Origin of the sequence: Runella salmonicolor (genome assembly GCF_024158025.1) — a bacterium.
Lineage (GTDB): Bacteria > Bacteroidota > Bacteroidia > Cytophagales > Spirosomataceae > Runella > Runella salmonicolor.
The window spans coordinates 115,343-173,013 of record NZ_JAMZEL010000013.1; the positions used below are offsets into that span (position 1 = coordinate 115,343).

Consider the following 57,671-nt stretch of genomic DNA (forward strand, 5'->3'; position numbering starts at 1 on the left):
ATACCCAACGACTCGGCAATGAGGGTAAAACTGCCATTGTCGGGCCCGACAAAGTAATGCCCACTTTTGGTTTTAAGTACTACCGACTTGCGTTCTGTGCCCACGCCTGGGTCGACCACCGACACAAAAACGGTGCCTTTTGGCCAATAGGGAGCGGTTTGTTCCAACCTATAGGCCGCTTCCCAAATGTTATAGGCAGGGATTTCGTGCGTAAGATCAAAAAGCTTCAGATTTGGATTTACGCCCATCGCCACTCCTTTCATGGCCGATACCGCACCGTCTTTCAGGCCAAAATCAGTTTGAAAGACCACCGTTTTGGGCTGGGCAAAAAGGGTGAGTGAGCAGACAAAGAGGAAGAGAAGAGTAGAGAGGGTTTTCATGGGGTTGATTGGTTTTTCCTGTCAACGTAAAGATACATTTGTGGTTATTAATGGCGGAAAAAGGTACTTTCAAAACGTTTTTTTGGATTGTTTTTGGGTGGCTAAAATAGCGATAAGTTTCTTTTAATCGCCTTTTAATCTGCCCTTAATACCCGTTTAATGCTAGAAGAGGAATTTTGTGATGTTAAAATCAAGCACTCTGCATCATGAAATCAAAAGAAAGCATTTTTGACAGTTTACAATCCTATTGGAGCAAAGATTTATTGTCGGGTTTTTTAGTGTCATTGATTGCCTTACCGCTTTGTTTAGGAATTGCGGGGGCCAGTAATTTTCCGCCCATTATGGGCGTGATGACTGCCGTCATTGGGGGCATTGTTGTTGCATTCTTTGCGGGTTCTGAATTGACCATCAAAGGGCCAGCGGCTGGTTTGATTGTCATCGTGGCGGGCGCCGTAGACGAACTCGGCAAAGGAGACATGGATTTAGGCTGGAAACTGGCGTTGGGTGTGATTGTTGTGGCGGGCTTAATTCAAGTTCTTTTAGGGGTGCTTAAAGTAGCCAAACTCGCCGATTTTTTCCCTCTTTCGGCCGTTCATGGTATGTTGGCGGCCATCGGGATTATCATTATGTCGAAGCAATTGCATTTAGCGGTAGGTATCCCGCCTTCAGAAATGAAAGGAAAAGAGCCGATTGAGTTGCTCGAAATGGTGCCTCACAGCCTGGCGCACATGGAGTACCACATTGCCATCATCGGGGCCATCAGTTTGGTCATTTTGTTTGGATGGCAGTACCTGAATATCAAGGCATTGAAAAAAGTGCCGCCAGCTCTTATAGTATTGATTGTGGGCGTGCTTTTAGGACAATATTTTCACCTGACCGAACCTACCTACAAAAATTTTAAGCCACTCGTAACTCCTGGCGACTTTTCATTCAATTTGAACGTAAACTTCGGAGTGCTTACTACTCCCGAACTGTTTCCGATTTTCTTTAAATACCTTTTGATGTTTGTGCTTATCGGAAGCCTTGAATCATTGTTGACGGGGCGGGCTATTGATTTGATTGACCCCGAAAAACGCAAGTCAGATTTGAGTAAAGATCTTACTGCGGTCGGAATTGGTAATACCATTGCGGGTTTGTTGGGAGGGTTGCCGATGATTTCAGAAGTGGCACGTAGTTCGGCAAACATAAATAACGGTGCGAAAAGCCGCTGGGCCAATTTCTTCCACGGTATTTTTCTGCTTTTGTTTGTCGTAATGATGGTGCCCCTTATCAAAATGGTTCCAGTGGCTTCGTTGGCGGCTATGCTCATTTTTGTAGGCTTTCGCTTGGCCTCCCCCAAGGAGTTTGCCCATATTTACCACATTGGTAAAGAGCAGCTTACTATATTTCTGATTACCATTATCACCACCATTGCTACCGATTTGTTGATTGGTATTGCAGCGGGTATCTTGACCAAGTTTATCATTCAGATAGCATTCGGGGTAAAACTGAGCGACATTGTCAAATCACGTTTTGAACTTCAAGAAAAAGAGCTAGGCGTGTATCAATTGAATGTAAACAACGCGGCGGTGTTTGCCAATTACTTAAAATTGAAAAGCTTATTGATGAAAGTTCCGGCGGGTAGTTCGTTGGTGATTGATTTTTCAAAAGCCGCGTATGTCGACCATACCGTTGCCGATAACCTCAACAACTTCCGTCGGGATTTTGAATCAAAGGGCGGTTCGTTGACTTTGCGGGGATTAGATTTACACGAAAGTCTGTCCGAACACCCTCTGGCAGCCCGCCGTTTGCCTAAGCATTTGCGCAAAAATACGGTTGAAATCGCCTAAGTTTTCAAAAAACAAGGCGATTTACCAACAAAAAAGCAGCGACTGTGTTCGCTGCTTTTTTGTTGGTAAATATGGATTAAAGACTAAGTCTAATACGCTGATATCCAGCTAAAATTATAGTCCAAGTTAGGCACTTTGGTGCGTTCTGCTACGCGTTTTAGGCGAGTGGGTAGGGCCATCAAATAGTCGCGAGCCTTTTCGCCAGCTTCGTTGAGACCGCTAACTTTGTCAATCTTCCATTCTTTGAGCAACGAGTCCATGATTTCGATGTAATCGTACGTGGTGTAGACACCGATTCGTTGGGCTGCGTCAGAATAATGACTGAATGTTTCGCCTATTTTGACGCCCGTTTCACGCAAGAAGTGCGCAGGCATGACGATTTTTTTGCGCATCATGTCTTCAAATGCCAGCATCATTTCGGAAGAATCAACCTCAAAAATCCGTTCTACAAACGCCTTGTAGGCCTTGGCGTGGCGCATTTCATCGGCGGCAATGACTCCGCACATTTTTGACAGCAACGTGTTTCCGTATTGTTTGGCCAAAGTAGCCGTGCGGCGGTGCGAGATATTGGTGGCCAACTCCTGAAAAGAAGTATAGACAAAGTTGCGGTAGGGGTCCGTGCCCGTTTCGATGTCAAATCCATCCGCAATCAAGTACTGGGTAGATACTTCCATGGCGCGCATGTTTACCCGTCCTGAAAGGTATAAATATTTGTTGAGCAAATCGCCGTGGCGATTTTCTTCGGCGGTCCAAGCGCGTATCCATTTGGTCCAGCCTTGTTGTGGGTCCTGCTGATTGACGCCTTCAACGGTCATGAGCCACGATTCGTAGGTTGGAAGGGCCTCTTCGGTGATGGTATCACCAACCAATACGGCGATATAGTCGTAGGGCAGTTCACGGGCGGCTTCCTGAAGGAGTTTGACGTCCGACAAAAAGTTTTCGTTGGCAGAATCTGGCAAAAAATCGGAGGGTTGCCAGAGCTCTTCTATGGGTTTGAGAAATTCATAAAAGACAGAGTCAATCTTTTGCCCAATGAATTTCATTACCTCTATGCGGGTGGCGGGGAGTTGCATATTATGTAAAACGTTTAACTTAACTATCACGAAATTGGGCCGAAGGTACGCATTATTTTAGGAAAATTGTTGCTGTGTGGTTTTAGGAATGTTTGATTAATTTTGCCTCTGGATAGATTTATTTCCCACAATTGCATGAAAAAAATACTAGATTACTTCCTCAGCAGTGTTTACATGATTTATTTTGGTTTGACACTGGTGATATTTCACGTCATACAAGTCATTTGTTTTCATCTTTTTGGCCGCCGAACGCACCAAAAATCGGTTCATTGGCTCAATGGATTTCTATTGCACGGATTGTGGATACTGGGGACCCGCCTGCACCATGAAGCAAAAACAGAGCTGCCTACTGACCGGCCCGTTATCTTTGTGGCAAATCATCAGAGTATGTTTGACATCGTGGGAATGATTTGGTACATGCGCAAAAACTACCCAATTTTTGTCTCCAAAATCGAATTGGCAAAAGGTATTCCCAGCATTTCTTATAATCTGCGTAAAAGCGGGGCTGCGCTCATTGACCGAAAAGACGGAAAGCAAGCCATCGTTGAAATAGCCCGTTTGGGTAAGTTGATTGAAGAAACGAAGTTTTCAGCGGCGATTTTTCCCGAAGGAACCCGTTCAAGAACGGGCGAGCTAAAGCAGTTTGCTGTGGGGGGGGTGGCCATACTCGTCAAAAAAGCCCCCCATGCTTTGGTGGTACCTGTCGCTATTAAAAACACGGGTAAATTGAACCCAAAAGGGATTTTTCCGCTTAACAGTCTAGAGCGGTTGTCGTGGATAAGCCTAACACCCATAGAACCGAAAGGAAAAAGTGCCGAAGAATTGGTGGAGTTGGCGAAGTTAGCCATTCAAAAAGAGCTAGAAACCGCTTAATAGTTGATTTAAATTTGCAGAAATAAGTGTAAATTTACCCAATCTGCGTTTTTCATCAAGGTGAAATAGGTAGATTTGTCACTGAAATAATAGTTGGGAATTTAAAAATATAGTTTCATTTTTGCATAGAATTACAGCCGTAATTGTATCTAACATAAAGCTGGTCAATGAATTACGCAAAAGTATTCTTGTTGATTCTTTTTAGTCTTCTTATAGGACTGGTGTCAGTCCTTAGGCCTACTTTGAAGGATATTAAGAAACAAGCTGCGAATGAAAAAATGGCGGACTCTTCCTGCCCTGATTCTGAGACCAATTGCCCTTTTGACGAAGAAACTGGCGAGGAAGGATGGGATGAATTTGAGTCCTTATCTTACCCCGTTTTTAACGTCTCGGCGCTGACCAAATCGCATCTTAATTTCACGTATCTAATGCCTGCTCCTGAGCATTTTACGTCGATTTGTATTCCTCCTCCCGAAAGCCATTAGTGCTTTTTTGTTCTTAATTCACCCTTTCCGACCCGTTCTGTCGCGTATTTGCTTGGTTAACAAACTTATTGCCCTATTTGGCCCAGTTTGTCAATGGATTTTGTTTTTATGTTGCTCGACAGCCCTAAAAATAACCTGCTGCGCTGTGATGTGTTGTACTTAATCGTTGGCAGTTATTGCTACGAATCATCTTCTCAATTATAATAAAAAATAATCTAAAAACAGATTCCACTTAATTTAATAAAATGAAGGACCTACTGAATGATTTAAAACAAGATTTACCCGCCGGATTAGTGGTGTTCTTAGTGGCATTACCCCTCTGTTTAGGTATCGCTTTGGCGTCGGGGGCGCCTCTTTTTTCGGGAGTTATTGCAGGCATTATTGGCGGGATTGTGGTCGCAATAGCGAGCGGTTCGCCCGTGAGTGTGAGTGGGCCTGCGGCTGGGCTCACCGTTATTGTGCTGAACTCTATCCAACAATTAGGCTCGTATGAGCTGTTTTTGTTGGCGGTGGTAATAGCGGGTATCATGCAGGTTGTTTTAGGATACCTCAAAGCTGGGATTATCGGTCATTATTTTCCCTCGAGCGTCATCAAAGGTATGTTGGCGGCAATTGGTTTAATTCTTGTTTTCAAACAAATTCCTCATGCTCTTGGCTACGACAAAGACAGCGAAGGTGATTTTGTATTTGTGCAGGTAGACGGAGAAAATACATTTTCTGAAATCCTAAATGCGCTCAATTTTCTTCAGCCTGGCGCCATCATTATTGCTACCCTTTCGCTCCTCATTCTTATTGCTTGGGATAAGCCATTCTTCAAAAGATACACCTTCTTTAAGTTTGTGCCTGGCGCATTGGTCGTTGTGGCCTTGGGGGTTGGGTTAAATGAGTTCTTTAAAGTCGCATTTCCCGTACTCGCTTTGGAAAATGACCACCTTGTCAAGCTCCCAGTGGCAAGTTCTGTCAATGAATTTATTGGTCAATTTACCCTGCCCGACTTTTCAGGGTTTAGCAACTACAACGTTTATATCATTGCGTTTACCATCGCCATTGTGGCAAGTTTGGAGTCGCTGCTGAGCGTAGAAGCAGCCGATAAACTTGACCCTTATAAGCGTAATACCCCTACCAACCGTGAATTAAAAGCCCAAGGATTGGGTAATATTATTTCTGGGTTGATTGGCGGACTTCCTCTGACGGCCGTTATTGTGCGCAGTTCAGCCAACATCAATTCGGGAGCTAAAACCAAAAAATCGGCCATCATTCATGGGCTGTTTTTATTAATCAGCGTGGTTGGTTTTGCCTCCTTACTAAACAAAATACCGTTGGCCTGTTTGGCCGCCGTTTTGTTGATGGTGGGCTACAAGCTGGCCAAATTATCCCTCTTTAAGTCGATGTATGCCTTGGGTTGGGAGCAATTTGTGCCTTTTGTAGTGACCATTGTTGCGATTTTGTTTTCTGATTTATTGAAAGGAATTGGCATCGGAATGGCCGTTTCGATTTTCTTTATTTTGCGCAATAATTATAAAAGAGCGTACTATTTTATGAAAGAGAAACGTAGTGAGGGTGAAACGATTACGATTCAGCTGGTAGAAGACGTGACGTTTATCAACAAAGGAGTCATTACGCTTACCTTAGATAAACTGCCTTTAAATTCGAACGTCATCATTGACGGGACCAAATCCCACAACATTGATTTAGACGTTCTCGAAATCATCCATAATTTTAGAGAGACCGCCGTTTTGAGGGGAATCAAACTGGAGTTGAAGGGAATTCCGGCATTTAAGGGTGTGGCAGGGCATTAAACCATGTGTACGCAATTGCATTACTACCAATTTTAAATTAATCCTGTGGACATTGAGCCACAAAAAAAACTTAAAAAATGAAAGCACATTCAAAAGAAACACAATCCAATCTGACGCCAAGGAAGGCCTTGCAAATTTTAAAGGAAGGCAACGAGAGGTTTATCCACAATTTGAAAGTTCAACGAGATTTATTAGAACAAGTAAATGATACGCGAGAAGGCCAATGGCCATTTGCCATTGTACTAAGCTGCATCGATAGCAGAACATCTGCCGAGCTTATTTTTGACCAAGGGCTAGGAGATATTTTCTCGGTAAGGATTGCGGGTAATATCGTAAATACCGATATTTTGGGTAGCATGGAATTTGCCTGTAAATTGGCAGGTTCAAAATTGATTGTTGTCTTGGGGCATACTAAATGTGGTGCCGTAAAAGGGGCTTGCGACCATGTAGAAATGGGGAATTTAACGGAACTTTTGGCTAAACTTCAACCAGCTGTTTATCAGGAAAATGAAACCAAAGAAAATCGTAATTCTACCAATAAAACGTTCGTTGAAAATGTCGCTACAATAAATGTGAAGCGTAATGTAAGAAACATTATTGAACGAAGTTTTATTTTGGAACAATTGGTCGAAAATGGCCAAATTGGGGTTGTAGGTGCAATGTATAACGTAGAGACGGGCGAAGTGGAGTTTTATGACGATGTCATGTTTATTCGTGACCCTGAAAATGCTGAATTTAGTGTAGAAAGTTTACGCCATTAATTTGGCGAAACGCCCCCCGCATTTACAAGGGATAGCAGTCTAATAAACCCCAACTCGGATGACGTTAAAATATTTGAATAAAGATTTTTCAGCAGGGGTAGCGGTGTTTTTAGTAACGCTGCCGTTGTGCCTCGGTATCGCGCTGGCTTCGGGGGCGCCCCTTTTCTCGGGATTACTGGCTGGCATTGTGGGGGGTATTGTCGTTACTTTGTTTTCGGGGTCGGAAATCAGTGTCAGTGGGCCCGCCGCGGGGCTTACTGTCATTGTTTTTGATAGTATTCAACGACTGGGTAGCTATCCCAATTTTCTGATGGCCGTGGTGTTGGCTGGCGTAATACAATTCTTGTTGGGATGGCTAAAAGCAGGCCGATTAAGCAGTTTTGTGCCTTCCAGCGTTATTAGTGGTATGTTGGTCGCTATTGGAATTGTGATTATCCTGAAACAAATTCCTCATGCCTTAGGATGGGATGCCGATTATGAAGGCGAATTTGAATTTTCGCAAGCCGACCAGCGCAACACATTCTCAGAAATTATAGAAGCCTTGAGTCATCCCAATGCGGGAGCTATTTTGATAAGTGTGTTCTGTTTAGGGCTGATTGCTTGGTGGGATTATTCTGCAAAAAGGGGGATAAAATTCTTCAAAACAATCCCAGGGGGTGTGGTGGTGGTTTTAGTGGGGGTTGTCCTTAATCAGTTGCTGGCGTTATGGTTTCCAGCCATGAGTTTGAAAGAGGAAAGTCACTTGGTGCGGGTTCCGCTCATTCGTGATTGGACCGATGCAAAAGCCGCGTTCAATTTTCCAGCGTTCGAAATCTTGGCCAATCCACAAGTGTATATTTCGGCCCTTACGTTGGCGATTGTGGGAAGCATTGAGTCGCTTTTCAGCTTAGAAGCCGCCGATAAGTTGGATACAAGACGTCGTATATCATCTCCCAATCAGGAATTGAAGGCGCAGGGAATCGGCAATATAGTTTCGGGCCTGATTGGAGGCTTGCCGCTCACGTTGGTAGCGATTCGAACTTCGGTCAATGTGTACAGCGGCGCGCAAACGCGCCTTTCGTCTTTCATTCATGGGCTTTTGATGCTGTTGGCGGTGTTTTCTATTCCCCAATTACTCAATTATATCCCATTGGCTTGTTTAGCGGCATTGCTTATATCGGTTGGTTACAAACTAGCGACGGTCGAGATTTTTAAAAAAATGTACCGTGAAGGCTCCGACCAATTTATTCCCTTCATTATTACGGTCCTTGCCATTGTGTTTACCGACTTATTGATTGGACTGGCCATTGGGCTGATTGTGGGCATGATTTACATTGTGTATACCAACAATCTGTCGGCAATAAGTGTAGGACGAGACAAGGAAACGGTACTGATTTGGTTTAAAAAGGATGTATCATTTTTAAACAAGGCCCATTTGAAAGAAGTATTGGCGGCCTTAAAACCAGGAGACTATGTGTTTGTGGATGGCCTGAGGGCACAATTTATCGACCACGATATTTTTACAACCCTAGAAGAATTTGAGGCCGATGCCCCGTTAAGAGGAATTCAAGTGGAATTTAAGGGGATTACGAGACGTAAAATCGCAAAACAAAAATCCAATGCAATCATACAAAAAACTATTACTGGCGAATAAATCTTGGGCTGCTGAAAAGCTTATGCTCGACGAAAGTTATTTCGACGAATTGGCGGCCGATCAAAAGCCTGAGTTCTTGTGGATTGGCTGCGCCGACAGCCGGGTGCCCGCCAATGAGGTGACAGGCACGGCTCCTGGCGAAATTTTTGTTCACCGCAACGTGGCCAACTTGGTGATTCATACCGACATAAATATGCTAAGTGTATTGCAGTACGCGGTAGAGGTGTTGGAAGTAAAGCACATTTTGGTGGTAGGACACTATGGCTGCGGGGGCGTAAAAGCCGCCATGACCAACAAGGATTTTGGTTTAATCAACAAGTGGTTGCGGAATATCAAGGATGTCTATTCAAAGCATTATGATGAGCTTGAGGCGGTGCCCGAGGGGCAGGAGCGTTTTGACCGTTTGGTTGAATTTAACGTCATTGAGCAGACCAAAAATCTGGCCAAAACCACGATAGTGCAAAAAGCTTGGAAAAAGAGAAATTATCCGCATCTGCACGGTTGGGTATTTGATTTACATACGGGTTTGATTAATTCAATTACCGAAATCCCACCCGGCTCGCCCGTTGAGTCTATTTATCGGTATGATTTTGAAGATGAGCCCCAAAAAGAGGAAGATTTATCGCATAATTATAAGCATTGAAAAGAGCCACAATCTCTTGGGGAAGGCGTATTAATTGAGTTTGGCAACCAATTTCTACACGAAGTTTACAGGAATAACTGATTCAATGGATTAAATAGTTTTAAAATCATAAGGAAACGCGGCAAAATGGGGAATAAAATGTGGTGAAGCCAACTTTTCTAAAAAAACAGTTGTTAAATACAAATTACCCATCTTAACAAACTATATGAAAAAAGCAGTCGCTACTTTGCTCGCATTGAGCAGTTTTTTTGTAGGCTTTAGCCAAACCAACATCCCTAAAAGTACTTGGCGCGCTGCGCTACAGCGTGGAGTGCATGATTTGCCCTTCGGGCTGGAAATCAATCCGAAAGCCAACGGAAAATATGAAGTTTTTGTACTAAATGGCTCGGAGCGCTTGGCCATGGATGAAGCCTACATGGTAGGCGATTCGATTCATATTCCGATGCTGATTTTTGATTCTGATTTGGTTGCCAAAGTATCAGGCAATACAATGACGGGATCTTGGAAGAAAAACAGAAATGGCGTTTGGGTATCGGTGCTTCCTTTCAAAGCCGAAAAAGGCGAGGTGCATCTTTTTGCCAAAACCCCCGCCAAAACCACGAAAAACGTAACTGGTAAATACGCCACTTATTTTTTGCGTCCTCAAGCAAAAGATTCCACTTTTGCCGTCGGTATTTTGGAACAAAAAGGTGCAAAATTAGCAGGAACGGTACTGACTCCTACGGGAGATTATCGGTATTTGGCGGGTGATGTGATTGGCGATAGTCTTTTTATGTCGTGCTACGACGGTTCTCATGCTTTTTTGTTCAGAGCTGCCATTGCTTCCAACGGTACGATTCGAGGGGGATTATGGTCAGGCATTTCTGGTTTCCAACACTTTGTAGCTTACCGCGACGAAAAAGCTGAATTGCCTCCCCCTACGGCATTGACTTATTTGAAGCCGGGTTTTGAAACGCTTGATTTTGCTTTCCCCGATACCAAAGGAAACATTGTTTCGTTGAAAGACGAACGCTACAAAGGGAAAGTTGTGGTTTTGCAGCTGTCTGGGACGTGGTGCCCAAACTGCATGGACGAAACCCGTTTTATGGTGCCTTGGTACGAAAAAAATGCCAAACGCGGGGTAGAAATCGTGGGTTTGATGTTTGAACGTTCGCCCGAAATGAAAATATCAGGGCCGAAAATTGATTTTATGGGCAAGCGTTTCGGCGTGCCCTATCCGCTGCTTTTGGCGGGTACCAACGATGCTGATGCGGGCAAATCGCTCCCTGCGCTCAACAAAATAGCGGGGTATCCAACCACCATTTTTATTGACAAAAAAGGACGCGTACGCGAAATTCACACGGGCTTCTCTGGCCCGGGTACTGGCAAATACTACGATCAGTTTATTGAAGATTTCAACGCACTTATTACGAAATTACTGAGTGAGTAAGGGATTTTTTGAGGGACCATCCAAGGTATTTAAGGTTTTTATTTATGAACTTAAATACCTTGGATGGTTTAATTTTTTAGTAGGTTCTGGGGTTATCGCGCTTATCTTTCTGAATATCTTGTCGTGCTAAAATAATGACTCTATGCAGGAGCCACTGGTTAGAACTCGCACTTACAAATGGGCAATTCGTTAAAATTAAGCGTTAGAAAACTATATTTACTATGTTGCTTCCCCAGTAGCGCTAAGGCTGCCATGAAAAACTTCTTGATTCTATACTTTATTGCCTTTACTAGTTTTGCCCAAAAACCATCCCAAATAGACTCTCTGAAAAAAAAGTTAGCGACAACGTCGGACATCCAAAGAAAGACCCAAATCGTGCAGGATATTTGCGAAGCTTACAGTAGAAATCAACCAGATTCGGCCCAAAAATACCTTGAAATAGCGCAGGATTTTTCCAAAAAATCAATGGATAAAAAGCTGGAAGGCCGTTCGTATCATTTGGCGGCTAACTTTTTTCGTGCTCAAAATGAATTCGAAAAGAGCCTTCAGGCAAGTCAGAAAACCATTGATTTGTACGAAGCAATTGACTACAAAAGGGGGCTTGGAAGGGTCTATAACAGCATTGGCCTGACGTATAAAAAAATGGGCGACTCCCAAAAAGTTGCCGCTTTTACGCGAAAAGCACTCATGTTTTCTTTGAAAGCGATAGACATGGCCAAGGTGGTTGAGGATACCAACGGCTTGATTTCTGGGTATAACAATGCCGGGATTGCTTACCGGGATTTGAAGGAATTTCGCAAGGCGGAAGATGCCTATAAGATGGGATTAAAGAATGCCGAAAAATACAAAGTTGACCGGGATGCGGGCGTTTTGCACGCCAATTTGGGGCAGATTTACATTGATTTCGAAAAAGAGTACGACAAGGCAATTGTTGAATTGGAGAAATCACTGGTGATTCACGCCAATCACAACGACCAACAGGGAATTGAACACGCTTATCGGAGTTTGGGGAGGGCGTATCAGATGAAAAAAGAATATAAAAAAGCCATTGATTACGCCCAAAAGTCGGTGGCTATTGCGCACTCCCTCAAAGACATTCATCGGCTCTTTAATGCCTACGGAATACTTTATGGGATTCAGGAAGACGCGGGTTTGTACAAAGAGGCATTGGCAAGTCTGAAAATAGCCAAGCAATTGGAAGATTCTACCTTGCGGGTCGAAAAAACCAAAAACATTGCCGAGATTGAAAGTAAATACCAAACCGAGAAAAAGGAGATTGAAATAAAAAGCCTGAATGAAAAAAATGCGCTGCAACGGAATCAACTGGCATTTGCGGGCTTGGGATTGTTGGTTTTAATGGGCCTGTTGGGGACGCTGTATTGGCAATATAAAAAGATAAAAGAGAATCGGTCGCAGATTCAAAAGCAATCCGATGATTTAAAACTGATGATGAAGGAACTTCACCATCGCGTAAAAAATAACCTAGCGATTGTCAGCAGTCTGTTGAAAATACAATCGAGTAAAATGGAGGACGAAAAGGCCGTTTTGGCGGTTCGGCAAGGGCAACAACGCGTAGAAGCTATGTCGTTGATTCATCAGCGGTTGTACCAGAATGACAAAGTCTCAACCATCAATATCAAAGAATACATCAGCGATTTGGTGGATAGCCTGATGAACGCGTATGGGCATGAGGTGGATAATTTTGAGGTGCAACTAAGTGTTGAGCAGGAAGAAATGGATGTAGATTTGGCCATTTCTTTGGGGTTGATAATCAATGAGTTGTTGACCAATTCTTTCAAGTATGCTTATACAGAAGCCGTCCATCCAGCATTAAAAATTACGTTGAAAAATAAAGTGGGGCTGTCGTTGGAAATACAAGATAACGGGCCTGGATTAGACATGGAGCGCTGGAATCGCGCCAAGGATTCTTTTGGCAAAAAACTGATTGCAGGGCTTACAAAACAGATTGGGGGTAGCTTCACGATTGAAAACCAAAACGGAACCTATTGTCGATTGTATATCTCTCCAGAAAAAATGAAATTGGTGGCATAAAAAATGAAGATATTAATCATTGAGGACGAATTTATTCTAGCCACCGATTTGAGTGATACCCTCGAAGCGGAAGGCTATGAGGTTGCATTTGTAGCCGACAATGGCCCCGAAGCGCTTGAATTTTATCAAAAAAATGAAGTGGATTTGGTGCTGTGCGACATCCACATCAACGGTGACTGGGACGGGATAGAAACGGTGAAACGGCTCATTGACTTTCGGCAATCCCCGATTATTTATTTAACCGCTTTTACCGACGCCGAAACCCTCGAACGCGCCAAAGAGACCTACCCGGCGGCGTATATTCCCAAGCCGTATCACATCGTTAACCTCAGGATGGCAATCGAAATGGCGATTAATAATTTTGCCATGCGGGTTCATCCGATGAAAATCTTGAAAGACACAAAAACGGATGTAGCCCGAAAAGAAGCCATTTTGCAGGTAAATGAATGTATTTTTATCAAGCAAAACTACCAATTTGTCAAATTCAGATTAGACGACATTCTTTATCTTGAAGCCGAGAGTATGTACACCAATATCGTTACGTCTCAGAAGAAATACGTTATTCGTCAGACCGTAGGTGGAGTATTGGAACGGCTGCCAATCAAGCACTTGGTTCGTATTCACCGTTCGTACGCGGTCAATATCCATCGAATTGAATCTTTTAACGAGCACGAAGTGACCATCAATGGCCAAGCCTTTCCGTTGGGGCGTTCTTTTAAGGACGAGTTTATGCGACAGTTTATGTTTCGTTAAATTTTGACCGTTATTTTTATCAACAAAGCCAAAACTTATTCCTAAGTTTTGGCTTTGTTGAGGGAGAACAAATAGCTACTTTCGGCTCAAATTGTTTAGGTCCAACCTTCGCGGTATTGCCGCTTTACAAATGCATTAGCAACGTCAAAATTGGTGATTTTCATATTGGCCCCATCCCAAAGAAGTTTTTTACGGCCAGTGAATTTACCATTTTCGCGGTGTAGATAGCTACGAACGGCCAAGTTGCCCATCAATACGATTTCGGCCAAGGGCCCTGCTTCATCAAACGAAGAGCTAGTGTAGGTTCCGAATCCCGCTTTGCAGGCTTTTACCCATTGCTGTTGGTGGCCTGTGGTGTCTCCTTCAACCAACGGGCGGGTGGGAGCGGGGAATTTTACGTCCTGTAATTGTCCTTTGACAAATAATTTAGGATTGTTGCCAAACAGCTCACAGGCGAGTACTCCTTTGGTTCCGATAAACATAACACCGCCGTCAACACTGGCAAATATTTTTTCGTAATCACAGCCTTCGGGGATTTTGGGTCGGATGCCGCCGTCGTACCACGAAAGACTTAATTCGGGATATTTCTTAGAACTTGGGTTGGGAAATTTAAAGTGGATTGACGTGGCTTGTGGGCCAATATCGCCAAAGAAAGCCTCTTTGAAAAAATCGGCATATACCGAACTCGCGGAACACTCAACGGAGGTAGGATACCCCAATTTGAGGGTACGAAACGGCACATCCATGAAGTGGCAACCCATGTCGCCGAGTGCGCCCGTACCAAAGTCCCAATAACCGCGCCAACGCGTGGGCATGTAGGCTTCGTGGTACTCGCGGTAAGGAGCAGTGCCGAGCCACAAATCCCAGTCCACCTCGGCCGGAATAGGCATAGTTTCTTTTTTATCTCTGGGCGACTTTACCCCTTGCGGCCACACGGGGCGGTCGGTCCAAACCTCCACGGTATGTACTTCTCCAATCATGCCCGACTGGACAATGGCTTCGGTTTGGCGGGTGCCTTTGCCGCTGGAGCCTTGGTTGCCCATTTGAGTCACAAGTTTCTTTTCTTTGGCGAGTTGGGTCAGCATTCGGGCTTCCCAAATATCGTGTGTGAGGGGTTTTTCGAGGTAAATATGTTTGCCCAATTGCATGGCGGCACTGCCGATGACGTAATGCATGTGGTCGGGGGTAGTGACAATGACCGCGTCGATGTTTTTGGCTTCTTTTTCCAACATCTTGCGGTAATCTTTATAGTAGGGTGCATTGGGAAACTGCTTACGAAACTTCACGGCTTGGCGGTCGTCCACGTCGCAAAGTGCCACAATGTTGTCTGAGCCATTGTTGTAGGCTAATGGAATATTGACCCCCGCTTTGCCGCCGCATCCCACGGCGGCCATGTTTAGCTTGTCGCTGGGAGCCACGAAGCCCTTGCCAAGTACATGACGGGGTACAATCATAAACCCTGCGGCGGTTACGGCGCTTCCTTTCAGAAAGCCACGACGGTTAACCATTTTTTTGTTTTTGGAATTCATAGGTTTGTGAAGAAAGAATTTGTTAGAAAAAAGCAGCCTGTAAGCGGTTTTTACTCGCAACTGGTTTGCAAACAGGAGAGTACAGGGTGAAGGTAGAAAAACGCTTGCTGTATCTTTCGACAAAAAAGACGTAGTACTAAACCCTTTCATCATGCAGGTATTATTTGGTGTTATTTATCACTTCATCGGGGGTTTTGCTTCCGGTAGTTTTTATATTCCTTACAAAAAAGTACGTGATTGGTCGTGGGAGAGTTATTGGATTGTAGGCGGGCTGTTTTCGTGGTTATTGGCACCGTTTATTGCCGCCTATTTGACTGTGCCAAACTTCATGGACATTATTCGTAACACTGACAGTACTACGCTGTTTTGGACATACGTGTTAGGTGTGCTGTGGGGCATTGGCGGTTTGACCTTCGGCTTGACCATGCGTTATCTGGGTATGTCGCTTGGCATGGCTATTGTATTGGGCTTTTGTTCGGCCTTCGGAGCGTTGATTCCGCCGATTTACCGCGATTTGTTTACTGACGACACTAAAGGGACTTTTTCGAGTATGTTGGGAAGCACGGGCGGACAAATCGTATTGCTGGGCGTAGCGGTTTGTTTGGCAGGGATTTACATCTGCGGTAAAGCGGGTGTAATGAAAGAAAATGAACTTTCGGATGCAGAAAAGAAAGAAAGTGTCAAAGAGTTTGATTTTTGGAAAGGGATAATTGTGGCAACCATTTCAGGCGTGCTGAGCGCCTGTTTCAACTTTGGAATTGAAGCCGGAAAAGTAATGGCCGAGGCCGCATTGGTCAACGGTAGTAACCCTTTGTTTCAGAATAACGTCATTTTTGTGCCGCTGCTGTGGGGTGGGCTTACTACAAATTTTATCTGGTGCATGATTTTAAATACCCGCAATCGTACTTTCGGCGATTATACCAACGCTAAAGCCCCGCTCAAAACTAACTATATGTTCTCGGCCATTGCCGGTACAACGTGGTTTTTGCAGTTCTTTTTCTACGGGATGGGTGAAAGTAAACTCGGCAACGGAGCCAGCTCATGGATTCTGCACATGGCATGTATCATCATTGTGTCCAACGTTTGGGGGATTTACTTCAAAGAATGGAAGGGTGTTTCTTCAATAACGTACCGCACTATTATTTTGGGCATTGCTACCGTTATTTTATCGGTTTTCATTGTCGGAATCGGGAATTACTGGTAGCAGAAGTATTGGCAAAGTACTAGTAGACGTTGGCCGATATGCACTGTCAATTTCTGTGCATATCGGCCAACGTCTGTATTTATTGGGTAGGCTTATAATCGCCAACATTGATGACTTTGTCACAAAAATCGTATTCGGCAGGAACGTTGGAGCAGAGCAATAACAGTTGGCTGGGGGCTAAACGCTGTACTTCTTGGAGGTACCACGCCGACCATTTGGCGTCGAGGTTAGAGGTGGGTTCATCCAGCATCACAACAGAAACATCCGAATAAAAGGCCAATGCCAATTTGAGACGTTGCTTCATTCCCGACGAAAAATACTTGATAGCTTTGTCTTTTGAGGCGTCCAATTCAAGACGTTGGAGGATTTCTTGGTTGGTAATTCCCGCTTTGAAAGGCTTAAAGCCCGCATGGAAATTGAGCAATTCGACCAGACTGAATTCTTCAATTAGCTCAAGATAAGGAGCCGCGAGTACGATTTGGCGGTACCAATCGTCTTCGTCGATGATTTTATTTGATAATTGATAAGTTATTTTTCCTTCGGTCAGGGGCATTACGCCCGAAATAACTTGGAGAAAGGTGGATTTTCCGCTGCCGTTGGGGCCTACAAACGTATAGCTGTTTCCGGCGTTGAGTTCAAGCATTACATTTCTAAAAATCCATTCGCGGTTAAAACGCTTCCCAAGTCCGTCAATGATAATTTGCATACATCACTTTGTCAAAGGCAATGAGGTTGAAATAGGTTTTCAACCTCATTGCTGAAAATTTCGACAAAGGTATCAACTAAAGTTTTGCTTCCGCCCACCATTGCTTAAATAAGGTCAAATCTTTTTTCATCGCCGTCAGTAATTCCTGGGAGCTGATGCTGAGTTTTTTAGCCCCGTTTTCGGCCCCGCCCAATGGATATTCGTAGTGCATCGTGATGGGCAATTGAATATTATATTGTTTCAGCAATTCCAGGTATTTGGGCCAATTGACCACGCCTTCACCCAGCGGGCAGCCTTGTTTGCCCCATTTGTCGTTTTTCTTGGTCCAGAAAAAATCTTTGATGGCAATCGATTTGACGTGCGGTGCAATGAGACGAAAGCCCGTTTCCCATGAGCCGCCCGCTTCGGCGGTGGCATGGTTGATGTCGTATTGGCACCCTATGGCGTTGGATTTGATGGTTTGCAGTTGTTGGTACACATCCCAAATCGGTGCTCCATGATAGTTGCCTGAGTGGTTTTGATAATGCCCAACCATGCCGTATTTTTCGTTCAAGGCAGCCACAGCCTTCATCCGCTGACCAAAAGCCGCGCTTTGGCCAGCGATGTCTTGCTTCATATTGTAGGGATACCAACCCATGCGGTAATGTTTGATGCCGAGTGATTGTGCCGTTTTCAGAATTCGTTCGCTTTGGGCATCGGCGTCCAAAATCGTGGTCACCATCAAAGGAGCTACAAGGTTATGTTTTTTAAAAGCCGCAACGGCTTTGGGCAAATCCTCTTCCACGCGCTCGGGCAACACGTGCCCACCCGGGCGAACGGTCAGGTCAATGCCGTTGAAGCCAAGCCCTGCGATGGTTTCGGCGAGTTGGTCATATCCTTCAATCCACTGAAACATTTTGGAAAAAACATAGATTTGGGGCGTGCCTGCGGCCACGGGCGGCTTGGCTTGCAGGGTAAACGCCGCGCTGCCCGCGAGGGTTGTCCCGATAAATTCACGACGGTTCATAAGGGTAATGCCTGTTTTTGGGTGAGTCAATGATTGAGAATAATTAACCAAAAATCTTTTTTGCGTAGCTTACATTCTGCGGATAGGTTTCGTCTACGCTTTTGCCTTTGGGCTGCGACCACTCGATCTGCGCCCAGCCTTTGTAACCTGATTCATCAAGTAAACTTTTGATGCGGGGCCAGTCCATGGTGCCTTGTCCGAGCAAAAACTCGTTGTCTTTTAGGTGGATTTCGCAAATCAGTTTGCGCTTTCCCAGCAGCGGAATGTCTTTGTAAATATCATAGCCAGCATCGGCCGAATTGCGCGGGTCATAATAGACTTGTAGATTGGAAGAGCCTACGGCTTCAATGATTTCAATGTGCTCTTCCGCGCTTAAATAAGACTCAATACCTAAGATAATGCCCTGTTTTTCAGCCTTGGGGGTAAGTTGCTTTAGCCGTTCGATGACTACTTTTTTGCTAGCATCGTCTTTGCGTAAATCACCGTTTCCAAAGAAGGCCAGAAGAATCACGTTAGTGCCCAGCGCTTTGGCGGCATCGATGCTTTCGCTGACCCACTCCACCGTTTTTGCTTCGGATTTGAGCGGTACGTCGTTGAGCATTCCGATGGCTAAACTGGCAATTTTGACCCCTGTACGCTGAGACGCGGCGAGAATGGCCTGCCGATTTTCGGAGCGCGACAAATAGTTGAGGTCACTTTTGGAATTGTAGCTTACCTGTACGCCTTCCAAGCCTATTTTTTGGGCGTAGTCAAATGCTGCGGGATTGCAGTTAAGGCGCAACGACCAGTCGCAGGCTCCGATTTGATAATTGCTGCGATTTGTCATGCTGAAAGCACCTCCTGCGCTCAGCGTGGCAGTCGTCAATACAGAAAGTTGAGAGATGGCTTCACGGCGGTTCATTGCATCAAACAATTAGTGGTGAACTCATTTCCGATAAAACGTAAGTTTGTTGGAAAAATACTGTTAAAGGGCTATTTTTACTTTAAAATCTCCTGCTGTATATTTTGCCATGCTAACTGTTCACCGATTTAAAACATCAATTTTATTTTTGACCGTTAGAATGACAAGATTAGGTACGTGCCCATGAACCAACGAACTACTACAAATTTTTTTGATACAAAAATTGAGTTTTTAAAAGGCGTAGGCCCCCAACGGGCGGTTACGCTCAACAAAGAACTCAATATTTTTACCTTTGGTGATTTAATTCAATATTACCCGTTTCGGCACGAGGACCGCAGTCGTTTTCATCGCATCAACGAGTTGACGGAAGAACTGACGGCGGTGCAGCTCAAAGGCCGTATTCGGAGTATGGTGGTAGTAGGCGAGGGGTTTAAACGCCGCCTGACCGTCGAATTTACGGACGGTACTGGGGTTGTAGAATTTGTGTATTTTCAGAGCATCGACTGGCATCTTAAGCATTTTAAAGAAGGCGGAGAATACATTGCTTATGGTAAGCCCCAGCGTTATGGGCAGCGCTTCAATTTTAGCCACCCCGAAATTGAGACCATCAACCCCGAAAATGAAAACGGGGGGTATTTTCAGCCGGTTTATAACCTGACCGAAACCCTTCGCAAAAAACACCTCGATAGCCGCTTTCTGAGTAAAGTAATGCGGACGCTGCTGGAGCAAGCTACCCCGCATTTTAGGGAAACTTTGCCCGAAGAACTGGTGCGGAAGTTCAGGCTGTTTTCCAAAACGGATGCCATGTGGAATATCCACTTGCCTGAGAGCGAAGCGGCACTAAATCAGGCGTTGCGGAGGCTCAAATTTGAGGAGCTGTTCTACAATCAGTTGCGGCTAATCAAAAATAAAATTCTTCACAAGACGGAGTATCCGGGGCAGATTTTCACGAATCTCGATTTGGTGAAGCGATTTTATACGGAAGGCAGTATGCCCTTCGAACTGACCAACGCTCAAAAGCGGGTATTACGTGAAATCCACGACGACCTTAAAACGGGCAAACATATGAACCGCCTGTTGCAGGGAGACGTGGGCAGCGGCAAAACCATCGTGGCGTTTATTGCGATGCTGATGGCCATCGGCAATGGCGCACAAACCTGTATCATGGCCCCCACCGAAATCCTAGCCGACCAGCATTACCGAGGGCTGAAAGGGTTTGCCGAAGCCCTGGGGCTAAAAATAGCCCTGCTGACGGGTTCTACCACCAAAAAAGGACGAAAACTGATATTCCCCGATTTAGCCGAAGGAAACATTCATATCATTGTAGGGACACACGCCCTGCTTGAAGACCCCGTTCAGTTCAAAAACCTAGGACTTTGTATCATTGATGAGCAACACCGTTTCGGCGTGGCCCAACGGGCCAAATTATGGGCTAAAAATCCTACAATTCCGCCGCATATATTGGTCATGACCGCCACGCCCATTCCACGCACGTTGGCCATGACACTTTACGGAGATTTGGATGTGAGCATAATCGACGAGCTGCCTGCGGGACGAAAACCCATCAAAACCGTACATCGCTACGACCAGCATCGCATCAACGTGTTTGGTTTTTTACGCGACGAAATCAAGAAAGGTCGGCAAGTGTACATGGTGTATCCGCTCATTGAGGAGTCGGAAAAATTGGATTATAAAGACCTCATGGACGGCTATGAGAGCGTCAGTCGGGCGTTTCCAGAATACCACGTGAGCATCGTGCACGGTAAAATGCTGGCCTACGAGAAAGACGATGAGATGCAGCGCTTTGTGCGGGGCGAAACCCAAATCATGGTTGCCACTACGGTGATAGAAGTAGGGGTAAACGTACCCAATGCCAGTGTGATGGTGATAGAAAGTGCCGAGCGTTTTGGGCTTTCTCAGTTGCACCAGTTGCGCGGTCGCGTGGGGCGCGGTGCGGAGCAGAGTTATTGCGTACTCATGACGGGTGTAAAGCTTAGTAAGGATACGCGCTTGCGCATTGAGACACTTTGCCAAACCAACAACGGGTTTGAAATTGCTGATGTAGATCTCAAACTCCGTGGCCCCGGCGATTTGGCTGGTACGCAGCAAAGTGGTTTGCTCGACCTCTTGATTGCTGACTTGGCCAAAGATGGAGAAATTTTAAAGGCGGCCCGCGCCGCTGCCGAAAGTATTCTGAACGAAGACCCCACTTTCATTCTTCCCAAAAACGAGCCTATTCGCTCCCACATTGATTCTTTGCACAAAGAATCCACCAATTGGAGCCGTATCAGTTGATACTATCAGGCGTTGATTCGGGGTCTTTCCTGAAAACCGATACATTCATGACGGAAGCAGGCCCGAAAGAGGGCATTTTTCCCTAACTTTGTTCTTTGTTTTCATAAAATTGATTCTTTTCCAATGACAGGTTATTTAAGCGGGTTGAACGAACCACAGGCGCAGGCCGTTACGCACGGCGAAGGGCCTTTGATGATTATTGCGGGAGCGGGTTCGGGAAAAACGCGTGTATTGACACTCAGAATTGCCCACCTTATTGAAAATGGCGTTGACCCGTTTCGGATTTTGTCGTTGACTTTTACCAACAAAGCTGCGGGCGAAATGCGCGACCGGATTGAGAAAGTGGTTGGTTTTGAGGCGCGTAACATTTGGATGGGAACCTTTCACGCCGTCTTTGCCAAAATTTTACGCATCGAAGCACGCTATTTAGGCTATACTTCCGATTTCTCCATTTATGATACCGACGATTCAAAATCGCTTATCAAAAGCATCGTCAAGGAGCTGAACCTGGACGATAAAACCTATAAACCAAACGTTGTCTTTAACCGTATTTCGGGGGCCAAGAATAACCTGATTTCAGCCGATGACTACCTAGCCAATAAACTTTTCAGAGCTGACGACGAAGCCGCTAAGCTTCCCGAAATCGGACGCTTGTACAAGGCCTATACTACGCGTTGTTTTCAGGCCAACGCCATGGATTTTGACGATTTATTGTACAATACCAACGTGCTGTTTCGTGATTTTCCTGAGGTGTTAAACAAATACCAACATAAGTTTCAGTACGTATTGGTGGATGAGTTTCAGGACACCAACGTGGCGCAGTATCTCATTACCAGAAAGTTAGCGGCGGTGCATCGCAATATTGCCGTGGTGGGCGACGATGCCCAGAGTATCTATGCCTTTCGCGGGGCGAATATTCAGAACATTCTCAATTTTGAGAAAGACTTTCCCGAAGTAAAAGTGGTCAAGCTGGAGCAAAACTACCGCTCCACCCAAACCATCGTCAACGCCGCCAATTCGGTCATTGCCCGCAATAAAGCACAGTTGAAGAAAAACGTTTTTACGGCCAATGAAGAAGGCGGCTTGATTGAGGTAGTAAAAGCGAGTTCAGACAATGAGGAAGGGCGTCTGATTGCGTCGGCGATTTTTGAAGAAAAAGTAAACAAAGGGCTGCGCAATACCGATTTTGCCATTTTGTACCGCACCAATGCCCAATCACGGTCGTTTGAAGAGGCGTTGCGTAGGCAGAATATCAAGTACCGCATCATTGGCGGGCTTTCCTTTTATCAACGAAAAGAAATCAAGGATTTGCTGGCGTATTTGCGGTTTGTGGTGAATCAAAGCGATGAAGAAGCCTTTAAGCGTATTATCAATTTACCCAAGCGCGGGATTGGCGACACGACCGTGGCTAAAATCGCGGTGACGGCCGCCGAAAACCAAGTGCCGGTGTGGGAGGTGGTTTCCAACATCACCAAGTACATTTCGGGGCGAGCTACCCTACCGATTGAAAGCTTTGCGATTCTTATCAAGAGTTTTAAACTGCTGATTGAGGAAGGCAAAGATGCTTATACCGTTGCGGCACACGTGGCCAAGACGTCGGGTATTTTGAAGGAATTGTACGAAGACAAAACCGTGGAGGGCTTGAGCCGCTACGAAAACGTGCAGGAATTGCTGAATGCTATTAAGGAGTTTGTGGATAATGCTGACAACGAGGACAAAACCATCAGTTCGTTTCTGCAAACGGTTTCATTGCTAACCAACGCCGATGAATCGGACGATGGCGATACCGACCGCGTAACGCTCATGACGATTCACGGTGCCAAAGGCTTAGAGTTTAAAAATGTGTACGTGGTAGGATTGGAAGAAGGACTTTTTCCGAGCCAGATGATGCTCGAAAAGCGCGAAGATTTGGAAGAAGAACGCCGATTGTTTTACGTGGCCATTACCCGTGCCGAAAGCAAGCTTACCTTTTCCTACGCCGAAAGCCGCTACAATTGGGGCCGATTGAACATGTGCGAACCAAGCCGTTTTTTATACGAAGTAGACCAACGTTTTTTGACTACGTCCAAAGGTCGTCGTTCGGGAGGCTTTGACGAATATCGCAACAACGTTGAGCCGACGGCCATGAATTTTATTCGGAAACCTTCACCAACTCCTGGCAGTGTACAAAAGCCCGCCAGTGAAGGAAGCCCGACCACACCCGCCAGTCGATTGGCAAATGGACAACGCCCTTCTACGCAGGCTACGAGCGTACCTCAGTCAGCCTCTACCGACTTTGTAGCGAGCGATACGTCAACTTTGGAAGAAGGCAATCGGGTAGAACATCCCAAGTTTGGTAAAGGAACGGTAAAGAAAATGGACATCAACGGCACCGACCGCAAAGCCGTGATTCAGTTTGATACTGTCGGCGAAAAAACGCTGTTGCTAAGCTTTGCGAAACTGCGGATTTTGCGGTAGTCTCCTGCGATTTACCTCAATGCCAGTTTAATCAACTGCTCAACCGTAATTTGGTCGCCTTCTCGTTTGAGGATTGTATCTACGCTCTTTTCGGCGGTAGGTTTGGGAATACCGAGCATCGTTAAGGCCGCAATCGCTTCGCTCCTTACTTGACTGTTGGCCGTAATAAAGATATTGGGCTGGGTAGCAATAGTGCCTTCTTTCTTGATTTTATCTTTTAAGTCAATGATGACCCGTTGCGCTGTTTTACCACCAATTCCCTTAATGGTTTGAATTAGTTTTACATCTTCGTTGACAATGGCCGTTTTGATTTCGGCGGCCGATAAAGACGACAGCATAATCAGTGCGGTGGCCGAACCTACCCCCGACACACTGATTAAATCCAAAAATAGAATCTTCTCGGTGGGCTCGGCAAAACCATAAAGTACGTGAGAATCTTCCCTGATTTGCTGATAGGTGATTACCTTACACACCTCCCCAGGGTTGGGCAGGGCTGCGTAGGTTTGCAGAGAGATTTTTACTTCATAACCAACCCCGCCTACATCCATAATGATATAAGCGGGGTCTTTATGAGCAAGTTTGCCGTTTAAGTATGCAATCATGAGCCCCTATTTCCCCAAAGGGGATTTTAAGTTCAATAAAAAATAATTGTTTAAAGTCCCTTTTGGAGCGGGTGGTGCACCACTGCGACGCCGCAGCGGGCTTTATTTCTGGGTCCAGTAATCAACCACCAAGACTTTGTCGAGATAAGGCCCCAACACTTTCCCAAACGCTTTGTGGTCAGGGTGTGGCAAATATATTGCGCGGTCGGCTTCTGAATTGAACGTCAGGAAAAAGCAATGGGTAAAGCCCTGTGCCAGACCTTCGGGGCTATTGTTGGTTCCCCACTCATAACCTTTAATTTCTTTGATTTGGGTAGGAAGCTTGCGAAACGCATCTTCTACCGATTTGATTTGTGCAGGGGTGGCGGTGTCTTTGAATTTAAACATTACCACGTGACGCAGTACTTTGTCAGATTTTTGGGCCATAGCACCAAACGCAAAAAGGGTTAAAAAAAGAGCTAAGAATTTAGTTTTCATGTAAGCAGAATTAACACAAAATGAATTGATATAAGTATAGAAACTAAAAAACTAGCCTGAACAGTTGATACACTCACCACTGTCGTCGCGTACGCTACGCTCAAACTCTCCCAGATTTTCTTTCAATTCCAGAATTTCGTCTTCCACTTCGCAGCGGTCAAATAAGGATAATTCGCCCGAAGCGATTTGTTTTTCAAGGGCTTTGAGTTTCACGCGCATTTCGGAAACTTCCATGAGTGTTAATGTCGCCATAGTTGTCTGTTTGTGTTTAAAAGGAAATACAGTGTTTTGTTAATGCGAAAATTACTAAAAAAGTTCTGTAAAAGCTACTGAATTGCGGGGCCGTCGTGCCACCATTCGTCGTTTTCCCAGTAGTTGTCCCATCCTAGATGACGGTATTTTTTATTGACTTCAACTTCCCGTTCTCCGATGGAAAAATCAGTTAAAATATCGTTAGCAAACGCAAAAAGGTCCCTTGCCCATACGACGGGTTTGGTCAAAGTGTTTTTATAATTGCTCCAAGTTCCTTCAAATTTAAACCCACTTGCTTGCGCGGGTGTGTTGGCAGAAAAATACCAAAGGGCAATCTCTCCGCCTTGGTTTTTGTAAAAATCCATCAGCATTTTACCCGAAAAAATCCCCGAACCTTTGGTTAGGGTGTTCTCTTTCAGCTCAAAAGTAGCCTCTGAAATATACGCTTCTTTGAGTTCAAATGACTCGTGTTGGTATAGGTCGTCGTTGAGGTTTGGATCGCTGAAAGTGGCCAATTTTGTGAAGGTAATGGTGCCCGTGAAAGGGGTGATATTCTTCTTAAAACGATCCTTACCAGCTACATGATAGACGTTTGACTGAATCGAATCACGTTTTACTTCTGAAAAATAGAATTCAATTCGGTGGTGGTCGTCGCCGTAAAAACCGTCAAAACGATTGGAGTAGCCACCCTCTGGGCTCGCATCAAACAATAGAGGGGACAAGTCATTGTCTGTGAAAAAAGTGGTGGCCGTTTCGCCCGACAGTTCAGTGATTTTGAGGGGTTGCAACGGTGCCGTAGTGTCTTTGCGCAGCGAATCAATCGCCTCTTTGTGCGTGATAAGCTTGATAGGAACGGCGGTTGGTTTTGAATTGTCGTTGGCTTTGCGGGTGCAGGAAAAACCCACAAGAACTAAAAAAAACAGGGAAAGGAAATGATTCATTGATTGTCTTGTCTGTATAAAAAAGGCCACTGGACCAAACTTACTCACTTTTGTAGCATTTTTAATAACCGTTCGCTCATTCCTGCATAAATTAATCCTTCCACAATTGCCAAATTTCCAACCCATGACAACCACGCAACCGTCAGGTAGGTTTCGATGGGTTTGGTGTGGAAGAAATAGACCAAGGCATAACTCCCAACGCGCAAACTCATGGCGGCAAGGGTAACGGCGTAGCTTCTCATCATCCATTCGATATGTGTTTGCCAGCGCTTTTTTTGAATCTCACGCCATGCCGCCCATGTAGTGAGCCACCATACCACGCATTGCAACGAAAAACCTACTTTAGCGGGTAGGCCGCCGTTGGCATAAATAGCCAAACCCAACCCCGAAGGAGCCGCCAAAAACAGTATCGAAAATACGTAAATTTTCCCAAGCGATTGGTGCAGACGCGGATATTTTTTTACAAAAGAAGGAATGAATTGGGATATTCCAATACCCATGACCCACAAGCTGCTTACGATGTGGATATAAAAGGAAAATTGGAAATCTTGACGGGCCAAAACACGGTCGGTTTTGGTGGTCAGAAAGTCGATTTCTGGTTCAAAACTCAGATACGGCACGACTTTGGTCAGCATCAGCAGCGTAAAAGCCGCTACAAGAAGGAGAAAAAGGGTAGCGAAAAATCGACGTAAAGACATTTCTACTACCCTTTTTTTTTACAAATACTTCATATATGTAGCCAAATCCTTATCGCCGCGACCAGATAGGTTAATCACAACCGTTTCGTTAGGGGTCGCTTTCAGGTAAGGCAATACGGCCAAGGCGTGGGCACTTTCAAGCGCAGGGATGATTCCTTCCAACTTGGAAAGCTCCATGGCAGAAGCGATGGATTCGTCATCGGTAATGGCATAAAACAACGCGCGGTGACTGTCGTGTAAATGCGCGTGCATTGGCCCAATGCCGGGATAATCCAACCCCGCCGATATAGAATGTGGCTCTACTACTTGCCCGTCTTCGGTTTGCATCAAAATGCTTTTGCTGCCGTGTAAAACGCCAATTTTACCCAAAAATGTGGTAGCGGCCGACAAGCCTGACGTGATTCCGTGTCCGCCAGCTTCGGCGGCAACGAGTTTTACGGACTCGTCATCCAAGAAATGATAAAAAGCACCCGCGGCGTTGGAGCCGCCTCCTACGCACGCAATGACGTAATCAGGGAGTTCGGAGCCTGTTTTTTCCAACAATTGTTTTTTGATTTCTTCCGAAATAACGGACTGAAAGCGCGCCACCATGTCGGGATAAGGGTGAGGACCTACCACTGAACCGATGATATAGTGTGTATCGGTAGGGTTGTTGATCCAGTGACGCATGGCCTCGTTGGTGGCGTCTTTGAGGGTTTTTGAGCCGCTGCTTGCGGGACGAACCTCCGCGCCGAGCATCTTCATGCGGGCCACGTTGGGTGCCTGACGCTGAATGTCGATTTCTCCCATGTACACGATGCACTCCATGCCCATCAGCGCGCACACGGTGGCCGTGGCTACGCCGTGTTGACCAGCGCCCGTTTCGGCCACGATTTTTTGCTTACCGAGCCGCTTTGCGAGCAAGATTTGCCCAATGGTATTGTTGATTTTGTGCGCCCCCGTATGGCAAAGGTCTTCGCGTTTGAGGTAAATGGTGGTGTTGTATTTGTCGGAAAGACGCTGCGCTAAATAGAGCGGCGTTGGGCGACCCACGTAGTCGCGGAGGAGCCCTTGGAATTCCTCCTGAAAGTCGGGCTGAGCGATGATTTTCAGGTAATTATCGCGGAGTTCTTCAACGTTTGGGTACAGCATTTCGGGGATATAAGCGCCACCGAATTGTCCGTAATATCCGCGCTCATTGACTTGATAGGCGGATTGATTTTGTAGTGCGGTCATGTGTGCGAATAGTGCTTGGCTCAACTCGCGGGAGCTGAACGTTATTCAAAAGTATGTTTACGCTTCTATTTCTTCCTCTTCTTCAATCGGGCGAATCAACTCAAACAGTTGGCGCAGGGCGTCGATATTTTTCACCGCAGGAGCGGTTTCAAATTTGCTGTTTACATCCAAACCATAGATTTTCGCCTTTAATTCATTGACCTGAACGATATTTTCCAAAGAAAGTCCGCCGCTCAAGAAAAATGGGCGGTCGTTGTCGTAACGATTCAAAACACTCCAATCAAACGTGATTCCGTTGCCGCCAGGATTGGCTCCTTTGGCGTCAAACAGGAAATAGTCGCAATGGGGCTTATAGTTATTAAGCGTTGCAAAATTAAAATCCGATTCGATTGAAAACGCCTTGATGATATTAACGCCGCGCATTTTGATGGTACGGCAAAAATCGGGGGTTTCGTGGCCGTGGAGTTGCACATATTGCAAATCATATTTTTTTGCCACCCGAAGAATATAGTCGGGGTTTGCATTGACAAAAACACCTACTTTTTTGATGGGTTTGGGAATACTTTTTATGAACTCTTCGTCGAGGTTTTCCCCCACAAACCGGGGCGATTTATCATAAAAAATGAATCCGATAAAATCAGGCTTCAATTCCACTAATTCAGCCAAGTTGGCCGTGTCCCGCATTCCACACACTTTAATTTTCATCATCCGGCTAGTCGGTTAGTTATTGATTACTTGTGAGTTGAAAGCGGCCAATCAGCTCTTTCAACGCCAATCCAGGATTTTGGGTAACCATAAAAGATTCACCAATCAGGAAACCCTGATACCCCGCCTCTCGCAATTGTAAAATCGTCTCGGCATCTTTCAACCCACTTTCTGATATTTTGACAAATTTATCGGGAATAAGTTGCGCCAATTCCAGAGAGGTTTCAATCGAAGTGACAAATGTTTTCAGGTTGCGGTTATTTACGCCTACCATATCAACATATTCGCACACACTTTGTTCTAATTCTTCACGGTCGTGTACTTCGAGCAATACCTCTAAGCCCAGTTCTTGTGCTTTACGACCTAGCTGCCGAACTTCGGCGGGCGTTAGGCAGGCCGCAATGAGCAAAATCACGTCGGCACCGATGGCTTTGGCTTCCCACAGCTGGTATTCATCAATCATGAAATCTTTGCGAAGCATGGGCGTTGAAGGATTGGCGGCACGGGCTTTGGCGAAATCGTCAAAAGTACCTCCGAAAAATTCGGTATCAGTCAGTACCGATAAGCCGCAGGCACCTGCTTCTACATAGCCTTTGGTGACGATTTCGGGCAACACACTATCATTAATGATGCCTTTGGAGGGAGATTTACGTTTAAATTCCGAAATAACGCCCGAAGCCCCTTCGGCGGTCAATGCTTGTTTCAGCGATAATGTTTTACGACCGAATAAAGGTGCTTTTTCGAGGTCAGCGATGCTTACTTTTGATTTAGCTTCGGCTACTTCGATGCGTTTGTGGGCTACTATTTTATCTAAAATGTTCATTATGGTTCAAAAATTCTACTGACAGATACTTCAAGCCCCGGAAGAACGCTTGAAGTAAGTATGTCATCTTCTGTATACGGCTTTAGGCCAATGTATTTTCCTTCATCATTCAGTACGTAAACAAAAATTACGTTGTCGTTGGGTTCGACCAACCAATATTCCGTTACCCCGTTTTCTTCATAGACCTGAAATTTGTCGCTCATTTCCTTTTTCGTATTTCCGGGCGATAAGATTTCTATAATCAAATCGGGAGCACCGATACAGCCTCGGTCGTCGAGTTTATCTACATCACAAATAACGCAGATGTCAGGTTGTACCACCGTATAGATTTGATTGTCTTTGCGCTTTTTTCCTTTCAGCGGCGTGAGCCTTACATCAAAGGGAGCGGAATACACTTCACAGAGTTTACCTTCAAGAAAATTACTAATGGGGGTAAATAATTTCCCTGAAATTTTCTGATGCCTTCTGGCGGGCGCAGGCGACATATTGAAGATTTTTCCTTTGATAAGCTCTAGGCGCTCGTCAAAGGTCCATTTCAGGTAGTCGGCGTATGTATAAATGCCGTTTGGATCTAAATCGCTGAAGCTAAGTGTACTCATATCAATCTTCGATTAACTTTTTAAAGCAGGCCAACGCCCGTTTGCTTTCCAGCGACTCGCGGGCAGCGGCTATGGCGTCGGTCAACGAAAGCGCAGGATTAGCGGCGTAAAGGGCCAAACCTGCATTGGCCAATACCGCCTGTTTTTGGGCAGAAGTGGCTTCATCGTTCAGTACGTTTAAGAAAATTTTTGCGGAGTCGGCCAAGGTGTCACCGCCCGAGAGTTGGGTAGGCGCAAGAACATCTAAGCCGAGGTGAATAGGCGACAGAATTTGCTCGTTTTGAGCGGTTATTATTTTAAAATCACCCGTCAAAGACACTTCATCGTAACCGTCTAATGCGTGAACAATCAGATAATGATGGCCAGAACCTTGGTAAAGGTAGGCATAAAGCCGCGCTAATTCAAGACTAAATACGCCTACAAGCTGTTTTTTGGTGAACGCAGGGTTGGTCAGTGGGCCCAGCATGTTAAAAAACGTCCGAATGCCCAACTCTTTCCGAATGGGGGCAATGTATTTCATGGCGGGATGAAACAGCGGCGCGTGAAGGTAACAGATATTGGCGGTTTCGATTTTGCGTTTTAGGTAGTCGGCATCATTGGAAAATTTAATTCCGAGGTGTTCAAGTACCGTAGAAGAACCTACTAAGCTCGATACACCATGATTGCCGTGTTTGGCCACTCGCTGCCCTGCTCCGGCCACCACAAAAGCCGATAACGTAGAAATATTGAAAGTATCTTTGCCGTCGCCGCCCGTACCGCAAACATCCATCGGGTCAAAGGCTTCTAAATCAATCGAAAGGCATAGTTGAAGCATGGCATCCCGAAAGCCTGTTAGCTCCTCTACGGTGATGCCACGCAGGGCAAAAATCGTCAGAAAACTGGCAATTTGGGAGGTATTATATTCTCCTTGGCCTATTCCGAGCAGCGTTTGGTGTGCGGTTTGGCGGTCGAGGGTTTGGTAGTTGAGTAAGTGGGTTAGCGTGTTTTTCATGCAGCGTATCGAAAGGCAAATTAGGAATTTTGTTTAATGGCCGCCAAAATTTCAGCGGCACCGTCGCTCAAAAGCAGTTCCGCCAATTGAATGCCAATGTCTTCGGGAGAAGCAGCCGCACCGCTGCGGGTTTGTTTCAAGATTTGACTTCCGTCCAAACTAACTACGCCGCCCGTCATCGTAACGGTTTCATTTTCCAACGATGCTAATCCAAAGACTGGAACGCTGCATCCGCCTTGCAATCTGCGCAAAAAGGCCCGTTCGGCCAAGAGGCAGGTTTCGGTTTCGGGATGGTTGAGCAACGCGCGTACTTTGTTGCGTTTTTCATGTTCCATGTTTTGACTGCACTCAATTGCCACACTTCCTTGCCCAACGGCGGGGGTAAATTCGTCTAGCGAAAGGTGTTCGGCAATCAGCCCGTCGTACTCCATGCGGTGAACGCCCGCGTAGGCCAACAAAATGGCGTCGCATTGGCCCTCTTCCAACTTACGGAGGCGGGTTTGGAGGTTGCCGCGCATATCAACGGTGCGAATGTGCGGATAAAAATGCTTGAGCATCGCCACGCGCCGCGTTGAAGAAGTCCCGACCACAAAGGGCTCTCCGCTGCCCAAAGATAGGCTTTGGTTGTGACTAACCAAGACGTCATTGACACGCTCACGCTCGGTAAAGGCGATGAGTTGCAGGTCGTCGTCGAGTTCGGATTGTAGATCTTTGGCGCTGTGCACGGCAATGTCGATACGACCGTCACGAAGTTGGTCTTCCAATTCTTGGGTAAACACGCCCTTACTCCCGATTTTGGAGAGCGAACGGTCCAAAATTTGGTCGCCTTTCGTGTCAATGAGGACGATTTCGGTCGTAAGCCCTCCTTTTTGCAATAGATTTTCGACGTAATAAGCCTGCCAAAGGGCTAAGCGACTGCCGCGCGTTCCGATTTTTATGTGCATTGGTTCATTTAAATTTTCAGTTACCCTTCCGATTGGGCGAGCAATAACGATTTTCTTGCCTCTGCTTTCAGCGTTTTTTTGTCAATAGGTACTACTCCCACGTGTTCGCAGACCAAACCACCGCCAAGGTTTGACAGCTCAGCGACGATGTTTGGCTCAAGCCCCAGCGCTACCGCACAGGCTGCAATGCTGATGACCGTATCGCCCGCACCAGATACGTCGGCAATCTCCCGTTGGTGGGCAGGAATGCGGTGCTGTTGGTCTAAGAAATCAATGTAAACGCCTCGTTCCGACAACGTTACAAACGCGCCTTTGGCGTTGAGTTCATAGCGTAATTTCTTCACTACGGCCCGGAGCTCATCTTCTTTTTTTACATCAAACTCTACTTTCAAACCTTCTTTCAGTTCTTTCAAATTTGGTTTGAAGAGGGTCACGTTTTGGTAGGCCAAAAAGTTGCGTTTTTTAGGGTCAACCACCGTCGGGATGCCGTGTAAATTGGCAAAGTCGGTGATTTCCTTGATAACATTCGGGCACAAAACCCCTTTGTCATAGTCTTGAAAAAGAACTACTTGACAGTCGGGAATCAGGACTTTGGCTTTGTCAATCAGTTGAGACTGTTCTTCAAGCGTAATGACTTTATCGGTTTCGGTATCTACCCGTACCACTTGTTGCGACCCCGCAATGATGCGCTCTTTGACGGTCGTGATGCGGTCGGGACTTTGCAAAATACCGTCGATACGAAGGCCCCGTTTCACCAGTTCCCCCAGTAAATTTTTCCCTTCGGTATCCTGCCCGATGACGGAGCAAATGATAGGTTCGGCCCCTAACGCATGAACGTTAAGAATTACATTCCCTGCGCCGCCCAAGCGGTATTCACGACGCTGCGCTACCACTACGGGCACGGGTGCTTCGGGCGAAATTCTGTCTACTTTCCCCCATATATAGGCATCCAGCATTACATCGCCCACAATCAGGACGCGTAATGTATTAAAAGAATCAAACAATTGGTCAATAGTCATACACAGTAGTAACACCAAACAGGGTGGTTTTTAACTTTTACTCCCTGAATGGTTATTTAAATAGAAAGCCAGTTTTGTAACATCTCTTTGCCGTGCTCGGTCAAGACCGATTCGGGGTGAAACTGTACGCCTCGCACGTCGTAAGTATTGTGGTGCAGTGCCATTACTTCACCGTGCTCGTCTACGGCGGTGATGGTCATGGTGTCGGGAACGGTCTCGCCTACCACCGTCCATGAGTGGTAACGGCCCACCTGAAAGGATTGGGGCAAACCTTTAAACAACGGCTCGATGGGGTCGATAACGATGGCTTTATCGCTGATGCCATGTAGTACATCCGCCATATTATTGAGCGTAGCGCCAAACACTTCGCCGATACCCTGATGGCCCAAACACACGCCCATAATGCTTTTGGTGGGAGCATAGCTACGAATCAAATCCTGCATAATTCCCGCTTCTGACGGAATGCCCGGCCCAGGCGAAAGCAGAATTTTGTCGTACTGCGCTACGTCTTCGAGCGCGATTTTGTCGTTACGATGAACCTCCACGTCGTCGTGCAGTTCGCGTAAGATGTAAACGAGGTTATACGTAAACGAATCGTAATTGTCGAGAACAAGAATCTTCATTGCGGATGATATTTCCCGCAAAACTACCCAATTCTATTTGTACCTCAAACCTTCCGTTTCAGATAAGCGTCATAATCAGGCAAAATGCTCTCGTAGGGCTGGCTCATGAGGGGAGACGCTATGATAAAATCGGCGGTGGCGCGGTCGCAGGCCATGGGGATGTCCCACACCGCCACCAAGCGCAATAAAGCCTTGATGTCGGGGTCGTGTGGCTGGGCCGACATGGGGTCCCAGAAGAAAATCAACACGTCAATTTTTCCTTCGGCAATCATCGCGCCAATCTGTTGATCTCCGCCTAGCGGGCCGCTCAACAGGCAGGTAACGGAGGTCTCTAATGCCACTTGAAGCAATTTTCCAGTGGTTCCAGTGGCATATAACTCGTGTGAAACCAACCGTTCTTTGTTAGCAGAAGCCCATTGAATCAGGTCGGCCTTTTTGTGGTCATGGGCCACCAAGGCAATACGTTTGCGAGCGTTGAGGGTGCGATTTGGCATCTTTTAATTGTCATTTTAAAACACGATTTCAAGATGGACGGGAGTCAATCCTGAAATCGTGTCAATCCTTAAAACCCAATTTTTCCTTTGCGTCCTTTGTGATTTTTGCCTTCGTAATAGGCGCTTAATTCCTCCAATTCTTTTTCAAATCCACCAGATAGAATAGGGAAACGGCACCACGAACGGGGGTCAAGGTTGAGATCGTCTAAATGAAAACTCGGTGCATAGCGTTCGCGTTTCCACTGATTCCGACTCCAAAGTTTGAAAAAGCGCTCGACCGATGTAAACAAGACATCACGTGTGTACCGCTCGGCAAAGCGTACTTCCATAAATCGGAAGCAGTCAATCGGCGATTTTTTATCGCGAATCGCCACCTTTTCGATGGCATCCAAGACCTCATAAGGCATCAAATCTTTTTCGTCCGTTTGCATTTTATGTTGCGGGCGGAGTTCGGCGGTGGGTTGCAGGCTGTTTACTTTTTTGAGCCCTTCAATTTTGATGTTTTTGCCTTTTACGTGGCAACCAATGGTTTCGAGCCAAACGAGCCATTGGCGAAGCCAGAATTTGTCAATTCCCGCAATGGGGCTGATGCTGCCGGCGGTGTCGCCGTCCATGGTGCAGTAACCAACCGCCACCTCAGACCGGTTGGAAGTGGCCAATAAAAGATGTCCGTATAAGTTGGTCAACAGCCACACGCCCGGGGCACGTACTCGTGCCTGAATATTTTGGAGCGGAATATCATCCTGTTCCCAGGTTAAGTCCCGTCCTATCTGTTGTTCGATTAAATCTTTATAGGATTCAACCAGCCCGTTGATATTGACGTTATAAAAGGTAGAACCGATAGAGTCCGCGAGACTTTTGGCCGATTCTAAAGTATCTGTTGAACTATTTTCTGTGCCTTGATAAATGCTGTGAATCAGGTGTTTGGCAATGCCTTCTTCGGTGGTTTCTTGCTGGATTTTTTTGATATAACTCAGCTTTTGTTTAAAAGCGGCTAAACCGATACTTTCATCGGCCAATCGAATCATCAGACCGCATAATGCCACACAAGCGCACGAATCGGCTCCGCCTGAAAGTGAAACCGTAAAGCCCTGCGAGCGTGATTTGCGAAGATAATCAAACAGCGCCAACGACACGGCCCGTGCAAATTCTTCTTCTTTTAAATAGCCTTCTCGCTCAAATGGCTCTAATTCAGCTACTTGATAAGCAGGCGCGGCTTCGTGCCATTCAAACGTATCCACAACTTTCCAATTGCCCGTTGGCAGTGCCGATTTGATTTGGGAGTGCGACAGTCGGGTTACATCAGTATCAATCACCGCCGAGGTAATGTGGTAATCGTGGTACCCAAAACGCGGACTGGAGGCCAGCAGGGTCCCGTTGGAAGCAATCATGGCATCACCGTCAAAAATGAGTCTTCCTGATTCGTTTCCTAATAGGTTAGTGTATACATAACTGCATGAATAGGAGCGTGAACCATCAATGACAAAGCGCTCTCTGGTGATAAATTTATGAAAAGCAAATGGGCTGGCGCTGGGGTTCAGAATAACATCGACTCCACGGTCAAAATGATTGCGTCCGGGGCGTTGTGCTACCCAAGCGTCTTCGCAGATTTCAAAGCCTATTCGGATACCCGATACATCAAACACCAAATCTCCAAAAGGATAGCTGAAATCCCGGACCTTGATTTCATCGCGCGCATTGGCGGGCCAGCGGTGAAACCACCGGTCTTCGTAGAAAACGCCGTAATTGGGTAAGTGCTGTTTGGCCACAAACCCTAGAATCCGTTTGTTGACAATAAAACAGGCAGTATTGTAGATTTTGCTGTTGAATTGCATTGGTAATCCTACCGACACCGCAATGCCCGACGTGTGTGGGACGATTTCATGAAGACTTTCAATGGCTTGGGTGAGGGTGTTGGGGCTATAAAAGGCGTCTTCACAACCATAACCCGTAATACAAAGTTCAGGAAGACATAATAAACTAACGTGTTGGTTTCTAGCCTCTTCTATAGATTCTATAATGTGTTTTTTATTCTCTTCCCACGCCAAAGGGGTGGTGTTGATGGTTCCGGCGGCTACTTTAAGAAGTGGCATGTTGAATAGGTTATTGATTTATGCAAAAATGAGGTTTCCGAACGAGAAAGCCAATAAGAAACAAAGGAAACCGAGCGATTTCGAAAATCTCGTGTCATTTTTTCGGCTCAGACGAAGTATTGGTATATAAGTCACAATTTGGGATAATTTTTTTTTTCGAATCGGATAAAAAACCACTGAAAATGGCAACTTCTTCGTACGCGGCTACCAGCATCTGTTTCAATTCTGTGGTAAGAGACTCCGCCTCGTTCTTTTTGAGTGTTACTTCTTCGGGCGTGAGCTGGGCCAAAAAGTGGGTTATCTGGGGAATAATGGCCTCCTCTTCGTCGATGTACCAACCTGCTCGCTGCAATAATGCCCACGTATCGGCTTCTTTATTTCCGCAAAATAAAATGGCACCGCCCGCGCATATCGAGCTGATTGCCTTGGAGGGTACCGCAATATGGGTCCATTTTGTGAGCAAACTAACTAGATGAATATCAATGTAAGGTAGTTGGCTCCTTGGTACATTTTTGAGAATCGTAATGCCTTTTTTTGTACCTGCAACGGTCAAAATGTCGGCAGATTTAGTACCGTAAACGGCTAAAATAAGGTGGTGTTTCTGAGGGTCAAAGTGATTTATAAAAGCCAATAGGAAATCAGCCGAGTGGGCATCTCCGAGGTTTCCGGCGTATCCAAAGTAAATTTTTCCGTCTGCTTTGCGCCATTCGGGCGGCGCTGGGTCGCGGGGTTGGTCGAGCAATACGCCGCAGGGGAGAATTGTGGTAGGGAGCGATTTACGGTATTTTTTTTGGATGTAGGCGGCCTGATTTGGCCCCAGTGCGAAAAGTTGAGCAGGTGCAAATCGGTAGGTTACCCATTCCACAAAGCGATAAATAGGGTTCGTTTTTTTGATGACACCATCGGCGACAAAGCCTTCGGGAAATAAATCCATAGACCACAATGCCCACCGAATTCCGAATAAAGGTAGCAACCAAGAAGCCCAAAAAGGCAATAACGGGGGGCTGGTCATGCACAGCACGGGCCCCCGACGCACGCGCAGGGTTTTGAGGAGCAAGAATAAGCCATCAAAAAAACCAGCCGCTAACTTTAGAATTCCTTTGTTCCCCTTATATAGGGTGGAGATTTGAAACGTTTTGCCGATGGGTAGACGAACTTGCCCACCGCCTAAATCACTGCGTTTTACGTGGACAATTCGGACGTCAATGCCGTGATTTTCAATCAGATATTTGGTCAAATCCCACGCTGATTCCCCCGTGATACCAGGGTTGGGAGGATAATGTCGATTGATGATGGTGAGAGAAAGCGGTTTTTTTGGGGTTGAATTCATAATGATTGGCTTGCGCTTTCTCTTTTTTTGCGGTTAATGAGGCAGCCCACGGCTTCGGTGCGGTTGGGCGACACTGGCCTATGGGCGGCCAATGCTTCGAGCGCATCTTGAAGGTAAAATTCGGTGGTTTTGGGGCGGTATTTTCCTAAACCGAAAAACTGGTTGTCGATGGCACCTCGGTAAACCTCCACGCCATTTTTATCAAGTAGTACCACTTCTGGGGTTGTTTTTGCGTCATAGCGTTCAACAAGGGTATGGTTTTTGTCGATGACGTAAGGAATGGTAAAACTATATTCTTTGTTAAATTGGCGAATCGCTGATTTCTTGATAGATTTAGTGGGAAAAACTGCCTTAAACGCAACGTTTTGGCCGAATTTAACGTACATTTCCTGTAGTCGCTTGCTGGATTTTTGGCAAATCGGGCATTCGGTGTCGTAAAAAATAAAAAGAGAACTTTGCGCCCATGCTTCATTATTCAGTAAACCAAAGCCCGCAAGAAATATCCCAATTAATATTTTATTGTATTTTTCCATGATTCAAAATTAGATGAATGAAGTTGTAAAACATTCGCCCTGATGTTTCGTTTTTAAAATTATAAATAATTTGGCGAAGCGTGTTTTGACCCAAATTTTTTATCTAAATTTTCGCCCAGTATCTACATCAAACCAGTAACCCGTCCGAAAATTCCTATATTTCAAAATACTTTTACATGAACCATTTGTTACGCAAGTCTTTACTCATTGTTTTTTGCCTTTTTCTGCTCGGTGCGGGGGCGTTTGCCCAGAATCGTACCGTGACTGGGAAAGTTACTTCGGCAACAGACGGCCAGCCCATGCCCGGCGTAAACGTTACGCTCAAAGGGGCACCTTCGGGAGCCAACACCGACGCGGACGGCAGCTACCGTATCAGTGTTCCTGCTGGCAAAGTTACGTTGGTATTTTCATTTATTGGAATGCTGAGCCAGGAGGTCAACGTCAATAATCGCACAACTATCAATGTTGAACTCGCCGAAAACCCGACTCAGCTCAATGAAGTAGTCGTAACGGGCTATAATTCTACCCAAAAGAAAGATATTCTGGGGTCCATCACTTCCGTTTCGGCCGCCAAATTTAAGGATATTCCGATTGCAGGATTTGATCAGGCATTGCAAGGACAGGCCGCTGGTGTACAGGTGACACAATCGTCGGGAACGCCCGGAGGAGGGGTAGCGGTCAGAATCCGGGGAAATACCTCTATTTCGGCCTCCAACCGCCCTTTGTTTGTGGTAGATGGAATTCCAGTGATGGATGATGCGGTGTCGGGAAGAAGTTTTGGTGGTCAAAACGACAACACCCTTACTTTTGTAAACCCCAACGATATTGAATCAATTCAAGTCCTGAAAGATGCCTCTGCCAAAGCAATTTATGGTTCAAGGGCCGCCAACGGAGTGGTATTGATTACGACCAAGCGCGGAAAGGCCAACTCCCGGACTACAATCACACTCGATGCCCAGCGCGGAGTGGTGGATATTATAAAGAAAGTAGATTTGCTGAATTCGTCTGAGTTGTTGCAGTTGCAGCGAGAAGCCGTTATAAATGCGGGTCAAGACCCCGACCAACGTGGACTGATTTCGGGCGTCACCGACGGTGTTAATACTGATTGGTTGGATGCCATTTTGCGCCGTGGAATTTATCAGCAGTATCAAATTTCGGCCACGGGAGGAAACGACAAAACGCGTTTTTATCTCAGCGGTGGTTTGCGGGATGAGGAAGGGGTTCAGCTCAACAACCGCTTTACCCGCTACTCAGGTGCGCTCAATGTGGACCACAAAGCCAGTCAAAAATTAACCATCAGCACCAACATGTCGCTGGGCTTTACGACCAATGACCGCGTAAAAGGCGACAATTTTTTGGACGGGGTTTATTCGGGGGCGATTAAAAGCTTGCCTTATTTTGCTCCCTACAACGAGCAAGGAAAACTCTACACGCCTGGCGACCCGAATTATGCAGGATTTCCTAACTTCAATCCCGTAGCGCAGGCGGTGTTGCCGCGTTTCCGTACCTACGGCACCAAAATCCTCGCGGGGGTCAGCGGGCAGTACGAAATTATCAAAAACTTAAAACTCAACAGTAAGCTGAGTTTAGATTACAACAACTCCGAAGAAGACCAGTATGAATCATCTGCTACGGCTATCGGAGGCTTTTTGCCCGCCATCGGTGGTCAGGGTTATGGTGTGTATATTACCAATACGCTCTTTACGATTTTGAACTCCAACACGCTTACCTATCTTTTTGATTTGGGGGGTAAGCACCACTTCAATACCATGCTCGGAACGGAAATTCTCCAGACTAAAAATCGGAGTTCTTTTGCTTCGGGTCGTATTTTTCCAAGCGATGATTTTACCTACATCAACTCATCAGGGGTGCAGGATGCTGCTGGCTCGGGCTTTGCCCAAAACGGCCTGATTTCGGGTTTTGGCGAAGTTCGGTATGATTACATGGAAAAGTACTTGTTCACGTTTACCTCACGTTACGATGGTTCTTCGCGTTTTGGGCCAAATCGCCGCTTTGGTTATTTTCCTTCTATTTCGCTCGGATGGCGGGTTTCGGAAGAGCCTTGGATGAAATCACTGGAATTTATTCAGGACTTGAAGCTGAGAGGAAGCTATGGATACACCGGTAACGAACGCATCGGAAACTTCACTTACCTTGGTACTTGGGCGGCATCTACGTACAGCGGTGCCACGGGGGTGAGTCCCAACAACCTCAACAACCCGCTTTTGCAATGGGAACGTACCCGTGAAGCCAACGTAGGCTTGGATGTTTCGCTGTGGAGTGGTCGATTGAGTGTGATTATGGAAGCTTATGATAACGTTACTGATAACCTTTTGTTCAATCAGCCGCTACCGCTTACGACTGGTTTCGGCGGTTTCCAAGGAAATATCGGCTCTATCTCTAACCGTGGATTAGAGCTGACGATTTCGACGGTCAACATCGACCGCAGTGCCAACCAAGGCCTTCGTTGGAATACCGATTTTAACATCTCACACAACCAAAACAAAGTATTAGAGCTTGTCGATGATCAACCGCTATTTCGGGGGTATTCGGCCAACGGAGTCAGTGCAACCAATGTGATTTTGCCAGGCCAGCCGCTCGGAACTTTCTGGGGACTTAAATTTCAGGGGGTAGATGTAGCCACCGGCGACGCCCTCTACGAAGACTTTAATAAGGATGGAAAAATCAGCCCTGACGACGCTCAGGTGATTGGCAACGCCCAGCCCCTGCTGGTGGGAGGGCTTACCAACCGCGTTACGTGGGGGAATTTTGATTTGAGCGTATTTCTACAATTTATGTACGGCAACAAAATCCTGAATTTTTCTAATGTAACGCTGCTCGACAACGGAGCCAACCTCGAAAACAATCAGGTAAGAGCGGCCCTGAGAAGATGGCAAAAACCTGGCGACGTAACGGATGTGCCGCGCTACGAGTTGGGCAATACATACAACAACTTTCACAGCAGCCGTTTTCTGGAAGATGGTTCTTATTTGCGCCTCAAAAATGTGGCAGTGGGGTACAATTTCCCTTCGCGGTGGCTGAATAAAGTCAAAGTCAGGACGGCCCGCCTGTACGCCTCGGCCATCAATCTTTGGACCTTAACGGCTTACTCAGGTGCCGATCCTGAAGTAAGTACGCTTGATGGCTCTACTTCTGCGCAGGGTATTGACTTTTTTACGTTACCCCAAACCCGCAACATAACGGTAGGGTTAACAATTGGTTTCTAAAACACACATCCGATTTCTTCACACAATGTTTCAATGGTGTCAAAAATGAATAAATATCATATTTCTTTGGTTATGGCGGTGGGTTTATGGTTAAGCGGTTGCAGGGAAGTTCTGGAGCCGCGACCTATAGATATCTTGGCCGACCAGTTTGTGTTAAACCAAGCCAGCGATGTAGCTACTGTACGTTTGGGAGCGTATGCAGCCTTTAGAGGTACTGCCGCGCCAAAAGTAATTGTAGGAGATTTTACCGCAGATTATATTCAGCATAACGGTACGTTTACCGATTATCAAGAGTTGGGCAATAAACAAATTACCTCTGCCAATGGTGTAGCAGGGGCGCTGTGGGGCGGTGTTTTTAACACGATTTACGTCTGTAATTTTTTGCTCGAAAAACTGCCTACTGTGCCTGGCGTGCGCGAAGCGCAGCGTAAAACGGTTACGGCTGAAGCCCGTTTTTTGCGTGGCATGGCCAATTTTATCGGTGCTACTACCTTTGGGGGCATTCCGAATGTTACCTCGACTGATATTGATGTAAACAAAACGGTCTCAAAGGCCAGTAAGGAGACCATCATGGAAGGTGTATTGGCTGATTTTCAGGCGGCCCTGACCGATTTGCCCGAAGGCAGTCCCACTGATGGACGCCCCGTTTTTGCAGGCTATGCCACTAAAAATGCCGCACGGGCAGCTTTGGCGCGTTATTATCTGTACCAAAAAAACTGGGCTCAGGCCGAGGCTTTGGCTACAACTGTGATTAATTCTACTGCTTATGAATTGGTCAATTATTCGGATGTGGTTTCTGAAGACTTTAACAATGAATCTATTTTTGAAGTGGGCTATACCGCTTCCGACGACCCCGGTACGAGTGCTTTTGGCCTCAATAATTTATTGGTGGGTCGCCGGGAAGTAATTCCTTCTAACCAGTTTATTACCCAAATCATCTCACGCGATGCGGGTGAAAGAGAAGCAACCGTAGATTTTGATTTTAATGAGCAGGGAGGGGGAGACAACGGCTGGAGTGTTCGGAAATACGGCACCCCCGATGAGGATAACAACAACATTGTGATTTTCCGGCTGGGCGAAATGTACCTCATTCGGGCGGAAGCTAGGGCACAGCAGGGGAGAATTACGGGAACTTCAGGCGCGCTGAATGATTTGAATATTTTACGCACGCGGGCTGGTAAAAACTCAGCGGCGGCCGATAAGCCCACGCTGCTTACAACGGCTTCTCAGGCAGAAGCGCTTTTATTGGTTGAGCGGGAGCGGCTCTATGAATTGGCTTTTGAAGGCCACCGCTGGTATGACTTGGTACGTACTGGGCGTGCACAGGTGGTTATGTCGGCCTTTTCGCCAAACTGGACCTCAAAATACGAACTGTGGCCTATTCCTCAGACCGAAATCCAACGCAATCCTTCGTTGGTAGGACAGCAAAACCCTGGTTATTGAGCCAAACAGAAGGCTTGATTTGATATGACGTTTTCGGAAAAAAAAATTGAATATGAAAAATACTAAATACACATTTTCTCATTTAGCAGCGTTGGTAGTGACTCTTTTGGCGGGGCTTTGGTTATCAGGCTGTGAAGAACAAAGAATCATTTACGAAGGAGCAAATTTCGTACGCTTTACGGATTCAACGTTGAGTTTTAAGGAGAGCTATTCTAAGGCCATCAAAATTCGGGTGCATAACGGAGGAAAGGTGCTCAATGAGTCCATCAACGTTCAATATACCATCGGTGGAACCGCGCGCGAAGGCCGCGATTATCGCATTGAAGGAAACAAAGGCACCGTGATTATCCCCGTAAATCAGAGTTTTGGCGAGATTACGCTGTACCTCCTCAACAATGCCAATAATATTCTGGAATCCAGTACCATTGAGTTTACCATTGCGGGCGTTTCGCCCAGCGATAAGATTAAGGTTGGATTTGGCGAGGGAGGTTTAGGCAATAAGATGGTTTTTACCATTCGTGATGCTTGTATTATGGATGGCATTTATACAGGCCGACTGCCCGTGGGGAATCAGGCCTTTCAGTTGGCAGATATTGAAATTTCCAGCGCAGATTGCAAGCGGTATACGATTTCCAATATCAATGTAGGTTTGTTGGGCTTCCCGCAGTTTTTCAATTGGGACAGCCCCGTTGGGTTTCAAGCGGAGCGCCCTACGCTAGATTTTATTGACAATGGAAACAACACACTTACCATTCCGCAACAAGTGATTCCGCAGTTTGCGAGTGGCTACGATACCCTCTCCGGAACGGGTGTGTGGAATCCAGTCAATAAGCAAATCAGCCTCAGTATTAGAATGAAAATCTATAAATTAAGCAATGGCCGAGACAGTATCATTAACCTACCGTTGATTTATGTGCCGCAATAGTGTGGATTCTAACTGAATTGTTCTCTGAAAATCGCAAAAAAATGAAAACCTATATTCGCTATACTGCCATTTTTGGCCTGCTGGCTGTGTTGAGCAGTAGTTGTTCTGAAAAAATTGAACCTAAGCCATTGACTTATACGCAATTGCTGACAGGGACTGAAAAAAAAGCGTGGGTGCTGAGCTCGCTGACCATCATTGACGAAAAAGACCCGTTTGAATTGCCTGGCAATCAAGTGTTGGATCCGTGCGAGTTGGATGATCAATTTGTATTTTATGCCAACGAGGAGAAAAAAATGGAGTACAGCAACGGCGCCACCAAATGCCGCACGACTGAGCCCGAAATTTTAATCACGGATGTATGGCAATTGACCAATGCTAACGCTACCCTTGAAATAGGGATTCCGCGTATATTCGGCGGATTCAAACTGCCTTTTGTTATCAAAACGTTGACCGAAAATTCACTGGTACTGGAGTATTATTTTGGAGATATTGATGCCAGTTACCGTTTCTCATTCACTTCAAGCAGTAAGTAGCATGTTGAAAATATGTACTCGCGCCTTTTTAAGCCTGTTGGTGCTTTTATCTTTTTTTGCCCAAGCGCAGCGCCGCACAGAACCCTGCGCTACGATGGAAATGGACAGTTTGCTGCGACTGCGGAATCCTTCGGAGGGCTCGTTGGATGAGTTTGAGCGGGATTTGCAGCGAAAAATGGTTCAAATCAAAGCCCGTATGGCTTCTGGAAGGGGAGCGGCCGAGATTATTACAATTCCAATTGTTGTCCACGTGATTCACAGCGGGGAAGCCATCGGGACGGGTCGAAATATAAGTCAGGCGCAGGTGCAGGCCCAAATTGAAACCCTTAACGAGGATTTTCGACGTCGGGTCAATACCAATGGTTTTAACAGCGACTCGCGCGGAGCAGATATTGAAATAGAGTTTTGTTTGGCTCAATTTAACCCCCAGGGGCAGCGCATGGCCGAGCCGGGCATTGACCGCGTAAACGGCAACCGAACCAACTGGGCGCGGAACGACATTGAAGGTTCGTTGAAACCCACGACCTCATGGGACCCCAACAAGTACTACAACATTTGGGTGTTGGACTTTGCTGCTCAGGATGATAATCTCCTCGGTTATGCCCAATTTCCGAGCAATTCCAACCTTTCGGGGATTCCGGGAAGCGGTGGCGCGGCCAGTACCGATGGGGTCGTGATTAACTATGCTAATTTTGGAAACGCCCAAAAAGGAAATTTCTCCCTTCTGCGAGCACCCTATAATTTAGGACGTACCCTCACGCACGAAACTGGACACTGGTTGGGGCTGCGCCACATCTGGGGCGATTCTAACTGCGGCGACGATTTTTGTGCGGATACACCTTCTCAGGCTTCTGAAAGCCGTGGTTGCCAGAAAGGCCGGATGAGTTGCGGAACCGCCAACATGGTGGAAAACTACATGGATTATTCAGATGATGCGTGTTTTAATATCTTTACCAGAGACCAGAAAACGCGGATGCGGGCGGTGATGGAAATAAGCCCTCGACGCGCTAGTTTATTGACTTCTAATGTGTGTGGTCAGTTGGTGGTGGGAAGGCCTACGCCCAACTTTGAAGCAGAAAACCGTGTTGTATTGTTGGGAGCACAAGTAAAATTTACAGACTTGTCTACCAACTTCCCAACGGCTTGGCAGTGGGAGTTTGAAGGTGGAGACCCCGCGGTTGCTACTGAGCAAAATCCAACGGTAACCTACCGAACTGCGGGCAAGTTTAGGGTGACGCTTACGGTTTCCAACGCTTCGGGGGCTTCTGCACCGTTGACAAAAACACAGTACATTGAAGTTGTAAATGCAGGGTTGTGTGCTACCGTAACCAATTTTACGGGCACAGGCACGGTCATTCGACAATCGACGGGCACGGGCTACGTATCGGGGCAAAACAGTCGACGAACGCAGGCCGTGGCCGAACTATTCCCCAACACGCTTGGCTATACCAACTTGCGGGGGGCTTCACTTAAATTTGGCGTGGCAAAAGCTGCCAGAGGAAATGAAACAGAAGCGGTTGTGCGGGTGAAAGTATGGAACGCACGCGGTTTTCAGGGAGGGCCGGGTTCTGAACTAACGACCAAGGAGGTTCCGCTTCGACGGATTTTGGATGATGTTCGAAACAACCGTGCTACCACCGTGGTGTTTGACCAAAATATTGATTTGTCGCGCCAAAATAACCTGTCATTCTTGATTGGTATTGAATTGGATTACGTAGCGGGAGATACCGTTGCCCTCACGACTACCCTCAATGGGGAGTCGCTCAATGCGACCTCGTGGGAGCGAAATTCAAGCGGAAACTGGGATCGCTACATTGTCCGTACGGGTCTTAACGTGGCACATAACATTACTGCACAGGTAGGGATGAAAGCTTCGGTACAAATACAGGCTTCGGCGCAGTTTATTAATCCCGGTGAAGCCGTAACTCTGCAGGCCCGGGGTGCATCGGTCATCAATTGGTCGCCTTCTGAGGGACTCAGTGCGACGCTCGGGCCGCAGGTAATTGCCCGTCCAAGTCGTACGCTTACGTATCTGGTCAAAGGGACGGGCTCTGACGTGTGCTTGGATTCAGCCAGTGCAACTATCTACGTGCGTAATGTCCAGATTTTATCTAATGAAACATTGCCCGAAAAAGATTTTGCCATCAGCCCCAACCCTACGGATGGAGTCGCGGAGGTCAGTTTTACCAATGGGTTGAGAGGAAAGGTTACGCTTCGAGTGCGTAGCATCACCGGGCAGGAAGTTTGGCGGGGCGAATTTGAGAAAACCAGCGATTTATTCCGTCAGTCTATCAATGTTCGCATGTACCCCGCGGGTTCTTACTTTATTGACCTGCAATTAGGTGACTTCGTTGACCGAAAACGGCTTGTGAAGTATTAAACCAATAGCACTTTTAGCACATTGTAGAATAGGCCATAACCAAAAGAGATAACTTTCGGTTATGGCCTATTCTTTTTTTTATGATTCTTGATTAGGATTTTAGCTGAGCATCAACCAAATTTGCATAACAATAGTAATTCAATAGGATTGAGTTACCTATAATTTTAAAATATAACCGTAGGAAATCTCCAAAACTATTACTCCAAAGGCTCTAAAAGCCTTTTTACGTTTAAAAATAAAAATATTAAGTCGATAGAATATAGGTACTATGACAATCCCATTCTCACCAAACGTTAGCGAAGCCGCCCGTCGCGATATATTGGAGCTGGAAAGTAAAATTAGTGTATTTCGCAGCGGTGAAGTACCCGAAGAAGCGTTTCGTAAGTTTCGTCTAGCCCGTGGGGTATACGGACAGCGTCAGCCGGGGGTGCAGATGATTCGCATCAAACTCCCTTACGGGCGTATTACGGCCGACCAGCTGGTGCGCATTGCCGATTGCTCCGATAAATATGCAACTGGAAACCTGCACGCCACCACGCGTCAGGACATTCAACTTCACTTCGTGAAATTGGCAGATTCACCAGCGCTTTGGGCCGAGTTGGAAGATGCAAATATTACCTTGCGCGAAGCCTGCGGCAACACCGTTCGTAACGTAACGGCCTCCGCGCGCGCGGGTGTTGACCCCGAAGAGCCTTTTGATGTTACGCCCCACGCCCATGCTATTTTTGAGTACTTCCTGCGCAATCCGATTTGTCAGGACATGGGTCGTAAGTTTAAAATTGCGGTGTCATCATCTGCGAAAGATTCGGCCTATGCATTTATGCACGATGTAGGGTTGATTCCCGTAGCGAAGCTCGCCGAAGATGGCACCCAAATCAACGGCTTTAAGGTGTTGGTAGGCGGTGGATTGGGCGCGCAACCGCTTTTGGCTAAGGTCGCCCATGAGTTTTTGGAAGAGCGATTCGTGATTCCGTTCATCGAATCGGTGATTCGGGTATTTGACCGTTATGGCGAGCGCGTGCGTCGCCACAAAGCGCGCATGAAGTTTTTGTTGGCTGATATTGGTTTGGAGGAGTTTTTAAAAAGGGTAGAAGAGGAGCAAAAGGCCCTTAAAAACAAAGAATATGCCATTGAGCCTTTGGCCTTTGCGGCAAATGATTTATTAAAGGCAAATGAAAGCAAGCTAACCCGCGAAGATTTGATTGCGGCCGAGACCGAACAAAATACCCCTTATGTGCATTGGCTTAAGACCAACGTTTTTGAACAAAAACAAAAAGGCTGGTACGCCGTACAATTGCGGGTGTTGTTGGGTGATATGCACTCATCCACCGCGCGTAAATTGGCAGATATCGTACGTGAATACGCCGCCGATGACATTCGCGTGACGGTCAATCAGGGATATATTCTTCGTTTTGTGAAAGCCGAAGATTTGCCCGCTATTTATGCAAAACTCAATGAATTGGGCTTGGCAGAACCTGGTTTTGATACCACGGCTGACATTACCACTTGCCCAGGTACGGATACTTGTAATCTGGCGATTTCGAGCAGCTACGGTATTACCCGTGTGTTGGAAACCATGATGAAGGAAGAGTTTCCTGATATTATTTACAACAACGACATCAAAATCAAAATCAGCGGTTGTATGAATGGCTGTGGCCAACACAGTGCCTGCAACATTGGTTTTCATGGCAGTTCCATCAAAAACGGCAAACACGTTTTGCCCGCATTGCAGGTTTTGTTGGGTGGAGGCTTCAATGGAGCGGGTGAAGGAATGATGGGCGACAAAGTCATCAAACTTCCCACCAAACGTGGCCCTGCGGCTTTACGGACGTTGTTGAACGATTATGAAACCAACGCCTTTGAGGGAGAATATTACAACGATTATTTCCTGCGTCAGGGCAACAAATATTTTTATTCAATGCTCAAACCGTTGGCTGATTTGACCACGGTAGTTAGCAGTGATTATGTAGATTGGGACCACGAAGAGCCTTTCCAAACCGAAGTAGGGGTGGGAGAGTGCGCCAGCGTGTTGATTGATTTGGTAGCGACGACGATTATTGAGGCCAACGACAAACTCAGCTGGGCCCATGAAAACCTCGAAAAGAAAATTTGGGCCGATGCCATTTATCACGCTTACAACGTATTTGTAACGGGTGCCAAAGCATTATTGGTGAGCAAAGGAGTGGCGACCAATACACAATACGGCATTGTAAAGGATTTTGACGAGCATTTTGGCGTTGAGTTTAGTGATCTTTCCGAAGGGGTTTCGTTTAAAGAGTTGGTATTCAGTATCAATAAGAACGAACCCACGCAGGAGTTTGCCGAGGGGTTTGTGGCCAAAGCCGCGCATTTTATTGGAAAAGTAAATCAAATTCGTCAGCAACAATTGGAGAGTGAAGGTGAGCCTGAATTAGCGTTGGTGGAATTTGGAAAAGATAGCTAAGATATGAAAGTTACGCTCATAGGTGCGGGACCGGGTGACCCCGATTTAATAACCCTCAAAGGTATTAAGGCCCTAAAATCTGCGGATGTGGTGCTGCATGATGCGTTGGCAAGCACGGAGTTGTTGGAATATTGCAAGCCCGAATGTATCATTGTCAACGTCGGAAAGCGCTTTGCTCAGCATAGCTGTAATCAGGATGTAATTAATCATTTGATTGTAGAATATGCCCAGCAATACGGCCACGTAGTTCGCCTTAAAGGCGGCGACCCGTTTATTTTTGGTAGAGGGTATGAGGAATTGGAATACGCGCAGCGCCACGGCATCGAAACACAGGTGGTGCCGGGTATTTCGAGCAGTTATGCCGTTCCTGCCTTGGCTGGCATACCGCTGACCACTCGCGGCCTGAGCGAGAGTTTTTGGGTGGTGACGGGCACTACCAAAGACCACAAACTCTCGAATGATTTGGCCCTCGCGGCACAATCGTCGGCTACGGTGGTGGTATTGATGGGGATGCACAAACTCTCAGAGATTGTTGAAACCTACGCCCAACTCGGCAAGCTGGAATTACCCGTGGCCATTATCCAAAACGGTACGCGCCCTGAGGAAAAAATTGTAACGGGTAAAGTAGGAAATATTCTACAACTTGTACAGGCTGAAGGCATAGGCTCCCCCGCCATCATTGTGCTGGGAGCGGTAGCCCAACTCGCCGACAACGTAAAAAAATTTACTCAACTTGTGAATTATTAACCCACCCTTCATTAAGTACCTTTTACCTAAGTGGTTTTTGAGCATGATGCTTAAAAATCACTTTTTTTATGTCTGATAATGAAGGTTTTTTGAAGAATTGTGTAGCCAGAGAACGGTACATTTCGTTTTTTGATCAGCAAAGTGTTGACAACTAATATGTATACTATAAGGCATAGTGAAAGTTGAATAAAATAGGTAAAAGTTAAAAAATTATTAACTGATAAGTGTATATTTTGATAGAAAAATATGCAGGTATAAGTCCATATTTGTGCATTTTTTAAACTATTTTGTCTATTATTATAATAATAATGAGTACATAACTATGATAGTTAGTGCTTATTATTTGTTTACCTAAAAAGTATATTTATTTTCACTTAAACTACCGTTAACTAACAACTTTCATTTTCATCATCACTTTTAGAATTTATGTTTTTACTTTGACCTTACCGTGAAAGAAAAAATGGTAAAATAAAAGTAAAAAACGATGAAAGTAAATTCTGAAAAACGCACAAACTTAGCCTGCATTATAGGGCTTATCATAGGGCTTTTGATTTCCTTTTTGTCGGTCAAAGCACAACCTTCAGGATTTCAGAATCAATTAAAGGTAAAGGGTGGAGTGGTAGATGGCCTTCTGAATATGATTGGTATTAGCTTTGACGCGGCCGGGCAAATGTATGCCTGTGAAAGCAATGGGAAGGTTTGGGCACTTCGGTTTGCCGCCAACGGCACTTTACAACAAAAGTATTTGATGCTTGATATTTCAAATGAAGTATTAACAAATGGTGATCTGGGACTGGTATCGATGGTATTGGACCCAGATTTTTTGACCAATGGGTATTTTTATATTATGTACGCCGTAAACCGTCAATTCTTGCTGAATGGTACCAATGGAGGAGACGGTTCAGACCAGACCGGTTCAATCGTGAGGGTTACGCGCTATACGGCCAATATCAATGCAAATCCAAGTTTCACAACTGTGGTGGCCAACAGCCGTTTGGTTTTGCTTGGCACAAGCCCTTCTGATGGTATTCCCATCATTGGTACAAATCATGGTGGCGGCTCGTTGGTATTTGGCAGTGACGGCACGTTGTTGATATCCACAGGAGATGGTGCGATTGCCGGAACCGATCAGGGCAATCAGGGCAATTATACACAGGCCATCAGTGCGGGAGTCATTACCGCAGCCCATAATATCGGTGCGTATCGCTCCCAGCGCGATGATTCGCACAATGGAAAAATTCTTCGTATCAATTCTACAAATGGTGATGGTATCCCTTCCAACCCATTGTATAACGCTGCCGCTCCGCGCTCCGCTCAATCTCGTCTTTGGGCAAAAGGATTTCGTAATCCTTTTAAAATGAACTTGATTCCATCGACCGGAAGCCACCACCCAGAAGATGGCGAGCCGGGAATATTATTGGTGGGGGATGTAGGTAATACGGCTCGCGAAGAAATTAACACTGTTACAGGACCCAATCAAAATTTTGGCTGGCCGCGTTTTGAAGGGATTGACCAGGTTAATTCAGGTTATTCGAATTCTACCTACTGGCCAGCATCCTATCGTAAACCTATTTTTGAATACAGGGGAAGTTCTTCAGCCGCAAATGTATACCTGAATCAAACGACCAAAATTCAAATCGGAACAGCGGCGTTTCCTTATTCTGGTCCTGTCTTTACGGGAAATTCTACTATGGGGGGCGTATTCTACACCGGCACTGCTTTTCCAGCAGCCTACCAAAATGCGGTTTTTTTAGCGGATTTTGACGGGAAATGGATTCGAGTATTAAAACTCAATTCAAATTACGAACCAGCCTCTATCACCCATTTTATGAGCACTACCTATCAGATAGTGCATTTGGCCTACAATAGTTCTGATCAGGGACTATATTATGTGACGGGAAATGGCCTGCCCTGCGATGAGATACATCGTTTAAGTTATAACACTGGCAATATTCCCCCCGTTGCAAAAATAGAGGCCGATACTGCCGCTGGTATATCGCCCTTGCCCGTGGCATTTACGGCCATAAAATCATACGACCCAGAAGCAACAGCCTTAACCTACGAATGGAAAATAGACGATGGCGCGGCTTTTAGTACAGGTTTAGCACCCCACTATGTTTTTAGGCCTCCCGCCAATACGCGAAAAAAATACAAGGTAAAATTGACCGTAAAAGACAACGCAGGCGGAAGCGGGGCACTGAGTAGCAGCGATTCTATCTATATTTATGTCAACAATACGCCGCCTGTGATTGAAAGTAGTAGTTTGGATAATTTGATTCAAATTCCTGAGGGGCAGTCGTATCCCTTGACTTTGTCGGCAGCGGCGTCTGATGCCCAGTCGCCTGCCGACAGTCTTACGTTTAGTTGGATTGTGGGCTTGGCTCATAACGGACATGAGCATCGCAATCCCCCATTAGTGGGTAATTTCATCAATACAACTTTGGACGCCTTGACTTGTGAAGTAAGCGACGCGACGTACTGGTACCGTATTTACCTGACTGTGACAGACCCAGAAGGATTGTCAACCACCTTGCGTAAAGACATTGAAGTGGCGTGCAGTGGGTCAGCTCAGACCCTCAGTTTTAGCCCGATTCCGAATCAAAACATTACATTAAATACAACCACCGCTACGCTGATGGCCTCGGCCAGTTCTTCAGTAGGAGCAACGCCCGTTAATTACTTCGTTACCTCAGGGCCAGCGTACGTTATCGGCAATACGGTCACCTTGACTGGAAAACCGGGGAAGGTTGAACTAAGGGCAACGCAGCACGGCAACGGCACCTACCGCCCCGCGCTGCCAGTTGAAAGGGCGTTTGACGTAAATCGCAGCATTACCAATTATAGTGTTGCCTTTACAGGTATTTCTAATAAACAAGCAACAGACCCGCCTTTTACCCTCTCTGCAAGTACGACGCCCGCGGGAGGAACAATCCAGTATTTGCTGATTTCGGGCCCCGCCACTTTGTCGGGAAATACGGTAACCTTGACTGGCGACGGTGGTACGGTCCGAGTTCGGGCTTTTTATCAGGGAATCTACACTCAAAATGGAGCCTTTGCCGAGCAAACGTTTGAAGTAATATGTCCTAACCAATATACCCTTACAAATCCGATTGCAAACGGGCAAAACAAGGTTTATGAGGCTACCCAAGTGGTAACCGCAACCAATAAAATTCAGTCGGGTGCCAACGTGGTGTATAGGGCGGGAACAACGGTGAATTTGCAGGCAGGTTTTTTGGCAGAACAGGGAAGCGTATTTTTGGCCGAGACGCGGGCGTGTAATCCCGCGGTGGGGGCTTCGGTAAAAGAGCAGAAAATAAAGTAAGGCTAAATGATGGATGTTTTTTGTTTGACAACCGATAAAAACAAGGCGGTTGTCAAACAAAAAAACTGGGCTATAGTGCCTATTACTCAGCGCTTACTTACGGATCTTCGTGATGGTTTTTCCGTCGGAGGTAACGGTGTAAGTGCGGTCGCAGGTACCGTCGCCGTAATCAACCACCGTTTTGGGTTTGTCGGGGCGTTCTATCTCAATGGTGCCCGACACGGGGAAAATTCCGCCTGTGCCTCGGCAGGCTATCTTTGTAATGAGAACCTTTGTGATGGTTGATTTGAACGTTTTGCCGTCGCTGCCCGTGGCGGTGGTGCTGCCCGTAACGAGGATTTCGTCATCGGCACGGTTGAGCGGAGTGCCTTTGGCGTCTTCTTTTCGGGTTTTGGTACTGCTGAAAGCAATCGTCTTACCGTCTTCGGTGGTGATGGTGGTTTCGGTAAAGTCCTCTTTGGTTACCACACGGCCATTTTCAAGCGCTAAGTTGATGGTATGTTTTCCATTGATAATGCGTGGGCCACGCTGGAAGTTTTCGTACGTAATGTTTTGGGTAAACAAGCCAGATGCATCTCTTGGCGGTTTTACGGGGATTTGAATGGTCATTTTGCCGCCTACTTTTCGGCCTTCGCATTGTTTGGCGGTACCATAATCGACCACGATGGTAATAATTCCGTTGGATTCGGTGCGGGAAACGGTCGCGCATTTGTCGGCCTTGAGTGGGCGCTTTCCTGGGTTTCCGGCGCTGTCGGTGCCAGTTTCGGCTGACTCTCGAAGCGAAGAAAGCCCCCCAAATAGTTCATCATTGTACGTAAAAACCGCTTCTGTTTCGTCAATAATTGACTGATTGTCTTCGGCCGCGATGATTTCTTCTTCGGGCGTCGGGCCGGTGTTTTCTTTGTTACAGGCAATCAACATCAACGCTACCCCAGCGGCGGCGGTTAGGCTTTTCCAAGACATTTTGATTTTCATGGAACTTTTAGTTTAAGGTTTAACATTTGTTTTGTGACTGCTTAGGCTTTTGTACGTTAGCTTAGAGAAAAATCTTTGCCTGAAGGTTTAATAGGGGTCTTAACAAAATTTAACAAATGCTGACTACGGACGAATTACGTCGTTATAATCGCCATTTACTGATTCCTGAATTTGGGTTGGCAGGACAAGAACGGCTGAAAGCGGCGCGGGTGCTGGTGATTGGATGCGGGGGACTGGGTAGCCCGATTTTATTGTATTTGGCGGCCGCTGGCGTGGGTACGCTCGGCATTATTGACGGCGACCGGGTGGATGAAAGCAACCTTCAGCGGCAAATTTTGTACGGAACAGAATCAATCGGCAAGGCCAAAGTGGAAGAAACTGCCAAACGCTTGCAATCCCTGAATCCTTTTTGTACGATTGAGCCTTATTTTGAGCAGCTTACGTCTAAAAATGCGCTTGGCATTTTAGAAAAATACGACCTCATTATTGACGGTTCAGATAATTTTCCGACGCGCTATTTGGTAAATGACGCCTGTGTGCTGTTGAACAAACCGCTTATTTACGGGGCTATTTATCGTTTTGAAGGGCAAGTTGCCATATTCAACTACCAAAATAGCCCGAACTACCGCGATTTATTTCCCACACCACCACCGCCCGAACTTGCGCCCAACTGCGCCGAAGCGGGGGTTTTGGGCGTTTTGCCGGGCATCATTGGGAGTTTGCAAGCCAACGAAGCCATTAAACTATTGGCGGGCATCGGCGAGCCGTTGGTAGGTAAATTGTTTGTCATGGATGCCCTTACCTTGACGACCAGAATTATAAAAATACCCCGTTTGCCCGCGCGTTTTATCATTGACAAATTGATTGATTATGATGAATTTTGTGGCATAAAAACCCCAGATTGGGAAATTGAAGTTACACCCGAGCAACTGGCTGAGATGCTGAAAAACAACCTTGATTTTCAGTTGATAGATGTGCGTGAGGCCAATGAATACGCCGTTGATAACCTGGGTGGAGAGTTGATGCCTCTGTCGGTGTTGACGGATTTTACGGGTCAAATAAGTCGCGAAAAAATGGTTGTTATTCACTGTCAAAGCGGAATGAGGAGCCAAAAAGCCATTCAACAACTGCGTGAACAACACGGTTTTATGAATCTGAAAAACCTAAAAGGCGGACTGGCGGCATTTCGGAAAATGCACTAGTAAAATGAGTATTCAACGTATTCTCACCTCCGACGGCTCGCATACATTATGGAACGAAACGCTCAATGCGTATTATCATTCGGTCAACGGAGCCTTGCAGGAATCGCAGTCAATTTACATTGATTTGGGCCTGAAAGAAGCCATTCGCCATTATCGGTTAAGTCCATTTTTTGCCCCTCTAACTGTTTTTGAAATGGGGTTTGGTACGGGCCTCAATGCGTTGCTCACGTGGTTGGAGGCAGAAAAAGCGCAGGTGCCCGTTCGCTACGTGACCGTTGAGGCGCATCCGTTGGCAGAAGAGCTGGTCAGTGGATTGAATTACGACGGGCTATTGGAAACCCACCGATTGTTACAACTTCACGAAGCGGTGTGGGAACAGCCTGTTCAATTCTCTCCGTATTTTACGCTTGAAAAACACCGAACAAAGCTTCAAGATTTTGAGACAACCCTTCAATTTGACGCCATTTATTACGATGCTTTTGCGCCGTCGGCCCAGCCAGAACTTTGGGAGCGGGAGGTTTTTGAGCAATTGGCTGCGCTGTTAAGACCAAACGGCAACCTAACGACCTACTGTTCAAAAAGCTACGTGCAGCGCAACCTCCGTGCGGCGGGTTTTACCGTTGAAAAACACCCCGGGCCAAAATGGAAACGGGAAGTGCTGCGGGCCATTTTATAAACTCATTCCCCCATCCACAAACAGATTTTGCCCCGTTATGTAGCGCCCCGCGTCGGAGCATAAAAATACAGCCATGCCCGCACAATCTTCGGGCTGCCCCATGCCACCTTCGGGCGTGGTCATACGTTGGGCAATTCGCTTTTCCATTTTAGGAACTGGCGCCTGAATGCGGGGTGTATCAATGATGCCAGGAGCTAAATTATTGACCGTAACCCCTTTATCGGCCAATTGAAGCGCTACATTTTTTACTAAATTAAAAACCGCCGACTTGGTGGCGGCATACACAATCATGGCGGGATGGGGCCTAACCTGCTGCACACTGCCAATGGTTAGAATTCGCCCCCAGCCTTTTTTGACCATAGCAGGTGCAAACTGCTGCATCAATAAAAGGGTAGATTTAAAATTTGCATTGACCTGAAAATCAAACTCACTTTCCGTCACTTCTTGCCAATCTTTAGCCACCTGTACCGAAGCATTGATGACCAAAATATCAACGGTATCAGTTATTTTAGAAACGCTTTGGAAAAATTTTTGGGGCCCGTCGGGTTTTGAAAAATCAGCTTTTACAATCTGTACTTTATCTTTGGGTTGGTTGATTTGTTTGGCTACTTGTTGAGCTTCTTTTTTATCACGGCGATAGTGGATGATTACATTGGCGCCGTATTCGGCAAGCGCAATGGCAATTGCTTTGCCAATCCCCTGACTCGAACCCGTTACAACGGCTGTTTTTCCAGATAAATTAAGTCGTTCAGAAAGCATTGTATTTGAGTTTACTTTAACCAATTCATAAAAATTGAAGCAAGACAAAAAATAAGACCAATGTTCACTGGGCCAGGGCTGTGTAATTATTTCAGCAAAACTGGGGCATATTGTGCCCAATTACGATAAGAAGTTAACTTCTTGTGAATCTAGTAGGTGAGTGGTGGTAGAGAAACGGCGAAGATGACCGAAAATCAGTGGGAGTTAAGCATTATAGATCATAAGTAAGTTGTGGTTAAAAAGTCAACAAATAACATAAATCCCTGCCACTTCACGTAGCAGGGATTTTTTGATTATGGGTAAACCGTAAATTACCGCGTTTTTACGTATTCATCCCAGTTGATTTCGGCCTGCGGGCGGGCCAGTTGCCTGAAAATTGTACCACGGTCAATGGTGACATCTACGTTTGCGGCATTGAGGCGATCGTAGCGACGCAAATCTACCCAACGATGTCCCCAAGGCTCGGCCCAAAGCGAATAACGGCGTTGGAACAAGATTTCGTCAATAAGGGCGTCTTTGGTCGTAGCGCCCGTGTAGTTGCCAATACCCGCCGCGGTACGAATACGGTTGATTGCCGCCACTGCTTCTGGGGTTTTATTGAGTTGGGCGTTGGCCTCAGCAGCAATCAGTACCAGCTCTTCATTACGGAAAAATTTCACCTCAGAGGTGTTGAGGGCAAAACGGTTGTCTTGGTACAAACCCGCGAGAGGTGTTCCATCTGAGGTAACCGATACTGGCGCAGTACGTCGGAAAAACTTCGCACGTACGCGGGCATCTCCTGCAATGGTATCGCGCAACACCGATGGGTGTACCACCATCATAGTGGTTACATTGGCATTTTTGACAAAAAACAGCGGGTTAAACGTATCTGGTGGCGCTCCGAAGGTATGGG

At 46.2% G+C, this 57,671-nt stretch carries 49 protein-coding genes (2 of these 49 running past the window's edge); 23 read left to right on the forward strand and 26 right to left on the reverse strand.

Translation table 11 applies throughout. The annotated features are described in order from the left end of the window. Positions 1-380, reverse strand: partial view of an SAM hydrolase/SAM-dependent halogenase family protein gene (locus tag NCI00_RS23890; RefSeq protein ID WP_253531947.1) — the beginning only. 511 nt of this gene lie to the left of the window's left edge; 380 of the gene's 891 nt are visible here — the first part of the coding sequence; its start codon is at positions 378-380; the stop codon falls past the left edge of the window. A gap of 206 nt (positions 381-586) precedes the next feature. On the opposite strand from NCI00_RS23890, the gene NCI00_RS23895 reads away from it, so the two are divergent. Beyond that, positions 587-2,209 (forward strand): SulP family inorganic anion transporter, encoded by a 1,623-nt coding sequence (locus tag NCI00_RS23895; protein ID WP_253531948.1) that lies wholly within the window; start codon positions 587-589, stop codon positions 2,207-2,209. 89 nt (positions 2,210-2,298) lie between these two features. Here NCI00_RS23895 and NCI00_RS23900 read toward each other — a convergent pair whose 3' ends face one another. Next, on the reverse strand, positions 2,299-3,282 hold the full coding sequence (locus tag NCI00_RS23900) for an acyl-ACP desaturase (RefSeq protein ID WP_253531949.1): 984 nt from the start codon (positions 3,280-3,282) through the stop codon (positions 2,299-2,301). Between the two features lie 135 nt (positions 3,283-3,417). On the opposite strand from NCI00_RS23900, the gene NCI00_RS23905 reads away from it, so the two are divergent. The 9 genes from NCI00_RS23905 (at position 3,418) to NCI00_RS23945 (ending at position 13,710) form a co-directional block, all read left to right on the forward strand. Continuing rightward, positions 3,418-4,155, forward strand: a complete 738-nt coding sequence (locus NCI00_RS23905) for a lysophospholipid acyltransferase family protein (protein ID WP_253531950.1) — start codon at positions 3,418-3,420, stop codon at positions 4,153-4,155. A 167-nt stretch (positions 4,156-4,322) separates the two neighbouring features. After that, the gene (locus NCI00_RS23910) at positions 4,323-4,640 is read left to right on the forward strand and encodes a hypothetical protein (protein ID WP_253531952.1); all 318 of its coding nucleotides are present in this window, start codon (positions 4,323-4,325) and stop codon (positions 4,638-4,640) included. A 245-nt stretch (positions 4,641-4,885) separates the two neighbouring features. Further along, positions 4,886-6,439, forward strand: coding sequence for a SulP family inorganic anion transporter (locus NCI00_RS23915; protein ID WP_253531954.1), 1,554 nt, complete (start codon positions 4,886-4,888; stop codon positions 6,437-6,439). A gap of 77 nt (positions 6,440-6,516) precedes the next feature. Further along, positions 6,517-7,200: a carbonic anhydrase family protein gene (locus NCI00_RS23920; protein WP_253531956.1), complete on the forward strand. Its 684-nt coding sequence runs from the start codon at positions 6,517-6,519 to the stop codon at positions 7,198-7,200. A 58-nt stretch (positions 7,201-7,258) separates the two neighbouring features. Beyond that, positions 7,259-8,833, forward strand: coding sequence for a SulP family inorganic anion transporter (locus NCI00_RS23925; RefSeq protein ID WP_253531958.1), 1,575 nt, complete (start codon positions 7,259-7,261; stop codon positions 8,831-8,833). Further along, the gene (locus NCI00_RS23930; RefSeq protein WP_253531959.1) at positions 8,799-9,476 is read left to right on the forward strand and encodes a carbonic anhydrase; all 678 of its coding nucleotides are present in this window, start codon (positions 8,799-8,801) and stop codon (positions 9,474-9,476) included. Before NCI00_RS23925 ends, NCI00_RS23930 begins: the two co-directional genes overlap by 35 nt. 205 nt (positions 9,477-9,681) lie before the next feature. Beyond that, positions 9,682-10,905: a peroxiredoxin family protein gene (locus tag NCI00_RS23935; RefSeq protein ID WP_253531960.1), complete on the forward strand. Its 1,224-nt coding sequence runs from the start codon at positions 9,682-9,684 to the stop codon at positions 10,903-10,905. Positions 10,906-11,157: 252 nt separating this feature from the next. Then, positions 11,158-12,957: a sensor histidine kinase gene (locus NCI00_RS23940; RefSeq protein WP_253531961.1), complete on the forward strand. Its 1,800-nt coding sequence runs from the start codon at positions 11,158-11,160 to the stop codon at positions 12,955-12,957. Between the two features lie 3 nt (positions 12,958-12,960). Continuing rightward, on the forward strand, positions 12,961-13,710 hold the full coding sequence (locus NCI00_RS23945; protein WP_253531962.1) for a LytR/AlgR family response regulator transcription factor: 750 nt from the start codon (positions 12,961-12,963) through the stop codon (positions 13,708-13,710). Between the two features lie 95 nt (positions 13,711-13,805). Here NCI00_RS23945 and NCI00_RS23950 read toward each other — a convergent pair whose 3' ends face one another. Beyond that, positions 13,806-15,239: a Gfo/Idh/MocA family oxidoreductase gene (locus NCI00_RS23950; RefSeq protein WP_253531963.1), complete on the reverse strand. Its 1,434-nt coding sequence runs from the start codon at positions 15,237-15,239 to the stop codon at positions 13,806-13,808. Between the two features lie 151 nt (positions 15,240-15,390). Here NCI00_RS23950 and rhaT point away from each other — a divergent pair, with 151 nt between their 5' ends. After that, positions 15,391-16,443, forward strand: a complete 1,053-nt coding sequence (rhaT, locus tag NCI00_RS23955) for an L-rhamnose/proton symporter RhaT (protein ID WP_166561393.1) — start codon at positions 15,391-15,393, stop codon at positions 16,441-16,443. A 79-nt stretch (positions 16,444-16,522) separates the two neighbouring features. Here the strand turns inward: rhaT and NCI00_RS23960 are convergent, their stop codons facing one another. From NCI00_RS23960 to NCI00_RS23970, 3 genes are all read right to left on the reverse strand, one after another. Then, complete coding sequence (locus NCI00_RS23960; protein WP_253531964.1) at positions 16,523-17,149, reverse strand: ABC transporter ATP-binding protein; 627 nt, start codon at positions 17,147-17,149, stop codon at positions 16,523-16,525. 76 nt (positions 17,150-17,225) lie between these two features. After that, positions 17,226-18,155, reverse strand: a complete 930-nt coding sequence (locus tag NCI00_RS23965; protein WP_253531965.1) for a sugar phosphate isomerase/epimerase family protein — start codon at positions 18,153-18,155, stop codon at positions 17,226-17,228. Positions 18,156-18,198: 43 nt separating this feature from the next. Further along, positions 18,199-19,056: a sugar phosphate isomerase/epimerase family protein gene (locus NCI00_RS23970; RefSeq protein WP_253531967.1), complete on the reverse strand. Its 858-nt coding sequence runs from the start codon at positions 19,054-19,056 to the stop codon at positions 18,199-18,201. 183 nt (positions 19,057-19,239) lie between these two features. Between NCI00_RS23970 and recG the strand changes: the two genes are divergently transcribed. Continuing rightward, complete coding sequence (gene recG / locus NCI00_RS23975) at positions 19,240-21,351, forward strand: ATP-dependent DNA helicase RecG (protein WP_166561397.1); 2,112 nt, start codon at positions 19,240-19,242, stop codon at positions 21,349-21,351. 123 nt (positions 21,352-21,474) lie between these two features. Continuing rightward, the gene (locus NCI00_RS23980) at positions 21,475-23,808 is read left to right on the forward strand and encodes an ATP-dependent helicase (protein WP_253531969.1); all 2,334 of its coding nucleotides are present in this window, start codon (positions 21,475-21,477) and stop codon (positions 23,806-23,808) included. Between the two features lie 11 nt (positions 23,809-23,819). Here NCI00_RS23980 and ruvA read toward each other — a convergent pair whose 3' ends face one another. The 17 genes from ruvA to NCI00_RS24065 form a co-directional block, all read right to left on the reverse strand. Beyond that, entirely contained in the window at positions 23,820-24,410 is a 591-nt protein-coding gene (ruvA, locus tag NCI00_RS23985) for a Holliday junction branch migration protein RuvA (RefSeq protein ID WP_253531971.1), read from the reverse strand. 102 nt (positions 24,411-24,512) lie between these two features. Beyond that, the gene (locus tag NCI00_RS23990) at positions 24,513-24,887 is read right to left on the reverse strand and encodes a Dabb family protein (protein WP_166561399.1); all 375 of its coding nucleotides are present in this window, start codon (positions 24,885-24,887) and stop codon (positions 24,513-24,515) included. Positions 24,888-24,938: 51 nt separating this feature from the next. Continuing rightward, the gene (locus NCI00_RS23995; RefSeq protein WP_114068849.1) at positions 24,939-25,139 is read right to left on the reverse strand and encodes a hypothetical protein; all 201 of its coding nucleotides are present in this window, start codon (positions 25,137-25,139) and stop codon (positions 24,939-24,941) included. A 74-nt stretch (positions 25,140-25,213) separates the two neighbouring features. Next, positions 25,214-26,080, reverse strand: a complete 867-nt coding sequence (locus NCI00_RS24000; protein WP_253531974.1) for a hypothetical protein — start codon at positions 26,078-26,080, stop codon at positions 25,214-25,216. A gap of 44 nt (positions 26,081-26,124) precedes the next feature. Continuing rightward, positions 26,125-26,778: a DUF2306 domain-containing protein gene (locus tag NCI00_RS24005; RefSeq protein ID WP_253531976.1), complete on the reverse strand. Its 654-nt coding sequence runs from the start codon at positions 26,776-26,778 to the stop codon at positions 26,125-26,127. Between the two features lie 18 nt (positions 26,779-26,796). Continuing rightward, positions 26,797-27,993 (reverse strand): tryptophan synthase subunit beta, encoded by a 1,197-nt coding sequence (gene trpB, locus NCI00_RS24010; protein ID WP_253531978.1) that lies wholly within the window; start codon positions 27,991-27,993, stop codon positions 26,797-26,799. 57 nt (positions 27,994-28,050) lie between these two features. Continuing rightward, entirely contained in the window at positions 28,051-28,698 is a 648-nt protein-coding gene (locus tag NCI00_RS24015) for a phosphoribosylanthranilate isomerase (RefSeq protein ID WP_253532038.1), read from the reverse strand. A 19-nt stretch (positions 28,699-28,717) separates the two neighbouring features. Beyond that, positions 28,718-29,521 carry an indole-3-glycerol phosphate synthase TrpC gene (gene trpC / locus NCI00_RS24020; protein ID WP_253531980.1) on the reverse strand — a complete coding sequence of 268 codons (804 nt, stop codon included), beginning with the start codon at positions 29,519-29,521 and terminating at the stop codon, positions 28,718-28,720. Beyond that, a complete protein-coding gene (locus NCI00_RS24025; protein ID WP_253531982.1) occupies positions 29,521-30,120 on the reverse strand; it encodes a Uma2 family endonuclease in 600 nt (199 codons plus the stop codon). The genes trpC and NCI00_RS24025 overlap by 1 nt, the downstream gene beginning before the upstream one ends. Position 30,121: 1 nt before the next feature. After that, on the reverse strand, positions 30,122-31,111 hold the full coding sequence (gene trpD / locus NCI00_RS24030; RefSeq protein WP_253531984.1) for an anthranilate phosphoribosyltransferase: 990 nt from the start codon (positions 31,109-31,111) through the stop codon (positions 30,122-30,124). 20 nt (positions 31,112-31,131) lie between these two features. Continuing rightward, positions 31,132-32,055 (reverse strand): hydroxymethylbilane synthase, encoded by a 924-nt coding sequence (gene hemC, locus NCI00_RS24035; RefSeq protein ID WP_253531986.1) that lies wholly within the window; start codon positions 32,053-32,055, stop codon positions 31,132-31,134. A gap of 20 nt (positions 32,056-32,075) precedes the next feature. Next, entirely contained in the window at positions 32,076-33,074 is a 999-nt protein-coding gene (locus tag NCI00_RS24040; protein WP_253532040.1) for a bifunctional heptose 7-phosphate kinase/heptose 1-phosphate adenyltransferase, read from the reverse strand. A gap of 56 nt (positions 33,075-33,130) precedes the next feature. Beyond that, on the reverse strand, positions 33,131-33,697 hold the full coding sequence (locus tag NCI00_RS24045) for an anthranilate synthase component II (protein WP_253531987.1): 567 nt from the start codon (positions 33,695-33,697) through the stop codon (positions 33,131-33,133). Between the two features lie 44 nt (positions 33,698-33,741). Then, complete coding sequence (locus NCI00_RS24050; protein WP_114460173.1) at positions 33,742-34,191, reverse strand: methylglyoxal synthase; 450 nt, start codon at positions 34,189-34,191, stop codon at positions 33,742-33,744. 68 nt (positions 34,192-34,259) lie between these two features. Further along, entirely contained in the window at positions 34,260-36,284 is a 2,025-nt protein-coding gene (gene nadE, locus NCI00_RS24055; RefSeq protein WP_253531988.1) for an NAD(+) synthase, read from the reverse strand. Between the two features lie 94 nt (positions 36,285-36,378). Then, positions 36,379-37,614, reverse strand: coding sequence for a glycosyltransferase family protein (locus NCI00_RS24060; RefSeq protein ID WP_253531989.1), 1,236 nt, complete (start codon positions 37,612-37,614; stop codon positions 36,379-36,381). Further along, positions 37,611-38,147 carry a redoxin domain-containing protein gene (locus NCI00_RS24065; protein WP_253531990.1) on the reverse strand — a complete coding sequence of 179 codons (537 nt, stop codon included), beginning with the start codon at positions 38,145-38,147 and terminating at the stop codon, positions 37,611-37,613. Before NCI00_RS24065 ends, NCI00_RS24060 begins: the two co-directional genes overlap by 4 nt. Before the next feature lie 176 nt (positions 38,148-38,323). Between NCI00_RS24065 and NCI00_RS24070 the strand changes: the two genes are divergently transcribed. From NCI00_RS24070 to NCI00_RS24105, 8 genes are all read left to right on the forward strand, one after another. Then, positions 38,324-41,374 carry a SusC/RagA family TonB-linked outer membrane protein gene (locus NCI00_RS24070; RefSeq protein WP_253531991.1) on the forward strand — a complete coding sequence of 1,017 codons (3,051 nt, stop codon included), beginning with the start codon at positions 38,324-38,326 and terminating at the stop codon, positions 41,372-41,374. 45 nt (positions 41,375-41,419) lie between these two features. Then, positions 41,420-42,817 carry a RagB/SusD family nutrient uptake outer membrane protein gene (locus NCI00_RS24075; RefSeq protein WP_253531992.1) on the forward strand — a complete coding sequence of 466 codons (1,398 nt, stop codon included), beginning with the start codon at positions 41,420-41,422 and terminating at the stop codon, positions 42,815-42,817. 52 nt (positions 42,818-42,869) lie between these two features. After that, on the forward strand, positions 42,870-43,742 hold the full coding sequence (locus tag NCI00_RS24080; protein ID WP_253531994.1) for a hypothetical protein: 873 nt from the start codon (positions 42,870-42,872) through the stop codon (positions 43,740-43,742). A gap of 41 nt (positions 43,743-43,783) precedes the next feature. Next, positions 43,784-44,275 (forward strand): lipocalin family protein, encoded by a 492-nt coding sequence (locus NCI00_RS24085; RefSeq protein WP_166561415.1) that lies wholly within the window; start codon positions 43,784-43,786, stop codon positions 44,273-44,275. Between the two features lies 1 nt (position 44,276). Beyond that, the gene (locus tag NCI00_RS24090) at positions 44,277-46,655 is read left to right on the forward strand and encodes a M43 family zinc metalloprotease (RefSeq protein ID WP_253531996.1); all 2,379 of its coding nucleotides are present in this window, start codon (positions 44,277-44,279) and stop codon (positions 46,653-46,655) included. Positions 46,656-46,923: 268 nt separating this feature from the next. After that, positions 46,924-49,098, forward strand: a complete 2,175-nt coding sequence (locus tag NCI00_RS24095; protein ID WP_253531999.1) for a ferredoxin-like domain-containing protein — start codon at positions 46,924-46,926, stop codon at positions 49,096-49,098. A gap of 3 nt (positions 49,099-49,101) precedes the next feature. Then, on the forward strand, positions 49,102-49,845 hold the full coding sequence (cobA, locus tag NCI00_RS24100) for a uroporphyrinogen-III C-methyltransferase (RefSeq protein WP_253532001.1): 744 nt from the start codon (positions 49,102-49,104) through the stop codon (positions 49,843-49,845). Positions 49,846-50,329: 484 nt separating this feature from the next. Further along, positions 50,330-53,167 (forward strand): PQQ-dependent sugar dehydrogenase, encoded by a 2,838-nt coding sequence (locus tag NCI00_RS24105; protein ID WP_253532003.1) that lies wholly within the window; start codon positions 50,330-50,332, stop codon positions 53,165-53,167. 93 nt (positions 53,168-53,260) lie between these two features. On the opposite strand, the gene NCI00_RS24110 is transcribed toward NCI00_RS24105, so the two are convergent. Further along, positions 53,261-54,142: a hypothetical protein gene (locus NCI00_RS24110; protein WP_253532005.1), complete on the reverse strand. Its 882-nt coding sequence runs from the start codon at positions 54,140-54,142 to the stop codon at positions 53,261-53,263. Between the two features lie 116 nt (positions 54,143-54,258). Between NCI00_RS24110 and moeB the strand changes: the two genes are divergently transcribed. Together moeB and mnmC2 are read left to right on the forward strand one after the other, a co-directional pair. Beyond that, positions 54,259-55,344: a molybdopterin-synthase adenylyltransferase MoeB gene (gene moeB / locus NCI00_RS24115; RefSeq protein ID WP_253532007.1), complete on the forward strand. Its 1,086-nt coding sequence runs from the start codon at positions 54,259-54,261 to the stop codon at positions 55,342-55,344. Between the two features lie 4 nt (positions 55,345-55,348). Then, positions 55,349-56,020 (forward strand): tRNA (5-methylaminomethyl-2-thiouridine)(34)-methyltransferase MnmC2, encoded by a 672-nt coding sequence (gene mnmC2, locus NCI00_RS24120; RefSeq protein WP_253532009.1) that lies wholly within the window; start codon positions 55,349-55,351, stop codon positions 56,018-56,020. Here mnmC2 and NCI00_RS24125 read toward each other — a convergent pair. Beyond that, positions 56,015-56,779, reverse strand: a complete 765-nt coding sequence (locus tag NCI00_RS24125) for an SDR family NAD(P)-dependent oxidoreductase (protein WP_253532011.1) — start codon at positions 56,777-56,779, stop codon at positions 56,015-56,017. The genes mnmC2 and NCI00_RS24125 overlap by 6 nt on opposite strands. Positions 56,780-57,090: 311 nt before the next feature. Further along, positions 57,091-57,671 carry the 3' end of a RagB/SusD family nutrient uptake outer membrane protein gene (locus NCI00_RS24130; protein WP_253532012.1) on the reverse strand. It continues 802 nt past the right edge of the window, so 581 of the gene's 1,383 nt are visible here — the last part of the coding sequence; its start codon lies beyond the right edge, outside the window; the stop codon is at positions 57,091-57,093.

Coding starts and splice junctions, on each gene's coding strand:
- NCI00_RS24105 (WP_253532003.1), top strand. CDS start 50,330: ATGAAAGTAAATTCTGAAAAACGCACAAACTTAGCCTGCATTATAGGG.
- nadE (WP_253531988.1), bottom strand. CDS start 36,284: ATGCCACTTCTTAAAGTAGCCGCCGGAACCATCAACACCACCCCTTTG.
- NCI00_RS23970 (WP_253531967.1), bottom strand. CDS start 19,056: ATGAACCGCCGTGAAGCCATCTCTCAACTTTCTGTATTGACGACTGCC.
- NCI00_RS24015 (WP_253532038.1), bottom strand. CDS start 28,698: ATGAAAATTAAAGTGTGTGGAATGCGGGACACGGCCAACTTGGCTGAA.
- cobA (WP_253532001.1), top strand. CDS start 49,102: ATGAAAGTTACGCTCATAGGTGCGGGACCGGGTGACCCCGATTTAATA.
- NCI00_RS24005 (WP_253531976.1), bottom strand. CDS start 26,778: ATGTCTTTACGTCGATTTTTCGCTACCCTTTTTCTCCTTCTTGTAGCG.
- NCI00_RS23900 (WP_253531949.1), bottom strand. CDS start 3,282: ATGCAACTCCCCGCCACCCGCATAGAGGTAATGAAATTCATTGGGCAA.
- hemC (WP_253531986.1), bottom strand. CDS start 32,055: ATGCACATAAAAATCGGAACGCGCGGCAGTCGCTTAGCCCTTTGGCAG.
- NCI00_RS23965 (WP_253531965.1), bottom strand. CDS start 18,155: ATGAACCGTCGTGAATTTATCGGGACAACCCTCGCGGGCAGCGCGGCG.
- NCI00_RS23980 (WP_253531969.1), top strand. CDS start 21,475: ATGACAGGTTATTTAAGCGGGTTGAACGAACCACAGGCGCAGGCCGTT.
- NCI00_RS23945 (WP_253531962.1), top strand. CDS start 12,961: ATGAAGATATTAATCATTGAGGACGAATTTATTCTAGCCACCGATTTG.
- NCI00_RS23940 (WP_253531961.1), top strand. CDS start 11,158: ATGAAAAACTTCTTGATTCTATACTTTATTGCCTTTACTAGTTTTGCC.
- recG (WP_166561397.1), top strand. CDS start 19,240: ATGAACCAACGAACTACTACAAATTTTTTTGATACAAAAATTGAGTTT.
- NCI00_RS24095 (WP_253531999.1), top strand. CDS start 46,924: ATGACAATCCCATTCTCACCAAACGTTAGCGAAGCCGCCCGTCGCGAT.
- mnmC2 (WP_253532009.1), top strand. CDS start 55,349: ATGAGTATTCAACGTATTCTCACCTCCGACGGCTCGCATACATTATGG.
- NCI00_RS23930 (WP_253531959.1), top strand. CDS start 8,799: ATGCAATCATACAAAAAACTATTACTGGCGAATAAATCTTGGGCTGCT.
- NCI00_RS24075 (WP_253531992.1), top strand. CDS start 41,420: ATGAATAAATATCATATTTCTTTGGTTATGGCGGTGGGTTTATGGTTA.
- NCI00_RS24000 (WP_253531974.1), bottom strand. CDS start 26,080: ATGAATCATTTCCTTTCCCTGTTTTTTTTAGTTCTTGTGGGTTTTTCC.
- NCI00_RS23915 (WP_253531954.1), top strand. CDS start 4,886: ATGAAGGACCTACTGAATGATTTAAAACAAGATTTACCCGCCGGATTA.
- moeB (WP_253532007.1), top strand. CDS start 54,259: ATGCTGACTACGGACGAATTACGTCGTTATAATCGCCATTTACTGATT.
- NCI00_RS23910 (WP_253531952.1), top strand. CDS start 4,323: ATGAATTACGCAAAAGTATTCTTGTTGATTCTTTTTAGTCTTCTTATA.
- trpC (WP_253531980.1), bottom strand. CDS start 29,521: ATGAACATTTTAGATAAAATAGTAGCCCACAAACGCATCGAAGTAGCC.
- NCI00_RS23895 (WP_253531948.1), top strand. CDS start 587: ATGAAATCAAAAGAAAGCATTTTTGACAGTTTACAATCCTATTGGAGC.
- NCI00_RS24125 (WP_253532011.1), bottom strand. CDS start 56,779: ATGCTTTCTGAACGACTTAATTTATCTGGAAAAACAGCCGTTGTAACG.
- NCI00_RS24085 (WP_166561415.1), top strand. CDS start 43,784: ATGAAAACCTATATTCGCTATACTGCCATTTTTGGCCTGCTGGCTGTG.
- NCI00_RS24080 (WP_253531994.1), top strand. CDS start 42,870: ATGAAAAATACTAAATACACATTTTCTCATTTAGCAGCGTTGGTAGTG.
- NCI00_RS23925 (WP_253531958.1), top strand. CDS start 7,259: ATGACGTTAAAATATTTGAATAAAGATTTTTCAGCAGGGGTAGCGGTG.
- trpD (WP_253531984.1), bottom strand. CDS start 31,111: ATGAAAAACACGCTAACCCACTTACTCAACTACCAAACCCTCGACCGC.
- NCI00_RS23935 (WP_253531960.1), top strand. CDS start 9,682: ATGAAAAAAGCAGTCGCTACTTTGCTCGCATTGAGCAGTTTTTTTGTA.
- NCI00_RS24045 (WP_253531987.1), bottom strand. CDS start 33,697: ATGAAGATTCTTGTTCTCGACAATTACGATTCGTTTACGTATAACCTC.
- rhaT (WP_166561393.1), top strand. CDS start 15,391: ATGCAGGTATTATTTGGTGTTATTTATCACTTCATCGGGGGTTTTGCT.
- NCI00_RS24040 (WP_253532040.1), bottom strand. CDS start 33,074: ATGACTATTGACCAATTGTTTGATTCTTTTAATACATTACGCGTCCTG.
- NCI00_RS24110 (WP_253532005.1), bottom strand. CDS start 54,142: ATGAAAATCAAAATGTCTTGGAAAAGCCTAACCGCCGCCGCTGGGGTA.
- NCI00_RS24050 (WP_114460173.1), bottom strand. CDS start 34,191: ATGCCAAATCGCACCCTCAACGCTCGCAAACGTATTGCCTTGGTGGCC.
- NCI00_RS24065 (WP_253531990.1), bottom strand. CDS start 38,147: ATGGAAAAATACAATAAAATATTAATTGGGATATTTCTTGCGGGCTTT.
- trpB (WP_253531978.1), bottom strand. CDS start 27,993: ATGACCGCACTACAAAATCAATCCGCCTATCAAGTCAATGAGCGCGGA.
- NCI00_RS23920 (WP_253531956.1), top strand. CDS start 6,517: ATGAAAGCACATTCAAAAGAAACACAATCCAATCTGACGCCAAGGAAG.
- NCI00_RS23990 (WP_166561399.1), bottom strand. CDS start 24,887: ATGAAAACTAAATTCTTAGCTCTTTTTTTAACCCTTTTTGCGTTTGGT.
- NCI00_RS23960 (WP_253531964.1), bottom strand. CDS start 17,149: ATGCAAATTATCATTGACGGACTTGGGAAGCGTTTTAACCGCGAATGG.
- NCI00_RS23950 (WP_253531963.1), bottom strand. CDS start 15,239: ATGAATTCCAAAAACAAAAAAATGGTTAACCGTCGTGGCTTTCTGAAA.
- NCI00_RS24060 (WP_253531989.1), bottom strand. CDS start 37,614: ATGAATTCAACCCCAAAAAAACCGCTTTCTCTCACCATCATCAATCGA.
- NCI00_RS24070 (WP_253531991.1), top strand. CDS start 38,324: ATGAACCATTTGTTACGCAAGTCTTTACTCATTGTTTTTTGCCTTTTT.
- ruvA (WP_253531971.1), bottom strand. CDS start 24,410: ATGATTGCATACTTAAACGGCAAACTTGCTCATAAAGACCCCGCTTAT.
- NCI00_RS23905 (WP_253531950.1), top strand. CDS start 3,418: ATGAAAAAAATACTAGATTACTTCCTCAGCAGTGTTTACATGATTTAT.
- NCI00_RS23995 (WP_114068849.1), bottom strand. CDS start 25,139: ATGGCGACATTAACACTCATGGAAGTTTCCGAAATGCGCGTGAAACTC.
- NCI00_RS24090 (WP_253531996.1), top strand. CDS start 44,277: ATGTTGAAAATATGTACTCGCGCCTTTTTAAGCCTGTTGGTGCTTTTA.
- NCI00_RS24025 (WP_253531982.1), bottom strand. CDS start 30,120: ATGAGTACACTTAGCTTCAGCGATTTAGATCCAAACGGCATTTATACA.